This window comes from Propionigenium maris DSM 9537 (assembly GCF_027925155.1).
GTDB lineage: Bacteria > Fusobacteriota > Fusobacteriia > Fusobacteriales > Fusobacteriaceae > Propionigenium > Propionigenium maris.
Genome location: NZ_BSDY01000002.1, coordinates 114697 through 172367, shown reverse-complemented (window position 1 = coordinate 172367; position 57671 = coordinate 114697). Strand labels below are relative to the sequence as shown.

Genomic DNA, 57671 nt, shown 5'->3' with positions numbered 1-57671 from the left:
TTTATCTATCATAGGTAGTGTCTCCTTTTTCAGTTAAAGAATTTTTCATATAATCTCTGAGGTTGATAGTCCTATGGGCTACCCTTGCCACTTGTTCCCTGTCGTGGCTGATAAGAAGGACGGTGGCCTTATTTTTACTGTTGAAATCTTTTATGGCTCCCTCGATGGTGGCTGCCGACACTGTGTCGAGGTTTGAGGCAGGCTCATCCAGGAGAAGAAGCTTTGGAGAAAATGAAAGGGCCCTGGCAAGAACCACCTTCTGCCTTTCGCCACTTGAAAGGGAGAGGGCATTCTTCTTTCTCAAATATTCTATATTGAAGAGTCCCAGAAGCTCTCCGACCCTCTTCTCCATGGAACCTCTAGCCATGCCCCTTATCCTTAGGGGATAGAGGATATTTTCCTCTACACTCCTGTCCAGGAGGAGGGGAGGGTGCTGTACAAGGGTGACCTCCTTGGAGCCTATACCGGTTTCCACAACTCCCTCATACTCCCTGTCCAGACCTGCGATTATATTAAAGAGGGTACTCTTTCCCAGACCATTCTCTCCTACTATGGCTGTGATAGTGCCCTCCTCTATATTCAGTTCATCTATATCCAGTATATTTCTAGTGCCAAAATTTTTAATTAAACCTTTTATCTTAATCATTGCCAACTCCTGAAAGATCTAAAATTTTATTGTTACTCCCTGTGGAGGCTGTATACTATGCAGTTCAGGATGAAGGTAACAACAAATAATATGATCCCCAGAGCTATCCCCATGGAGTAGTCTCCCATGGAGTTTAACATGGAGATGGCTGTTGTCATTACCCTGGTTCTTCCCTTTATATTACCTCCCACTATCATAACAGCTCCCACCTCGGTAATAGCCCGAGAGAAGCAGGTGAGGGCTATTACAAGGATCTCTCCCCTGAGTTCTCTGAAAACAAGGGCTACTATCTGCAGCCTGTCAGCCCCAAGGGTTCTTCCAAGGTTCTTAATCTTCCGTCCCTGCTTTCTTGAGAGCTTGTAGGCAAGTCCCGTGGCAAGGGGAGTGATGAGGAGAACCTGGGCTATTATCATAGCTGATGGCGTGTAGAGAAGCTGCATAAATCCCAGAAGGGATCTCCTGGAAAGAAGAAGAGCCACTGTAAGACCGATGACCACAGAGGGAACTCCCATAAGGGAAAATACTACCCTGGAAAAGATCCCCTCTCCCCTAAACCTCTTGAGTCCCAGGGCCACTCCCAGGGGAAGAGCTGTGGTCAGAGTGATTAGGGTAGCTGTAGCCGACACCCCTATGGAGAGGAGAATAATGGAGTAGAGCTCCCTGTCCATGGAAAGGAGCAGTTTAAGAGCCTCTGCAAATCCTCCTATAATATAGTCCATTACTTATTTTCACCTCTGGCACACTCGCTGGCTCTACCGGTGAGGGTTTCCAGCCCGTGCTCCAGTGGAGAAAGGATATATTCCAGACTCTCCTTTACAGCCTTGGGGCTTCCTGGCAGGTTTATTATAAGGGTAGCCCCCCTTACTCCGGCAACTCCCCTGGAGAGCATAGCTCTGTTTGTTATGGTCATGGAGTAGGCTCTTATGGCCTCAGGGATTCCGGGAACAAGCTTTTCCACAACCTCCAGTGTAGCCTCAGGGGTGACATCCCTGGGAGAAAGTCCTGTACCTCCAGTTGTTATCACAAGATCCACCCTGTCCCTGTCGCAGACCTCTATGAGGGAGGATTTAATCATATCAAACTCATCTGGTATAAGGATCTCCCCTGCTATCTCATAGTTTCCTCCTTCAAGAATCTCCCTTATTACTCCGGTACTTCTATCCTCTCTCTCTCCTCTATACCCTTTATCACTTAAACAGATAATACTAGCTCTAAACATATGCCACCTCGCACTCAATCATTTATTTCATTACTTTAAATTACTGTACTCCTATAAATATATCACATTTTGTAAAGAAAGAGTATACAAAGCTACTAAAGTTTTCATAAGAAAAATATCAAGAATGGGATTAAATGGTGGTACAATTATATTAGATCAATTTTTGCGAAAACACCAGGGGGAAAGATGACTAAAACTTATGTAGTAGATACCAATATAATTATAGCCAACCCATACTTTATGAGGGAGTTTTCAGACTGTATCATAAAACTTCCCATCTATGTATTGGAGGAGCTGGATAAATTAAAATCAAGGGAGGGAAACAGCGGCTTCAGAGCAAGGCAGTTTTTCAGACACTTTAAGAAGATAGAGAATGAGGGGAACCTGTTAGAGGGGATAGAGCTGGGAAACAATGTGATCCTCAAAAGCTCCATAGAAAAGCTTTCAGGAGAGCTTCCGGAAAACTACGACCTCAACTATGCAGACAATAAGATACTGTCCCTTATGCTCAGCCCCAGCCATAAGGAGGATATATTGGTGACCAATGATATCAGTATGAGGTTGAAGGCTTCCTCCCTTGGGATAAAGTGTAAACATATGGACCTTTCAGATAAGCATAAGCTGGATGACCTCTACAACGGCCTTCTTACCAAAAAGGTAGAGGTAGAGGATGTGAAGAGGTTCTACAGCGAGGGAGGGCTAACCCTTGAGGAGCTGGGGATAGAGCATATGTACCCCAACCAGTTTTTTATAGGCCTCACAGACTATGACTACAATAAGATTCTGGGGAGGTATGACAATAAGAAGAAGAGGATAGTTAAGCTAAGGTTTGAGGATGGTAATGCTTTTGGAGTAAAGGCAAGAGATGACAGGCAGAAGTTTGCTCTAGAGGTCCTTTTGAGTCCCGAGATCCCCTTTGTAACCATTACCTCCAGGCAGGGATGCGGAAAGACCCTTCTGGCCCTTGCAGCTGCTCTGGAACAGGTCTTTGAGCACGAGGTATATGAAAAGGTCATAGTGGGGAAAAATACCTCGCCCATAGATAAGTGGAGTTATCAGGGGTTTACCACTGGAGACACAGAGGAGAAGCTTCTTACCCACTTTGGTAACTATACCACTACCCTTGAAAATATCAGTGAGATAAGGGGAAAGAAGGGAAAGAATGGACTGGAGCTTCTCATGTCCCTTAAGAGCAAGGGGAAGCTGGATGTTCTGGATGTCTCTTCTATCCTGGGGTCGAGCTTTATAAACAGGATTTTAATACTGGATGAAGCCCAGTCCTTTGATGCCCATGCCATGAGATCCATTATCACGAGGATAGGTGAAAACTGTAAAATGATACTTATCGGGGATATCGGACAGCAGACGATATCCAGGGTGGATCCAGATAAGTCGGGACTCTTTACAGCGGTGGAGTGGCTCAAGGGAATAGATGAGACCGCCCATATCAGCTTAGATACAGTTCACAGAAGTACCTTTGTAGACCTTGCCAGCAAGATCTTCGATGAAAAGATGTATGGTTAGAAACAAAACACTTTATCTGGAGCCCTTGAAAAACTTGGGATAGTTTTATTAAAAAAAGCTTTCGACTCTTGACTATTGAAAGTTTCTGTGCTAATAAAGTACCAACAAAGGAGGGGGTTGCATATGAAGTATATTTTGGTAACGAATAATCGAAAGGTATACAATTTCTACAAGGAGACAGATGAAGTAATCTATCTCAAGGAGGGTAGGTTTATGGATGTACTGGATCTTGTAAGGGATAAGATCCACAAGGGACATACCCTTTTGACGGATCCCATCATGTCCAATATTGCAGATTCAAAAAATCCCTATAAATCCATAGCAATTTCATCCTCAGCCCACATCATGGATGAGAAGTCCATGAAGTTTATCGAGGGAGCTCACAGTGTGGCGGAAAAGCTGGAGGAAAATGGAGGAGGAGAGAAGCTCTCCGAGGAAAAACTCAAGGAGTACAGGTATGTGGACCTTAACCTTATAAGGGAATGGGTCAAGGGAGTTTAAAAGGTTAAAAATTTATCGGAAAGAGCTAAAAATTGACACAAATCTATAGATGGTGATATAATTTATCTATTACTTATGAAGAATAGAGAGGCTTTTGACTCCATGGAGTCTGAAGCCCTTTATTTAGTTAGGGGGATTTTAGCTTGGCGATTTGTAGCGATCTAAAGAAAGCGATAGAGGATGTAAAGATTAATTTTGTACCTGTAAGGGATCTGGAAACCAATGAGATATATGGTTATAAGGTGATCAAGGAGTTCCCAGAGGATATGGCTCTTGAAAAGGAGGAGATCTATGACTGGGTCTACGATGAAAACTTTTTTGAATTCTTCATCTCAAAGATAAAGGATAAAGCCCTTAAGATAGCAAGGGAGAGGGGATACCTGGACAAGAAGTTCTTCTATACCCTCAGGGTAAACTATATAAAGGACAGCGACTTTCTCTTCAGCAATATCGAGAGTATGCTGAACAAGTATCAGCTGAGTAAGGAGAATATCTGCTTTGAGATCAAGGGATTCAAGGATTGGAGCGATGTGGAGGAGATCCTTGACTATGTAGAGGAGGGATATGAGATCCTCATCAAGGAGGGGAATCAGAGTCTAGACAGAAACCTTCTATCCCTTATAGAGCCCCATATGGTGGAGGTCAGCAGCCTTGAAAACAGGGAGCTCATAGAGACAACGAAATCCTATGGGGGAAAAATAATCTATAAGATAAAGGAAAATGAGAAGATAGACGAAAAAAACCTTAGAGAAGTGGGAGTAGATCTCATATACAAAAAATAAGGGGTATCTTTTATGGATCAAGAATTGAAGAAGGTATGGGGGGCCCTGGCAGTTCTTTTGGGAATTGGAATAGCGGGAACCCTGGGATATATCTATATAGAGGGTTATACCCTTACAGATGCCCTCTATATGACGGCAATAACCCTTTCCACAGTGGGATTTGGCGAGGTAAGTCCCCTCTCACCTGCAGGGAGGCTTTTTACCAGCGGCCTGATATTCTCCGGAATAAGTGTGGTAATCTATGCAGCTACCAGCCTCACCACATTTTTTGTAGAGGGGGAGATGAGAACCTACCTGAGGAGTGTAAAGATGAATAAGAAGATTGAAAAACTGAGGAGACACTATATAATCGCCGGAAATGGACGGACGGGAAAGAAGCTCATAGAGGAGTTTATGAATAAGGGGTACCCCTTTGTGGTGATAGAAAAATCTCCTGAAAGTATAGAGGGGATGGTAGCCAGGTATGGGGATAACATCCTCTATGTCCTTGGTGATGCCACAGATGATGAGATCCTTAAAAAATCTGGTATAGAGAGGGCTGGGGTTCTTCTTTCGGTACTATCTACCGATGCAGACAACCTCTTTGTTACCCTCAGTGCCAAGGATCTGAATAGGGATATAAGGGTAATTACAAGGGCTGTAGAGGCAAGTAGTGAGGGGAAGCTCAGAAGGGCCGGAGCGGATAAGATAATATCCCCACTGGAGATAGCAGCCAACAGGATGTTTGCTACGGCAACCCAGAGCGAGATAGTGAGCTTTCTGGATGTAATGAGTAAAAACCACAGTCTGGAGGGGCTGAACTTTGCATCGGTACCCCTTAAGACGGGGAGTGAACTGGTAGGAAGCAACCTGAGGGAAGCCAAGATCCCTCAGAGGACTAACCTCATAGTTATAGGTATAGAGAAGGAGGGGGAGGTAGAGCTGAACCCCAGATCTCATACTGTACTAAATATGGGAGATAAGCTCCTGGTTCTTGGAAACAGCGAACAGATAGCAGCACTGAAAACTATATCTGAATAAAAGACCTGAAGGTAGTACCTTCAGGTCTTTTTTGTAAATTAAATTATGAAACTTTTAAAAGATCTCAAAAGTTAATCGATAAGGTTTTTATATAAGGTACGTTATATGGTTTATTTCTAGTCGGACATACCATTCTTCTAAAGTTTACTAAAGTAAAGTAAGAATAAAGGAAAAACGAACCAAAGAAAATTCGATACTTTTGTCTTGATACAAAGGTATCCAAAAAATCAAGTCTTTCGGTAATTGTCTTTATAAGTAAGAACATAGTTTCCATTGCTCTCCTGGGCTCTCTACAGAGCCTAAAGAAGTTAAACGCAATTTGAAGTAAGCTTTTTAAGTGAAGTCCGACGACTACCTGCAGACAGCATTTTAATTTGAAATCCTAATTCGTTTAACGCTGTGAGCGTAGCGAAGAAGTTCTCTTGGGGGATTCGTGGTAATTTTTTTGTATAGGCATCTTTTTTTGACCTGACCATAGGGAAGAAATGTCCTTGGGGTACAAGAGAAAGGTGCGAATCATTTTTAGTTTTTACTCCTTTGGAATCCAGTCTATGAGGTAGTCTGTAAACTCCCTCACATCCTCCATGAGGACAGCTTCTGGCTTACACCTTAAAACCATTCCATCCAGATACATAAGGCTCTTTATGACGGGGAACATCCCATCTCCAAAATCCATTCCAGAGTTGATTCCCATCTTAATGGTTTCCATCATCCGTCTGGTAAGACTGATCTCAGAAACGGTGGCTCCCTTGAAGTCCTGGTAGAGAAGAAGGAACTTATTCAGAAATTCATCGTATACCTCTCCCTCTATGGGGATGAGGGACATCCTGTTGAGGTACCTGGCAGCCCCATGGTAGTCATACCTGCTGAGATAGTAGAAGAACCAGAAGAGTCCCCTCTGAAGCTTTGGAGATATCTTGGAGAGACCGGCACAGTCTATGAGGTAGATCTTATTGTCCCTTCCAAGGATTATATTTCCAGGGTGAAGATCACCGTGAAAGGTTCCCACCCTGAAGATATAGAAGCTGTGAAGCCTGAAGAGCTCAAGGAGGGTATCGTAGGTAAGGGCCTCTCTGCTTAAAAGGCTGTCAAAGGTTTCCCCCTCTATATACTGGGATACCAGAAGGTTTTCAGAGGAGAGCTCCCTGTAGAGCTTGGGAAAATCCAGGGTGGAGAGATCGAACTCCTCTATCCACCTATCCCTTATCCCCCTGAGTTCCTCAGTATCCCGGTACTCGTGGAGAAGGTTTAACTCCTCCAGGGTATAGTTTTTAATATTCTCAAGGATCCCTATGGGATTGAAGATCTTGTTAAACTTGGGCCACACTCCCCTAATCCTCTCTATAAGTCCCTCTATACTCTGAAGGTCTCTCAGAAAGGGTTCCCTGAAGCTTCCCCTGATTACCTTGATGGCAACCCTCTCTCCAGTGGATGTGACTCCCCTATGTACCTGCCCCACCGAGGCAGAGGAGAAGGGCTTCTCCTCCCAGGAGGTAAAGCTGCTCCTGAGGTACTCCTCGTCTCCTATGAGCTGGGAGAGGGTCTCCTCCCTGGCAGGATAGCTGTGGGTATAGAGCTTGCTCAGGTGGGTACACATCTCCTCAGAGAGAAAGTCAGCCCTCAGAGCATAGTGCTGGGCCACCTTTACAGCCAGGAGTCCCTTCCCCTGGATCTTCTTCAGGTCTGGAAGTTTCTTTTTATAGAAGGATGATACAAGTCTCAGGAAGGCAAAGCTATTCATATCTATACCTCCCTGTGGATGAGGTTGGCTGTAATCCTTCCAGATTCATAGATTGTGGGAAGTCCGCTTCCAGGATGGGTTCCTCCTCCCACAATATAGAGGTTTTCATATCCCTCCAGTTTATTGTGGGGTCTCAGGATGAGCATCTGGGAGACCTGGTGTCCCAGATTAAAGGTAGCTCCCAGGTATACATCCATCTCCTTTTCCCAGTCTGCAGGAGTGATTATCCTCTCTTCCTCTATAGATTCCGAGATGCCTTCAAAGCCACCTTCATTCTCCAGAGCTCTCATAACCATATCCCTGTAGGAGTGTTTTTCCCTCTCCCAGTCTATGCTGGACTTGTTGTTGGGGACCGGCACCAGTACATAGAGGGCGGACCTTCCCTCTGGGGCCAGGGTAGGATCTGATACAGAGGCATTCTGAACATAGAAGGAAAAATCCTCGGAGATGATCTTTCTCTCTGTTATGTCGGCAATGTTTTCCCTGTAGTTTTTAGCAAAGATAATGTTGTGGTGGGGAAGATCTTCGTAGACCTTATCTAGCCCCAGGTAGAGCATGAAAGTGGAGCAGGAGTACTTCTTCTTTTGGAGGTTGGTGTCGCTGTACTTGTCCTTCAGGGCATCTGGTATGAGCTTCTTCATCCCCATGGCAAAGTCAGCGTTCATGATGACGTGATCTCCCTCTATCCTTCTTCCGTCGGCAAGCTCCACACCGACAGCCTTTCTCCCCTCAAAAAGGATCTCCCTTACCGGGCAGTCGACCTCGATACTTCCTCCATCCTCTACAACAGCCTCAGCCATGGCATGGGAGAGTCTGTTCAGTCCTCCCTTCACGTGGTAGATTCCCATCTTGTGTTCCAGGTAGGAGATGATACTGAAGGTTCCCGGGGCTTCCCATGGGGACATCCCGATATACTTTGCCTGGAATGTAAAGGAAAGCCTGAGGAGGTCTTCCTTAAAGTATCTTCCCAGAGAGGTGTAGAGAGACTTATGGGCATCCAGGTAGGGAAGAGCCTTGATAAAGTTCAGCTTAAAAAGGTCTGCAAGGTTAGAGTAGGGAATCTGCAGGCAGGGGATCAGCCTCTGGAACTTCTCCTCCTCCCTCCTGAGATACTCCAGGTAGCCCCCTGATTCTCCAGGGAAGACCCTCTCGATCTCCTCTATCATCCTCTCCTTCTCAGAAGCCGACCAGGGATAGAAGGTCTTCCCCTCTCCGAACTTTAAACGGTACATGGGATTTATCTCTATGAGGTCCACATAGTCCTCAAGATTTCTTCCGGTTTCTGTAAATATCTCCTCCAGGATCTCCTTCATGAGAAAGAAGGTGGGGCCCATATCAAAGGAGTAGTCTCCCAGCTTTATCTGAGAGTTTCTTCCTCCGATATACCCCTGTTTTTCAAAGACCCTTACATTGTATCCTCTATGAGCAAGGAGCATGGCTGTGGAAAGTCCTCCAGGGCCGGCTCCGATAACAATAATATCCTTCATGTTTCCTCCTTTTTCAACCCCTCCCTCCTAGTTAAGGAAGGGATATATTTGATAACTTTAAATTACTCTACCTCCTGTAGAGGTGATCTATGACAAAGGTGAATCCCTTCCTCGCTTCAGGAGAAGCGATAGCAGAGAGGGATCTGGAAGCTCTCTCCAGATAGGAGTTGCTTATCTGGTAGCATCTCTCAATAGCCGTAGATTTTCTAACTGCATCAACAACTCTATGAAAATCCTCCTTCTCCGAGTGGGGAGAAAGAGCTTCAATCCACCCTTTAAACTCCTCATCCTCCTCCATGTGAAGGAGGTAGGGAAGGGTCACTATACCGCTTCTGATATCCTCGCCACTCTCCTTTCCTGTATCCTCCGGGGAGGAGGTGATATCTTTTATATCATCCAGGATCTGGAAGGCACACCCTATATTAAACCCTATGGAAAAGAGCTCTCTTCTTGTATCCTCCTTGGCTCCAGAGAGGATACCCCCTGCAATACAGGGAAGGGCCAGGAGGGAGGCAGTCTTCTTGGCGATCTTTTCCAGGTAGTCCTCGTATGTGCACTGAAAGCTATATCTCTCCTCCAGCTGCTTGATCTCTCCCATACAGAGGTCCTTTAGGGTGGAGACCAGAAGGCGGGACACCCCTTCATCTCCCAGGGAGGTTATCTGATCTATGGCAAAGAGGGAGAGAACAGCCCCTATGGAGGTGGCTTCCTCCCCGCCGTGGATCTTAAGGGTGGTAGCCTCTCCCCTTCTCATAAAACTTTTGTCTATAATATCGTCGTGGATGAGGGAGGCTGTATGGAGGAGCTCAAGGGCAGCAGCAGCCCTGTAGCAACTATCATTCAGAGTACCAGCTTTGGCAGACCAGATGAGGAAGAGGGGTCTGAGCCTCTTCCCCCCAGATGCTACCAGCCTCTTGACCTCCTTCCTTATGAGGAGATCCTCTATCTCCTCTATAATTGTATAGATACTCTCCTCTATTCTTATAAGGTCATCTCTAAAGATCTCCTTTAGCATAGGCCACCTCCCTTGCAAGGGGAAGGAGTTCTTCCCTGTAGCATACTGCCCTCCCCATAATCCTTTGAGAGTGACAGTGGGATATCCTGTGAATAATCCTTCTTAGAAGCCCCCTGTCCCTTGAGGTGAGGCGTCCAGTGAGAATGGATATAAAGAGGTCTCCCAGAAGGATGTTTTTCTCCTGTTCCCCCTCCTCATTCCCAGAGATGTGAAAGTGGAGGATGAGGTATGCAACTTTAAAGTCTGTCTGGACCTCCCTCTCTGAGGTGATGGAGGAGAGCTCCTTCATATATTCTCCATCGATAAGTTTAAAATACTCCTGGGTCTCTATATCTTTTAACTTCATCCTGGCATCACTCCCCTCCAGATTATCTCCCCTGCCATAATAAGGGTGTAGACCTTAAAGAAGATTATCCCAGAACCACAGGATAGACCCATTAGGGGAAACTTATTCCTCATAGTGGTGTTTTCTGTGGTTATCCCTGTGAGTCTCCTCCAGATAACAGGTAGGGTAAGGGTGAGAAGGAGCATAGATACTGGAAGAAGACCAATGGCTACAGCTCCTATGAGGAAGGAAAACATCCCCAGATAGAAGAGCTTCAGAGCCAGGATAGACCTTTCCTTTCCCAAAAGGAGGGCAAGGGTAAGGCGGTGGGAACTGTCCTTCTCCATATCACAGATACTGTTGGTAAAGGTCATTGTGGTTACCCACAGCACTGCCGGGATGGCGATGAAAAAGATCTCCCAGGAAAGCCCCCCTGAGTATATGAAGTAGGAGAGCCCTGAGATAAAGAAGCCGTCCACTACTCCCGAGTAGATCTCCCCGATGGGAGTTGTGGAGATGGGAAGGGGCCCCGCTGAATAGATGAGACCTGAGATGACTCCTATCCCTCCAAAGATTAGTACGAGGGGACCTCGTATATAGGTAAGGTAGAGGATGGGGATGATGGAGATTATAAATACATAGCCCATGAGCTTCTTCACATCCTTGGGATCAACTCCCTCCCCTACAATAACTGAACCTGCAGAGTCAAATATCGTGTCCTCGGTGTCCAGCCCGCTCATAAAGTCCGAGTAGCAGTTTACTATATTGGTAAAGCTCTGCCCCAACACTGCAGCAAGGAGTATGGCTACAATAAGGTCCAACCTGAAGCTTCCCCCCTGATAGAGGTAGAAAAGGGTCGTAATGGTAACCGGCACTATTGCCGCCGACCAGGAATATGGTGCAAGAATGGTTATTATCTGCTTTTTAGTCATTTTAACCTCCCAGTAATACTAAATTTATCACTAGTCTTTTAGATAAAAGGTATAGAAATCCTTTTTCTATGGGAGTTTTAAAGAGGACATTAATAAAAAATTAAAGTTGAAAAACTTACTTAGATAAGCAGGAAGTGGAAAAATCTATAAAAATTCTGTCACGAATTATCACAAATTACCACGAATTTAAAGGCACCAGAGTAATATGACGAGCAAAGCTATCCTAAACTAATGTAAGGAACTTTGTGAGGATTAATTAGAAAAAAGATTTAAGACGAACTACAAAAGGTATGTTTGAAAAGTCTAAAATAGAAATATAAAGTGACCGTAGGCAGACGTTTAGGCGTCACAGTATATGTTACCTCTTTCCGTCGAACAGTTTAGGTTCTATCTAGAGCCAATAAAAGGAAGAGAAACTCTGAACTTTCTGGAAAAGTCGATTGCCGAAGGTCTTGACCTTTGGTTACTTTGTGTCAAGACAAAGTAACAGAATTCATAAGAGGATTGCGAAGAGAAAGTGATATATAGGGAAATAAAAAAAGGATGACTCTTAGAGTCATCCTTTTAATTTTCAATTAAGCAGTAGCTGCTTTCTTCTTGCTCTGCATAGCGTAGATTGGAAGACCAGCTAGTGCTGCAAGGGATGCTGCAATAGCATATACAGGAGTATTAATGAATGTAGATACTCCAATGTAAGTTCCTCCGATAATAGCGATGATTGGCACTATCGGGAACAGAGGTACCTTGTATGGTCTGTGTAGGTTTGGCTGATCCTTTCTCAGCTTGATAACAGCTATGAAAGTAAGAGTATAGAATACCCAGATTACAAATATTGTAAGGTCAGCTAGTAAGTTGAACTGTCCAGACAGTGTGTAAAGGATAGCCAGTACAGAGATAAGAGCACAAGATGCTACCGGTGTACCAAACTTAGGGTGGATCTTACCGATCTTATCCGATCCAGGAAGAAGCCCCTCTGAAGCAAGAGTATATGGAACTCTCATACCAGTAAGCATATATCCATTACAAGCACCGAAGATAGATACTGCAATACCAGCAGTGATAAACTTACCACCAATAGGTCCAAACAGAGCCATTGCCACGTCTGCTGCAGGAGTTGCTGAGTTAGCAAGAACATCTGCAGGAAGAACATATAGGTAAGCTATATTGATAAGAACATAGATTACAGTGATACCAGCTAGTCCTCCAACGATTGCCTTTGGAAGATCCTTTGCAGGGTTCTTCATCTCACCAGCTAGAACTCCAGCGTTGATCCATCCGTCAAATGCGAACATGATAGATACAAGAGCTGCTCCAACAGCTGCGAACATTGTTTTACCCTCTGAAAGAGCCTCTGGGAACATTGGAGACAGGTTAGCTGCTCCTCCCTCAGGTCTCATAAATCCAAATATAATGATAGCAAATAATGGTATTAGCTTACCTGCAGTTGAAACAACCTGGATCCCTCCTCCAAGCTTTGAACTGATAGAGTTCATTGCTGCAAGTAACACGATACATCCAATTGCCATAGGAACGATAGCTCCCTGTCCAAGCCCCATAAGGCTTACCGATTGAGTTGCGAAGATGATTGCCAGTGCCGCCAGTGTTCCAGGCATAAAGATTGCTGCCTGAGTCCATCCAAGAAGGAAAGCTACTCTCTTACCGAAAGCCTCCTCAAGCCAGGCGATCATACCACCAGTTTTTGGGATTGCCGCTCCCAGCTCTGCAGCAGTAAGTCCTCCTGCAATAGATATAATTCCAGCAACTACCCAAAGTACCATTCCGATACCAGGTGCCTCAGTTGCTTTAAATACTACGTTTGGTCTGAAGAATACACCAGAACCTATAACCATCCCTACAACAGTAGTAAGAGCAGTCATAAATCCAAAGTTCTTTTCTAGTTTTGCCATTTTGTCCTCCCAAGTTTAAATATAACTTTGTTTTTGATTTGAAACTTATGATACAGAAAAAAGTTGAATGTGTCAACAGCAAAAACTATCCAATAAATAGGATTTAATGTTCGAAAAGTGCAAAAAAGTGGTACAAACTTTACAGAAGTGAAAGCAATCACTTGAAAAACGCCAAAAATCAATGGTTTTAAACAATTATTTAATTTTATAAAAATGTTCAATATTTAGAAAAAAAGATTAAAATTCGATGAAAAAATATTTAAAAAAAATCAATTAATTTGAAAAAAACAATGTAAGCAAACGCTTACAATACCACGATAGTCCTATAATTTACAGAACAGTTATTATAAAATAATATAAAATCAATTTAAGTCACAAATAAAAAACACAGTTGTAAAGTCGGCTTTTTTACAAAATACTGTAAAAACCTACTTTACAACTGTTAGATTTTATCAATTATATGGAGTTTGGAGTGATCTCTATCTCAACTCTTCTGTTGGCTTCCCTTCCCTCAGGGGTATCATTGGTAGCTATAGGCATCCTGCTGTCCATCCCGTGGGCAAAGATCCTCATATCTGCAACTCCCTGGGAGACAAAGTAGTCCTTGACGCTGTCGGCCCTCTCCACAGAAAGTCTTCTATTTATCTCCAGGTTTCCAGTACTGTCTGTATGCCCTGTAACTGTGAGACGGGTATCATCATACTTCTTTAATATATTCATTATAGAGGAAAGCACAGGATAGAAGTCAGCATTTATATCTGAGCTGCTAGTGGCAAAGGTAAGATTTCCAGGCATGATGAGCCTGAGGTTGTCTCCCTCCTCTACTATACTAACCCCAGTATCTGCAAGGGTCTGCTCAAATTCCTCCTGCTGCTGCTTCATGTCGCTGTGTCCCTTGAGGGCTCCGGCAGCTCCTCCCAGGGCAGCTCCAATGGCGGTACTCTTTGTATTTCCTCCCAGGAGGTATCCAGCAGCGGCTCCAGCAGCAGCCCCCCCTGCTCCAAATTTTACTCTCTTATTTTCTCCAGCAGCTGGAGCTGCAAGTATCATCCCCAAGAGGATAGTTGTAATTAATTTTTTCATAGTTCTCTCCTTTCTCTAATTACATTACATATATCTTCCATAAAGCTCTACTATTATATATTAAAATTTTAAAACCGATCGTTTTTCAAGCTAAACTTTATGCAAATTTAAGGGCAGTGTAAGGGGAGGAGAGGGAAGTCTGAAATTTCTCTGTGAAGATCACAAAACTTACGGAAAAACCTATGAATCCATCACATAATTTACATAAAAACAACTTAGAATTGTAGGAAGTTTAGGATGCGACAGATCTTTAAGGGGTGGACTGGAGCTATGTGAGAGGAAGAATACTTACAGGTATCCAAGAAAATATGAGTTTAAGTAGAAGTAGCATGTTTATAGATAGAAAAAATGTTTAGGAAGGGAGTAGATGAAGATGTTCGGTATATTTAAGAGGAAAAAAAAGAGAGAAGATTCGCCAGAGGATACTAGGATCTCCGCTGGAGGTTCCATAAGGGGTGGAGAGCTGACCCTGGAGGGGAATCTGCATATAGAGGGATACTATGAGGGAAGTATATCTACCACTGGAGAGGTACTGGTAGGGAGAAACGGAAGGGTAGAGGGGAGCGTCACCTCCAAGAGGATAACCCTTAGCGGTATCATAGAGGGAGAGGTGGACTGTGATATGCTGGAGGTAATGGACGGTGGAACCATGATAGGTAGGATAACAGCTGGAAACTTTATAATAGGAGACGGTGGAATATTTGAAGGAAATATAAGAAAGAGGGATTCGGCGTAGTTTAAAGGAATTATATTTAAAAGGCTATCACAGGGGTATGAACTTGTTTTATCTATGACTGTGATAGCTTTTTTTATTTTTAATGTCCTGAAAGCTCTGGAGGGGTCAAGTTGATGAATCCCACCTCACCGAAGGGGAGTTTACAGACTTAACCTCTAAATTTTTGGAAGAAAAAAGACCTGACATGGGCTGCAACCACAGCTTCAGAAAATTAAAGTGTACAATAATACACTTTATAAAGACCAACCTTAAAGAAAAATAGCAATCCATAAACAAAATATCTAAATAAAAAGTTCAGCTGGATATAATTTAGAGAAGAAAAGATAGGGAAATCAGAGATTATACAGTTGATATTTTCCATAAAACTCTGTAAAATTGTAATTACACTGAATGAATAACATAAAGGGGCTAACTTCATGAGAGATAACTTGTACATAACGATAACAGATGTAAAAGGATCTAAACACTATACCTTAAATCAGGTGATGAAAAAGTATTTACTATATGTAGTGGGAGGAGTGGCCGGAATCTTTCTTATTCTGGGAGTAAGCGTTATCATCCTGGGACAGAAGGCATCGGAGTATAACCACCTTCAGAGGGAAAATGAGAGGCTCCAGTCGGATATGGATGGTATCCAGGAGGAGATAGCAGGAAAGGCGATGGAGCTGGATAATCTAAATGAGAAGCTTCAGGCGGTGGAGAGTATAATAGGTTCAGATGTGGACTCGGGAGGCGGTATAGATGAGAGGCTTGATATAGCCCTGCTTACAGCAGCAGAGAGGGAGCACCTGCTTAATATAATCCCCAGCGGAAACCCTATAACCCCCTTTACCATATATACAAGTAAGTATGGATCGAGGATCCATCCAGTATTAAAAACAAGAATGAATCACTGGGGCTTAGACTTCAGAGCGCCTGTGGGGACACAGATAATAGCCCCTGCCGACGGAGTTGTTAAGTTTGCAGGAAGGCATGGTACCTTTGGAAAGCTCACCATAATATCTCATGCCTTTGGATTTGAAACCTACTACGCCCACCAGAGCAAGATAGATGTAAAGGTGGGAGACGTAGTTTCCAAGGGGGATAAGATCGGTAAAACCGGAAATACAGGAAGGTCTTCGGGACCTCATCTCCACTATGAGATACACTATTTAGGTAAAAAGCTGGATCCAATTAACTTTGCTAAGTGGAATCTGGAGAATTACAATACACTATTTGAAAAGGAGAAAAATATAAAATGGCAATCTTTGGTAGGTCTGATAAGGAAGCAGTACAGAACATTTCAGTTGCAGGGACAACTACTATCGCACAAGGAACAAGAATAGAGGGGGATATGAACCTAGAGTGCAACCTGAATATAGATGGGTACTTGAGGGGAAATATTGAGTCTACCGGCGGAGTAACTATTGGAAGAAGCGGTAGGATAGAGGGAACCCTTACAGCAGAGAGAGTTGTGGTAAGCGGAATCTTTAAGGGAGATGTAGAGTGCAGCACAGTAGAGATCCTCAGTGGGGGAAGAGTAGAGGGAAATGTTCTTACAGCTAACCTGGTAATCGAGGATGGAGGAATTTTTGAGGGTGTGAGCAAGAGAAGGGACAGCGGAGTCCTTGAGCTAAAGGAAGAAAAATTAAAGGGTGAAAAGGGAGCGTAATATCGGTTATATCTTTTTCAGAGAAAAATTTAAGATTTTTTTTAAATAAAACTCTTGTAATTTAAAACAAAAGTTGGTATACTCTTCGAAGTGAAAAAATGAAGGAGGGATGGAGATGCTGAACAAGTTAGTTGTTAAGAGGAAAAAGTTAAAATTTCTGACAGGTCCATCCAATATTTTATCTTCGTTATTTAAAGATTTATCTATTGTTTCTAATTTATTTAATATTATATTTAAAAGATATATGGGAATAGTAACTACAATGTGATTTGTAGTTGCTATTCCCATTTTTTTTAGAAATTTATAAGGAGGGAGAATCATGAAGGACATCATTTCAATGAGAAGCTTAACAAAGGAACAGATCGAGAAGATCCTGGAGATGGCAAAAAGGCTGGAGGAGAATCCTCAGCCGGAACTATTAAAGGGGAAGGTAGTATCAGCCCTCTTCTTTGAACCATCCACAAGAACAAGACTTTCATTTTACTCGGCAGCCCAAAGGCTGGGAGCACAGGTACTGGGCTTTGATTCTCCAGACGGGACCTCCCTCAAGAAGGGAGAGAGCCTGAGCGATACCATAAGGATGGCAGAGGCTTACTCAGATGTGATAGTAATGAGACACCCCCTAGACGGATCGGCAAAGCTGGCTGCAGAAACAGCAAGGGTTCCGGTAATCAATGCAGGGGACGGAAGCAACCAGCATCCAAGCCAGACTCTTCTGGATCTCTACACCATAAAGAAGGAAAGAGGCAGCTTAGACAAGCTGAAGATAGCCTTTGTGGGAGATCTTAAGTATGGAAGAACGGTACACTCCCTCTCCAAGGCACTGACTCACTACGACGCAGAGATGTACTTTGTGGCACCAGAATCACTTCAGATGCCAAAGTATGTGCTGGAGGATGTGGAGAGAGCGGGAATAAAGTACCACATCGTAGAGGACTTCAGAGATATCCTGGCTGAGGTGGACGTATTCTATATGACAAGGATACAGAAGGAGAGATTCCCCGATGAGGAGGAGTACAACAAGGTAAAGGGAGTGTATGTAATCAATAAGGACAATATCCTGGACAAGTGCAAGGATGAGATGATCATAATGCATCCCCTTCCAAGGGTGGATGAGATATCCACAGACCTGGATGAAACTAAACATGCAAAGTACTTTGAACAGGCAGCCAACGGAGTGCCAACAAGACAGGCTATGCTTGCCACTGTATTGGGAATAGAGATCTAAGGAGGGAAGAGAATGGAACTTCAGATAACAGCAATTAAAAACGGGAGCGTTATAGATCATATAGATTCAGAGAAGACCCTTAAGATAATGGAGATCCTTGAGCTGAGTAGTGCCAAGGAGAAGGTAACTGTAGCCTTTAACTTAGAAAGCAAAGCTCTTGGAAGAAAGGGAATAATAAAGGTAGAGGGAAGGAAGATAGAGAAGGGGGAGATGGAAAAGATAGCTCTCCTTGCTCCAGAAGCTACCATCAACTATATAGAGGATTGCAAGGTTGTAAAGAAGGAGAAGGTTTCAGCACCTGATGTGGTAGTGGGAACCATCAAGTGCGGAAATCCAAAGTGCATCACAAACTTTGAGGGAGCACCCACTAAGTTTTACAGGGAAGAGGACAACTACAGGTGCAACTACTGCGAGAGAACAACTCATAAGAATTCAATAAATTTAAGATAGAGGTGAAGGAATGTATTTAGAGGATGTAAAGATTTTAGAGAACAGGTACGTTGGGGATAAGTACTATCTAATGAAGGTAAGAGCACCTAAGGCAGCCAAGGCAGCCAAAGCAGGACAGTTCTTCATGATAAAGTGTAAAAATGATGTAAGGGTACTGAGAAGACCCATAAGTCTTCACCACGCAGATGCAGATAATGAAGTGCTAGAGTTCTACTATGAAACTGTAGGTAAGGGAACAGCTGAGTTTGCAGGACTTCAGACTGGGGATGAGATAAATATCCAGGGACCTCTGGGAACAGGTTTTGATACTGGGATAGAGGGAAAGAAGGTAATCCTTGTAGGAGGAGGAATGGGAATGGCTCCTCTGAAGCTTCTTGCTGAGAAGTTAGGAGAGAAAAACAGCGTAAGGTTCATCGCCGGAGGAAGAGATGCCGGAGCAGTAGAGATAGTAAAGAACTTTAATATAGATGAGATCACAGTGGTAACAGATGACGGAAGCGTGGGAGTAAAGGGAAATACAGTGGAGGTCCTAAAGGATATGCTGGCTAAGGACAGCTACGACCTTATCTACACATGTGGTCCCCACGGAATGATGCTCGCGGTAGCAGACACAGCATACCAGAGTGGAGTAAGATGCCAGATATCCCTAGAGGAGAGAATGGCATGCGGAGTAAAGGCATGTGTAGGGTGCTCCATAAAGACAAAGGCTGGTATGAAGAAGGTATGTGCAGACGGACCGGTATTTGACGCAGAGGAGATCCTAGATTTCGATCCAGCAGACAAGCCAGGATGCAGCTGTAACTAAGGAAGTCAGGAGTAGGACCGACACAGATAATTCTTTAAAAAGCGAGGAGAAAATTAATGAATAGATTGAAGACGAGTTTTGTAGGTTTAGATTTAAACAACCCGATTATGACAGCATCTGGATGCTTCGGGTTCGGAAGGGAGTACAAGGACTACTTCGATCCAAGTGAGCTTGGAGCTGTGGTGGTAAAGGGACTTACCAATGAGCCAAGAGACGGAAACTACGGTACGAGAATAGCTGAAACTCCTGCAGGGATGCTGAACTGCGTAGGACTGGAAAACCCGGGGATAGACTACTTTGAGAATGTAATCCTAGAGGAGATCAAGGATATCACAAGCCCCATCATAGCAAACATCAATGGAAAGACTGTAGAGGAGTACATAGAGATAGCTAAGAGGGTGGAAAAGATAGATGCAGTGAAAGCCATAGAGCTGAACATCTCATGTCCCAATGTAAAGGACGGGGGAATGGCCTTTGGAGCAAACCCAGAGGTAGCAGGGAAGGTAACTAAGATGGTGAGGGAGGTTACAACTAAGCCAATCATCGTAAAGTTGTCACCAAATGTAACAGATATCGTAGGAATAGCAAAGATAGTAGAGGCCAACGGGGCAGACGCAGTAGCCCTTATCAACACCCTTCTTGGAATGGCGATAGACATTAAGAAGAAGAAGCCAGTACTTGGAAATATCTTCGGGGGACTATCGGGACCGGCGGTAAAGCCAGTAGCACTGAGAATGGTATATCAGGTATCCCAGGCAGTGAACATTCCGGTACTTGGAATGGGAGGAATCTCAAGTGTAGAGGATGCAATCGAGTTCTTCATGGCAGGAGCCAACGCAATCTCTCTGGGAACGGGAATATTCACAAACCCAATGCTCCCAGTGGAGATCAAAGAGGGACTGCAGAAGTACTGTGAGGAGAATAACCTAGAAAACATCTCTGAGATAGTAGGATGTATCCACCCGCCAAAGGCAGTGGAGGAGAAGAAGGAAAAGACAGCATAGATGATAGATCCAGCTGCTGGGGGAGCAGTGGAGAATTGAAGGATAGAGAGATTTATAGGGTTGAAAAATAATTTTATAAGAAGGAGAATTCACATGATAAATGCAAAGGACAGATTAATCGTAGCACTGGACTATCCAACATTAGAGGATGCAAAGGGACTTGTTGAAACACTGGGAGATGCAGTATCGGTATATAAGGTAGGACTTGAGATGTTCCTTAACTCCAAGGGAGAGGCAGTAAACTACCTTAACGGTCTTGGAAAGAAGATCTTCCTAGACCTTAAGTTCCACGATATTCCAAACACTACAACGATGGCTTCCATCTTTGCTGCCAAGCAGGATGTATTCATGTTCAACGTACACGCAGGTGGAGGAAGAACTATGATGAAGAGCGTGGCTGAAAGGGTAAAGGAGATCAGCCCTGAAACGATGGCTATCGCTGTAACAGTACTTACAAGCTTCTCAGAGGAGGAGGTTTCAGAGCACTTTGCAACGGAGCTTAACATCAAGGAGCTGGCTATGCACTGGGCAAAGGCTACAAAGGAGAGCGGAATGGACGGAGTAGTTTGTTCGCCATGGGAAGCAGCGAGTATCAAGGAGGTCTGCGGGGAAAGCTTTAAGACTATCTGTCCGGGAGTAAGACCACAGTGGGCAGCAGCCAACGATCAGAAGAGAATTATGACACCTAAGAAGGCCATCGAAAGCGGATGTGACTTCCTGGTAGTGGGAAGACCGATTACCAAGGCTGAGAACCCAGTGGAAGCAGCGAACCTGGTAATGGCTGAGATCCAAGAAGCGCTGGCATAGAAAGGTAAAAGTAGTATAGAGGAGGATATCGATGCTGATAAAAAATTGTAAGTTAATAGATAGAGAGGGATTGGTGGATATCCTTATCCAAGAGGGGAAGATAGCCAAGATAGAGGCTGGTATGGAGTATAGCGGGGAGATCCTGGATGCCCAGGGGAAGGATGTTCTTCCAGGGATGATAGATGTACATACACACATGAGGGAACCTGGAATGACTCACAAGGAAACCATTGAGACGGGAAGTATGGCCTGTGCCAAGGGTGGAGTAACTACCTATATAGATATGCCAAACACCAATCCTGCAACTATCACAGTGGAAGCACTGGAGGAGAAGAGAAGACTCTCAGAGGAGAAGTCCATAGTAAACTTCGGGTTTAACTTTGGGGGATCCCTGGACAACAACTCAGATGAGATAAGAAGAGCCCAGAATATTGTGGCAACAAAGGTATTCCTCAATATATCCACAGGAAAGATGCTCATAGAAAATGATGAGGTACTGGGAGAGATCTTTGAGGCAAGCGAAAAGGTAATGGTCCATGCAGAGGGAGAGATGGTACAGAAGGCCATCGACTTTGCAAGGAAGTACAACAAGAAGCTCTACCTGTGTCACATCTCCCAGGAGTCTGAGCTGGAGCTTGTTAGGGAAGCTAGAAAGGACTATAAGGAGATCTATGTGGAGGTAACGCCACACCACCTATTCCTGAACCTTGAGGAGCAGACTCAGAGGCTCAGGATGAAGCCTGAGCTGAAGCCCCAGACAGATGTGGATGCCATGTGGAGAGCCATAGAGGAGGGAATGATAGATACCCTAGGTACAGATCACGCCCCTCATACACTAGAGGAGAAGGATGCCAAGGTAACCTTTGGAATTCCAGGGATAGAAACGGCTATGCCTCTGATGCTGGATGCAGTAAATGAGGGAAGGCTGACTCTGGCTAAGCTTGTGGAGATGTACTCCACCAAACCAGCTGAGATCTTTAACCTAAAGGGAAAGGGAAGGCTGGAGGCTGGGTATGATGCAGATATAATCATAGTGGATATGGAGAGAAGGTATACCCTGAAAAATGAGGAGATAGTTTCAAGGTGCGGATGGACCCCCTTTGACGGAAGAGAGGTCAAGGGAAGGGTTGAGACCACAGTGGTAAATGGAAATGTAATCTATAGTGCAGACAATGAAGATAAGTTTAATAAAATTAATGGAAGGGAAGTGAAGATAAATGGATAGAGCAAAGGTAGTAGCATCAGTATTATTAGAGACAGAGGCAGTAAGACTAAATGTAGCGGAGCCATTCACATTTGTATCGGGGATCAAGAGTCCAATCTACTGTGACAACAGAAAGGTTATCGGATATCCTGAAGGAAGAGGAGCTGTAGTAGAGGGGTTCGTAGAGATGCTTGCAGACAAGGAGTACGATGTACTGGCAGGAACAGCAACAGCAGGAATCCCTTGGGCAGCATTTGTAGCGGACAGGCTGAATGTACCTATGGCATATATCAGATCAGCTAAGAAGGCACACGGAGCTGGAAACCAGATAGAGGGAGCAGATCTAAAGGGGAAGAAAGTAATCGTAGTAGAGGACCTTATCTCAACTGGTGGAAGCTCCATCAAGGCAGTGGAAGCAGCAAGAGAGGCTGGAGCAGAGTCTGTAGAGGTAGTGGCGATCTTCTCATATGAGTTTGAGAAGGCTCACAAGGCATTTGATGAGGCAAATTGTCCATGGGTAACTCTATCAAACTTCTCAAATCTGATCGGTCTAGCAACTGAGAAGGAGTACCTGAAGTCAGATGAAGCTGAAACAGCTCTTAAGTGGAACAAGGCACCATCTGAGTGGGGAAGATAGAAGGAAGCTTAGAGACTAAAGAGATATAATTTGGGGAAGAGATAAAAGAGAGGGAGGCTCGTAACAGAGCCTCCCTCTCTTTTATTTTTTAAACTACTCTCTCTTTAAGAGTTTTAATTAGAAGTATCTCAGGATGAGGTAGATAAGACTGAGAATTGTAGATTGAAGTGTTACTATAACTCCATACCTGAAAAACTTTATAAAACTGATGGGGGTTCCAGCCTTTTCAGCCATGCTGGCTCCCACCACATTGGCAGCTGAGCCGATAAGGGTCATATTTCCCCCAAAGCAAGCTCCCATAGAGAGGGCCCACCACAAGGGATCGGTATTTCCAGGAAGGTGGGTAGTAAGTTCCCCCAATACCTTTACAAAGGATATTGTATATGGCATAGCTCCCAAGAGGGGAGCAAGAGCTGTAGATGAGAGGACTGTAAATACAGCGGTGTACTTTATGTTTCCTCTGGTGAGCTTGACGATCTCCTGACCAGCACTGCTGATTATCCCTGTGGCAGCAAGGGCATCCACTATGATAAATAGGCCGGCAAAGAAGAATAGAGTTGGCCACTCGATCTGGCTGTAGATATGGTCGGGATCTTTTTTAGTAATGAGGACAAGAACAATAGCTCCAGAGATGGAGATCACTGCCAGCCCAAAGTGAGTAACTACATTTGTAATAAAGCCTATAATCACAAGGGCAAAGACAGCAAGGGATTTCTTCAGAAGAACCCTGTCCTTGATTACTCTGTCCGCATCCATCTCCATAATTTTTGCCTTGAGGACCCTGGAAACCACCAATTTTTTCCGGAAAAAAAATACCATAGTAAGGAGAAATACTACCATATTAATAATAACAAGGGGACCCATATTGATCAGAAAATCATTGAAGCCAAAGTCAGCCTTACTACCTATGATAAGGTTTGGCGGGTCACCTACAAGGGTGGCAGCCCCACCAAGATTAACTGCAAATATTTCCGTAAGTAGAAAGGGAAGGGAATCAAGCTTTAGTTCCTCTGCTATAAGTATAGATATAGGAAATATCAGGAGTATTGTAGTTACATTATCCAGAAAAGCAGATGCCACGGCAGATGCTATTCCCAGAAGGATCATTATCTTTATGGGTTCTCCTCTGGCGGCCTGAGCCATCTTTATGGCGACCCATTGAAATATACCGGTTTCCGACATGATATTTACAATTATCATGAGTCCCATGAGAAGAAATATTATCTCAAGGTTTATTCCTATGGCGTGAAGAGCTTCATGTTCATCGATTATTCTAAAAAAAACTACAGCCCCTCCTCCTATTACAGCTGCTACAGATCTTGGAATCTTTTCTGTAATGATAAAGTAGAATGTTGTGATAAAAACAATGAGAGCAACAACTAAACTGAAGTCCATTATAAGCGTCCTTTCTTCATTTTTAAATGTGGAGAACCTTCTTAATAATATCCGATCTCTGAATCATTCCAAAGTAGTGGCCGTTTTCCACTACATAGAGCCTTGTTTTTCCCTTATTTACCATAAGAAAGCAGATCTCCATAATGGATTCCCTCCGGTCAACTATCAAAACATCCTTTCTTCTGTAGAGGTCTTCAATAGTTGCAGTTTTTTCATTGACCAGATACTCCTCGAAGGGCTCTCCCACTGTGAGGAAGCTAAGATCCTGCATTACTGAGGTGTACTTTGGCATTCCGAACTCAATGAGCTCCCTTTCTGTGATCTCTCCCAGAAACCTGCCATTTTCTCCCACAACAGGAAGACCAGCTCTCCCCTCTACAATAAGCCTCTTAGCAACCTCCTCTAAGGTATCTGAAGGTAGAACCGGATGGAGATCTGGACTCAAAACATCTTCTGCAGTGATCTTTCCATCTATCTCAATGTCCTTCTTCTTTATCAGCTGAAAGATCTTTCCTGGATCTGTGGCTTTCTTTATCTCCTCTAAGACCTCTGGAGTTTTTGTGGCCATCTTCATAATTCCCGACATTACCTTGAGCATCCTCTTGTTTTTCAGAACCTCTGAGGCAATAAGGATAAATACCTTAACCTCATCTGCCTGGTTTAGGGAAGCCACCTGGCATGAAATAGGATTTTTTACTGTTGCAATACTTATTAAAAAGTCATCGAAACCATCTATTCTGGCATGGGGGATAGCTATTCCCATTCCCATACAGGTAGAGATCTCCTCCTCCCTTGTCATGATTCCCTTTAAGATGGTATCCTTCATCCTTGCTACGCCCCTGTCCCTGGCTGAGATCCTGTTTAAGATCTCCCTTACAACCTCCTCTTTGGTCTCAGCTTCTATATCGGTATATATAAATGCCGGATCCAAATAACTTGAAAGTTTCATAGCTAACCCCTCCCCTTTATCTGATACTCAGATTACTAGATATATTCACTATAAATTTTAAAGGTAACTGAATATTATATAGAAAATATAGGCCTAAAAACCTTTTAATTGAAATAAAAAAAGAGCCGTACTGACGTACGACTCCCTTGATATATTTTAATTACTTGGAAAGAGCATCCTCTACAGCCTGGATAATTCCCTCTGAAGTATAGGTAGCTCCAGCTACTGTGTCTACCTCTGTAGACTGAGCTTCAATTATAGCTCCAGTTACCCTTGAGATAGCTCTCTTTGCGATTCCCGGAGTATCTGAGTGATCCACTACCTCCACAGCAGTAATCTTGTCTCCATCTCTTGTTACTTCCACAAGGATATCCCCGTTGTATCCCTCTCCACTACCAGTGGTTGTATTTGCCATTAGCGCAGTTCCCAGAGTAAGGGTTGCTATAGCGATGATTAGCTTCTTCATATCTTCCTCCCAAATTCTCTTTTCAAGAGACTATTCCAATGACCTAAGGACCAATGAAGTAGTTCTCTTACCAGACACTCTATCATATATTGTTACGAAACTCAACTATTTAAGGGAAGAAAGTAACTAGTTTATTCATGGAGATTAAGATGAAGTAGGGATGGAGGCTTTTCTCAAGATTACATTAAATTAATCTACTTCCCTTCCCCTGCTGGCATCCAATATCTTAAACCACTGTCTTCTGTTGAGGGAGAGTAAAATTGCAGCTGGAAAAGAATTTTCAATAATTCATAAAATGTTTAATTTTCTATGAGTTATGAAATCTTACAGTCATTAATAAAATGTATTTAATGAGAAGTTTTCACCAGCGTAATACCCGAACTGCGACATGACTATGCTCATTGTAATTAGTAGATAAAAAACTTGAAAGGATAGAATATAAAGGTAGAAGTTATGAACACAGGCAGGTACGAAAGAAAGATCGAAAGGGTATACTATGGCATGGGATTTATCTTAATGAAGAAATAGTTGGAGTAGCTATGAATGGTGGTACCGGCAATATGCCAGGGGAAGATGCTTTAAAAAGGACTAAGGGGTATGATAATGTCAACAGAAATGCAAAGGCCCTGGGACAAAATGAGGATTCGTCTAGCCTGTGATAAAGTAGCTTCAGTAGGAGGATATTTAAGTTTATTCTTACATTGAACTTTATTTATTTGTAGAGTGGGTTAAACACTTGTTATATTTTTAATTAAGAGGTACAGTGTTGTGACTATATAATTTAGTTTGTTCTAACAATTTATTAAAAGGGGGATTTATGTTAAAAGAATTAGAATTCTATTCAGACGGATACAAATTAAAGGGGAACTTATATCTTCCCAAAGGTTATAGTGGAGGCACCCAGCTTCCAGCGATCATCCTTTGCCATGGTTTTGCAGGAATAAAGGAGCTTCTTCTTCCAAACTTTGCCCTAAAGTTTGCAGAGGAGGGCTATGCTGTTTTTACTTTTGATTATAGGGGATTTGGAGAAAGTGATGGTCCTCAGGGACAGATCATTCCTGAGGAGCAGGTAAGAGATATAAGAAGTGCAATAACTTTTATAAGTTCACAGGCTGAGATCAACTCTTCAAGAATAGGTCTTTGGGGCACATCTTTAGGTGGTGCAAATGCCTTAATTGCTTCAGCTAATGATGAAAGGGTCAAGGCTCTTTGTATACAGATTGCATTTGGAGACGGCGAGAGAAACAACACCTATGGCTTATCAGAGATGGAGAAGACCAAAAGGAGGGAGTCCATTAATAAATCTTTATTGAGTGCCACAAGCAAAAATAAGATTATGAAGCTACCTTTGAAAAAAATTCTTTCAGATGATCAATCCCAGAAGTTTTTTGAAGAATACAGTCCTTTGTTTCCAGAAGCTCTTAAAGTTAAGGTTCCATTCACCACCATAAGCTATATCGATGAATGGAAACCAGAAAAAATTTCCCATAAGATAAATATTCCCGTATTGATCGTGGGAGCAGCCAGAGATAAGGTAAATCATTCAGGGGAATCGGAGAAAATATACAGTAGTCTAACTACTAGTGAAAAAAAAATTATAATGGTGGATTCTACCCACTACGACATCTATACTGGAGATGCCCTTCAAAAAGTATCTGCCGAACAGCTAAAGTGGTATGATCTTTATCTTTAACACCATCCTGTAGAGTACATCACTCCTACAGGAGTGATGTACTCTACAGGACTTTTCTTTTCTGTTTTTATTTATAAAATGACCTAAACAGTTGTTGTGAGTTTGATTCTAATGTCTCCTCCATCTATCAGATGAAATCGTCAATTTATCACATGGCCCTTTAGAAAGTTTTTTTATTAGGCCAATCAATACTCCCATTAAAAAAGGATATGATTTAAGTTCTAAAACTTCATAGTAATCAGACACCTTTAGATTCGTTCAACGATTCAATAAAGAGGAAGTATATTTCTTATTGTTAGATAATGAAGATAAACCAACTAAAAAACTTTAGAATTACCTTTAAGTAAAGTCAAGAATAAAAGTTGTTAAATTCTTATTATATATTCATTTTGATTCTAAACTTATATATGTAGTTGTATATAGTAATAAAGGAGTTTGACAACTACCAATTGAAAGTTGAATTAATAATAAATTTCCTGCTAACAGCTATTCTATTCATCACTTTATTATTAATAAAAGGCGAAATCTATAAAAGTTAAAAAATACATATGAAATAATCAGAGGAGTAAAGTTAAGAAAGTATATTAAAATTAATCGAAAACTTAATTTATTCAAATAAAACAGGTCCCTTTTAGGACCTGTATGAACTCAAAAATTATTATTTTTAAAGCGTAATAACTTCTTTATAGAATTATGCCCTTCTTACTTTGACTTCTAGATCTATGGGAAGCTGTTTGGCGATCATCTCTATCATAGGCTCTATAAACGCCTTCTGATTTTCTACCTGGGATTTTCCCGCTGCCTTATTATTCAAAAGATAAGAATTTTACTTTATTGGAAGAATAAATAAGTTATACCTCCCATTTTTCAATGTATCTGTCATTAAGTTCCCTGTAAGGTGGCCTTCCTAAAATACTCATTAAAGCTCCATTGAGCTCGTTGAGCAACTCCGTGAGAAGCCGAAACCTTTCTTCAGACATCTCTTCGCAAATTAATGAAACCTTTTCCTTAATTATTTTATTTATGTCTTCCCGAACTTCAGGAAATATACTTAGGAGGGATGCCCCATCTGCTCTAAGTGATTTTTTAACTAGATTTAGTTCCACAAGCTTATTAACTTTATCATGTAAAAATTTTCTATCAAAAGGAAGGTATTTATCTAGCTCATAAAAAGTAACCTCTTCATAGGTTCTTAGAGAGGAAAGAAGGAAGAACTCACTGGGGTTTAATCCCTTTAATTTCTTACTTTCTTTAATTTCTTCTTTCAAAAGTTCCAGATAAAATTTATTTGATAGTGGTAAGTTAGTGCCGAGATTATACTGATAACGAATTTGTTTTTTCATAGATAAACTCCTTTCAAAAATATAGTACTGATTTTATAAAATTTAAATCTGCTTACACAGAAAAACCCTAAATTATTTATCGTAAACATGTACGTATTCTAAGGTACGTTATTTTAAAGTAATTATGAAATTAATTCAAGTGTTTTTTATAATTGAGGCTTGTTAAGTTAAGCCTTTTAAAAATTAGATGAGCAAATATTTTATTTTTTATAAAAGCGTTATTTTAAACCAGGCAAGGCTTTAGCACGAGTGTTTTGCAAAGCAGGGATGTTTTCTGGAGACATTATCTTAAAATAATTATGAATTTTAAACAAGTGTTTTTAACACTTGTAGCTTTTTTATTATTCTCTTCTAAAAATTAAATACCATAAGTTTTTTAGAACTTATAGTTAAAAAAGAATTTTTATAACAGGTGCATTTTGTACTTGTTTTTTTATTGGATTGAAATATAACTTATCTTTTACTGAATTTTTTCCTCTGTCTTTTAGTTGAAAATATCAATTTATTTTTTATTTTTATTTTCAATAAATAAGTAATATTTCTCTTCCTATACTTAAAAATCAAACTATAAAAAATGAACAAAAACTTAAAATTATAAGTAGATTTTAATTATGGGTGGTTTTAACACTTGTTCAGGGTCATAGAGTTCGATAATATACTGAAGCAAACATATATTTCATATATTGACAGTATGCTTGAAAAAGATAAAAACTAAAAAATTAAGGAGGAAGAGCATGAAAAAATTAATTCTAGCTTTGAGCTTATTCAGCTTATTAGCATGTGGCGAGAATGAAATTCAAAAATCAAAAGGAGATGACAAGATGGTGAGATTAACAAAGGCAGAAGCAGCAAATAAAACGGAGGAGGAGCTACTGGGAGCTTTTTTATCAAAAGCTGTCTATAAGGAGGCCAACCTAAAGCTAAAAACAAAGGAAGATAAGGAAAGGATGGATTCATTAAAAAGAAGAGCTGTAAATGACTACTATATTCTTTCCCTGGCCAACGAAAGAGTCGATGTTTCAGAGGAGGAGATGCTGGAGATCTACAACAAAAACAAAGAGGGACTGGAAGGTAAAACCCTAGAGGAAGTTAAACCTGCAATTAAAAATTTGATATACGAAGCAAAACTTAAAAATGAGATTGCAGATATTTTGGAAGAGGTTAAAGAAAAATACTCTTTAGATCAAAAAATTGAAGAAATAATAAAAAATAAAAAATAAAAAATAAAACTGTTTTAAATAAGGAGAGTCTCTGAAGTGAAAATGAAATCAATATTGTTTTTAGCTGCCCTAATAGTAACAAGTTCTAAAATAAGTTATTCAACTGAAATTGGAGAAGGTACCAAGGTAATTGTTGATAATGAGGGAAACCCTCAACTGCTTGAAAGGGAAGGGTTGAAAAATACAAATCCAGGGCAGGAGCTTGTAAATAAGGGGGAAATTTTTGTAGAGGGGACTCATCCTTCACATAACAGTAACTTGGCAGCGATAAGAGCTACAGATAAATCTCATGTAAAAAATATAGGAATAATTAATATAGAGTCTTATGGAGGGGGAATGGGAATTGTTGCTGATGACTCCACTGTAGAAAATATAGGAACAATGAAAATAGAGGGAGAGAACAATATAGGAATCTATGGGGGAAATGGCAGCAACATAGAAAATAGCGGCGAAATAGACATTACAGAGTACTCAAGAAATGTTGCAGCAATGGAATCTCACGGTGGAAGGAGTACAAATAGTGGAAAAATAATTGTTGGTGGATCAATGTCTCAGGGGATGGTTGGTTTCTCGGACGCAAATCAAAAAAATACAGGTGAAATAACAGTTTCAGGAACTAATAGTGCAGCAATAGAGGGGAAGGGAGACTCCAAGTCATTTAATGAGGGGATCATAAGATCGGATGCATATCAAGGAAGAGGGATGATCTCTTATGAAGGATCACAATTGGAGAATAGTGGTGAAATAATTATGGAGGGATACAGAAACTATGGAATCGTCAGTGACAATAAATCTGGTAACCCTTCCTTGAATAATGCAGTCAATAACGGAACAATACATATGAAGGGTGATTTTGGAGTGGGACTGACCGGAATCGGGATAAATGAGGTTCAAAACAACGGCACAATCTTGATGGAAGGTTCAGAAGGAACAGCCGTAACTTATACAAATGTAAATGAGGTTAAAAATGACGGCGAAATAATAATAAAAGGTAATGGAAACTGGGCTTTTGCAGTAGATGAGGTTAAGGACAGTGAAGTTAAGAGTGTGGGGAAGGTTTCGATAATCGATTCCACAAATTCAGGAGCTATTGAAGTAAAAAATAACATACAGAAGGGGATAGTCGAAGGGGATGTAGACGTAAAAAATGGAAGTGGGATTGCAGTAATAAGTGTTGAAAACACCGGTGAAGCTATTAATAGAGGAAATATTAATATTGTAGACGGAAGTTCAAATTTCGGGATCCATTCCGAAGACGGGAAAAAAACTATCAATGAAAAATTAATATCTCTTGGGGGAAAGGGTGGGGCTGCCATCTACAACCCAGGAGGAGAGTTTATACAAAATAAGGGAGAAATAGTTATAAAGGGAGAGGGGCAGACGGGTATATATTATGAAAATGAAGATGCAGGCCTAATCAATACAGGGGAAATCGTAGTAAAGGGGAATGGAAATCAAGCCTTTGATGTGAATCCAGACGATAATACAGTTGTAAAAAGTGTTGGAAACGTAAGGATAGATGAAGAGGGAAGTAACTCTATGGCGGCCTATGCAAGGTACAACATAAAAAAAGCAATAAATGAGGGGAGTATCAAAATTCATGGAAAAAATTCCTCGGGATTAGTTGGATTGGACGGGACCACCTTGGTGAACACGGGAACTATTTTTGTTGATACAGAGGAGTCCTATGGAATTCAGGCAATAAACGATGCAAAAGTAATAAATGAGGGACATATAAGCAATACAGCAGAGGATGGAGTGGCTATCTACATGGGAGTTGAAGACAGTGAGCTTTATATGGATACAAAATCCTCAGTAAGGGGAAGGGTATACTCAGCTGGAGGTGTGGGGACCTTTTATGGAACTAATACCGACAACAGCTCTGACATCCATAAATTAAACTATGACTTAGTCAATTTTTCTCACCTGGACTTAAAGGAGGGTGCCTTTGAGATAGGAAACAACATTGTCTTGAAAGCCCCAGAAAAAGACACCCTTAAAGAGGATCATAGAAGTACAGCTGACTATGAAGGGACCCTTTTAATATCTGAGGGAAGTGAATTAACGATGCAGGTGGGGGTCAACGATGGACTGAGCAGCACAATTCATGCCAAGGAGCTGAAGATAGATGGTAAGCTGAACTATATGCCCATAGACAGGGTTTATGTGACTGAGGCAGATGAAATAGTAATTCCAAACATCTTTACAGAAGAGGAAATTACAGGAGTGTCGGATGAAAGTGTGGGAGTAATAAATGTGGTGGAAGGCTGGACGGGAGATTACAGGCTCTCAAGTGACAAAACCGATTTAAGCCTGGTGTTGAAAAGAAGTGAAGAGGGGAAGTATTTGCCCGACTCATACTACGACGGGGTATTCAATTATCCCCACTCATACTTAGATATAAAAAATGTTAATGAAGTAGCTCATACGACAGACTCCTTTAAAGCAATAGATAAGATTCACAATGCAGAGATACCATATTTATTCCAAATGGAAGCTGTGGGTGGGTCCGGAAATTTTGACGGCGGAGATGGTAAAGGCAAGTTTGACTACGACAGGTATGGAAGTAGTGTTAAATTCCACCACAAGATCTCGGAAGACGTACTCTATGAATTAGGTTTTTCATTTATAGATACCAGTCTGAAATACAGACATTCAAGCAAAGAGAGCATGGAAAGCTATATTCTAAACGGAAGCCTGGTAAGAAGGATAGATGAGTTTAAGGTAGGGGGATACCTGGCAACTTCTATTAATACCCATGACCTTAAGAGAGGGGTTACAGGAAAGGATATAGGTCTTGAGGCGGACTACGATAGTTATGTGAGCAAGGGAGGAGTATCTCTAGGCCATGAATACAGGAGCAACAAAAATACAGTATACAATTCATATATAGATCTGGGAGTGGTGTACCAGCATACCCCGGGATACAAAGAAGATGGCGATTACTACTATGCTATGGATATTGATAAAAATGAAACATTAACTCCTGTATTGAATCTGGGAGTAGAGCAAATAAAGCGGAATAAGAATATAAGAACAAAGCTGGGAGGAAGGGTGAACTACTACTTTGGAGATCCTATGGAGAGCAGAGAGGGTTACTACGTTTTCAAGCCAGATGTGAAATACGATGTGGAACCGGTTGATATGCCGGCTATAACATTTGCTTTTGATCTAGGGATAGAAGCAGACTTGTCGGATAGATTTTCAGTGTTTCTTAATGGAGGAGCAGAAGTTGGAAGGGACCTGTGGGAAGCTTCAGGAAAGGTAGGGATGACATATGAGTTTTAGGAGGAAGTTATACTTAGCTGGTTTATTTCTCTTGCTTGCCACTTTCTTAGATGCAGAAGGATCTTTGGAAGTGGAATTATTAGAGGGAGGAGCAAACAGATCAAGTGTGGCCAACTATTTAGTTAAGAAGAATCTAGAAGAGGACTTGCAGGAGCAGCACTCTTTTAAGGTTGAGGTAATGGAGAGTAAAAATACAACACTAAAAAAAGTTTTTGCCAAGAGGATTGTTTTTGACAACAAGAAGGGGGAAAGGAAGGAGGGGGACCCCAAGTGGGAGAAAGTTTATCAGATAAAAGAAAAAAAAGACTCTAAAGGAAGAGTGAAAAAGGTTGTTGAAAAATCATATGTGTTAAACCTTGAGGGAAGAGACTTAATAATGTATGTTCCCATAAAAACCATAAAAAAGACATATAAATATTTTGGGCCGAAGGACGAAAATAAAGGGGAAGTTAAGGTTGAAAAGTTTTATAGAAAAATAATGTATGGTTCTGGGGAAGTAAGCTCTGGGATTTTAGAGGAGATGATAGAGGAGATTATTCCTGAAAGTACATTGAGAAGCTACAATATTCTGGATCTAGGAGAGCTGAAGGAAGTAGTTGAGAATGAGGATGCAGAGGAGATTTTCCTGAGGGGGACTATTAAATTTTAAGGAGTAAGCGTGATGAAATATATTTTTTTAATAGGTTTAGCTGTGGTGATTACTTCATGCAAGAGCTACAGGGAGGATGTAAGAATGGTTGTATCTAACAGGGTAAGCCTGCCAAGTTTAGAGAGAAGCAGTTTGATAGAAAAATTGTTAACCTTTGACAGTAATTTGGGGAGTTTTGATTTAAATAAGGGTAGCATTGTAGATTCCACTATAACCTCGGATATAGTAGCTGAAAGGGTGGTGGAAAGGATAAGAGGAAGGAAGGGAATGCTCAGGGTTGTGGGACATACTGATAAAACAGGCCCAGAGGAGTACAATATAAGTTTATCCTATAGAAGAGCCAGTTCAGTGGCTGATCTGATAATGGAGTTAATGCCAGAGGATTTGGAGGTAAGGACTGAGATTTCAGGCAAGGGGTGGTCGGAACCTGTAGCAGCCAATGATACAGAGGAAAATAGAAGAAAAAACAGGAGAGTAGAGGTTTATTTTTTAGAGGAAGGAACTAAATGAAAAAGAAAGTAGTATATTTATTTTTGCTGTTAATTTTGTCGCATATAAGCCTGGGGAGGGAAATAAGGAACCCAGCTGAAAGAATTCAAGAACAGGAAATGAGAAGGAGAATAGAAAAGGAAGTAGGCAATCAGTTAAGGAGGGAAGTAGAGAAAATCGAAGAGGTGGAAGAGGAAGAGGATTACGACATCAATTCGGGAAAAAAATTCTATGTTTCAAAAATAACCTTAATTAATTCCGAACTTCTCTCGACTAAGGAAAAGAAGGAAATAATATCAAAATACGTCAACAAGGAAATGGGTATGGTTGAGATCCATCAGCTGATAAAAGACATAACCAATGCCTATATAAAAAAGGGATATATTGCTGCACGGGTAACAATTCCAGTAGACCAAAATTTGAAATCAGAGGAGTTAAGTCTACAAATCTTTGAAGGAAAACTGGAGAAGGTTGAGATAAATGATGGAAGGATAAAGGATAAAATTAAAGAGAAATTCAATTTGCAAATAAAAGAGGGAGAAGTAATAGATCTAAAGAAAATTGAGTTAAGCGAGAACATAATAAATAGTGTACCCAAAAGCACGGGGTCCTATAAACTGCTTCCTGGAAGTGAAATAGGTCAAACTATTTTGAAGGGAGACTTTAAAAGGAAAAGGATAGGAAATATAGATTTAAACTATGATAATTTAGGTTCAGAGGGAACAGGAGAGGACAATGTAAAGCTTTCATATACCCATGGAGATATTTTAGGATTCAGCGACAACTTGTATATCCAGGGATCCACAACTACAGAGGATGATACGGAAAGGTATAGTAGAAACGCGTTTCTTGATTACAAGATCCCCATGGGGTTCTGGGAAACGGGATTTAACTACAGTTACTCCCAAAGTAAGAATACAATGGAGGGAGAGGTAAATGAAATCCTCCAGGAAAGTGAAACACAAAGTATAAAACTGAAACTAAATAAAACGATTTTTAATGGAAGCAGGGGAAGAGTAAGGCTGGAGTCAAACTTTACCCTGAAAGATTCCGATAACTATATTGAGAAAAGCTGGGTTGAGTCCAGCAGCTACAGAAGTTCTCAATACGACTTAGGGGTTTCGTATACAGGAATTCTTTTAAATGGAAGTGTGTACGGAAAACTGAGCTATACCAGGGGACTGGGAAGCCTGGGGGCCCATAAAGACAAAGAGGGCTCTGAGGCTAAAAGACAGTTTGATAGGATCAAATTTTACGGAAGGTACTATAAACCACTGGGATGGCTAAATAATTCCCTGGCCTATGAGAGTACTTTGGACAGTCAGTACAGCTTGGACAACCTCTATAGTTCAGATAAGTTTTACATAGGGGATGATACTACGGTAAGGGGCTTTAAAAATGGAGTAAGCGGAGAAAATGGGATGTTTATCAGGCAACAACTTTATTATACTCTCAGATTCAAGGAACCCAGACATGTCCTCAAAGGACTTCACGGGCTCCAATTTTTTTTGGGAGCAGATTATGGTTTTGCGGATAACAGCATAAATAAGGGAAGCAGCAAATACCTGAGCAGAGAGGAGTTGTTCTCAGCTTCGGTGGGGCTGAAGAGGAACTTTAACTTCGGAAGTCTGAGTGTCACCTATTCCCTTCCGATAAAAGCGCCAGATTATGTTGAAAAAGATGAAAGCGGGATATTTTATATTTTAGCAGGTATTTATATTTGATAAAAATGGGAGAACAGCATGAATAGAAGGATAAAGGATAATAAGCTAACAAAGGGATTCATAGGATGGACAATATACAACTTCTTAATGCCATATAACGTTACCGCGTATGGCGCCGGAGTGATTATCGACAAAAATACTCATGAAAGGCACAGGGCCAGACTTGGAAAAACAGCCAACGGAATAGATCAGATCGATATAGTAACTCCAGATGACAGAGGACTATCTCACAATAAATTCCTAGAGTTCAATGTCAATGAAAGAGGATTAATATTAAATAACTCTGCGGATATGAGTCTGACTACACTTGCGGGACTTATTTATGGAAATGACAATATAACTCCAGGAAAAGAGGCAAAAACAATCCTCTCTGAAGTAACGGGTTTAAAGAGGTCTGAAATAGAGGGATTCGTAGAGGTTGCAGGAAGCGAAGCAGATTTTATTCTGGCCAATGCAAACGGTATCTATATGAGTGGAGGGGGATTTATAAATACTCCCAGAGTAACCCTCACAACAGGACAGGTGCTCGATGGAGTAGACGGAAACCTAAAGCTGAGAATAACAGACGGAATTGTAGAGGTTGCAGAGAGCGGGTTTGTAAACATAGAGGAGGTCGATTATTTTGAAATCCTTTCCAGGGCTGCAAAGATAGGCGGGGTGATCTCAAGTACTAGGACGGAGAACAAAAGCACAAAGGAGTTAAAGGTGCTAACGGGAGACAATACCTATGACTATGAGGAGGCAACCCATAAAAGTCACGGAAGTGACGGAAAATATCAGTTTGCCATAGATGCCAGTGAACTTGGAGCCATGTCTGCAGGAAAGATTAAGCTGATAGCAACTGATAAAGGAGTGGGAGTAAATACTAAATCTAACTTGGTTGCAACTCTGGGTGATTTAGAGATAGATTCTCAGGGAAACCTCGAGGTAAAGAATGCGATTACCCGTCGTGGGGATATAAAGCTCAAAAGTAGTGAAGGAGATATCAGGCAGGCAGGTGAAGAGGGATTCATCTACTCAGAAAACAATTTAGAGATAGATGCGGCTAAGGATGTAAAGTTTCAAGGAAAGGGAGGATATGCAGCAGGTAAAAATAAAGTTGTAATTTCCGGAGAGAACCTGGAGGTAAAAAATGAGAGCATAGTTGCAAGTGTGGATCCGGATGAAAGGAAAGCTCAAAGCTTAAAGGCAGATATGAAAAATCAGATCCATGTTTCGGAGGATTCATCCCTGGCGGCAGGGGGAAGGATGGATCTTCAGGGGAGGGAGATAATCAATCAGGGAACCATAAGCGGAGAGGATATCTATGCCAATGCTGAAAGTATTATAAATGAAGACACTTTTTACGGAGAAGATGCCGTTACCTTAAGGGGAGGAAGTGTTGTAAATTCAGGAGATGTAGTGGGAACTAACTTATTGGAGGTTAGTGGAGAAAAGAGTTTAGTGAACTCCGGACAGCTCTACGGAGAGGGAGAAGTAAGGATAAAGGACTCCCGTAATGTCATCAACAGTGGAATTATAGCAGGAGATAAAGTTAGTGGGGTTAACAATAACTCAATCACTAACTCTGGAACGATCCAGGGGACTACTTCCATTGAGGTGACGGGGAAGGAGCTAAACAATAGCGGAACAATATACTCGGAGGGGTCTGTAAAAGTAGAGGCAGACAGAGTAGTAAATGAAGACACCATCTATGCTAAAAGTGAGATGGAGATAAAAAGCGGCTACTTAAACAATGAGAAGGAGGGAGTAGTAGCAACTGAGGAGGGAGACCTCACACTTAGCGGTGAGAGGGTTTCCAACAGAGGAGCTGTGGCAGCGGGAAGAAACCTAGAGATTATAACTTCAAAGGAAGTATCTAACCTTTCCGAGGGACAGATGGCAGCTGGGAGCGGAAAGGTGGCTCTGAAGTCGGAAGGAATAAGAAACCAGGGGACGGTCCTGGGAAATGAAGTTTCCATAGAGGGGAACCTGACCAATGACAAGGGTACTATCCTCGCTGACAAAGAGGGGCTAGCAATAGAGGGAGAGCGTGTAGAGAACAGCGGTCTGATTCTTGCAAAAAAAGATATTGAAATAGCAGGGAATACCCTGAGGAATACTTCCGATGGAAATATAATGTCTGGAAGCAGCTTCAATGAAGAGGGGGACTTGGAGAACTCCAAGGGGAGCCTTTCTTTAAGTGCGAAGGAAACAATAGAAAACGAAGGAACTCTTTTGTCCGGGGAAGGACTTTACATAGGTTCGGAGACCATTAAGAATACAGGAAATATTCAAAACCTCGGAGGCAAGGGAGAGATAAGCTCTGAGAAGGATATAGTAAACGATGGAACGATCTATTCAGAGGGAAGCCTTGACACCAAAGCAGGAAATACCTTAGAAAACAAGGGAGACATCTATTCCACTGGATCGCTTAAAGTAGAAGCAGCTAAAGTTAAAAACCAAAAGAGTATTTTGGGTGGAGATATAAGGATAGATGCAGGTAGTCTGCTCAATGGTAGTCTGCTCAATGGTAGTCTGCTCAATGAGGGGAAGAGCAAGGATGAGGATGAGGACAAGGATGAAGCTGTGATCTACTCGGAGGGCAGCATAACCCTGGAAGCAGAGACACTCGTAAATAGCGGGGGAATAATTTCAGACTCGGAGCTGGAAATAAAAGTTAAGGAGCTGGATAACCAGAAGGATGGCCAGATTGGAGGAGAGAGTGTAGGCATTGAAAGTGCAGAAACCCTTCAGAACTCAGGATTAATAATGGGAGACGACCTGGAAATAAAAGCTAAGGAGCTGGACAACCAGAAGGATGGCCAGATCGGAGGAGAGAGTGTAGGTATCGAAAGTGCAGAAACCCTTCAGAACTCAGGATTAATAACGGGGGACGGCCTGGAAATAAAAGTTAAGGAGCTGAAGAACCAGAAGGATGGCCAGATCGGAGGAGAGAGGATAGGTATCGAAACCACGGAAGGCCTATACAACTCAGGTGTAATTGCAGGGGACGATCTGAATGTAAGAAGTAAGGAGCTGAACAACCAAGAAGAGGGCCAGATAGCAGGAACGACGGTAGATATGGAAATTAGAGAAGGCCTGCACAACTCAGGTGTAATTGCAGGGGACGACCTGAAGGTAAGAAGTAAGGAGCTGGACAACCAAAAAGACGGTCAGATAGCAGGGGAGAGGGTAGATATTGAAGCTACAGAAGGCCTGCACAACTCAGGGGTAATTGTAGGAGAGGAGCTGGAGATAAAAACTTCTAATTTTGAGTCTGAGAAGGATTCGGTAGTAAAGGGGAGCAGCCTACTTACAGTTGAAGCGACCCAAATTCTCAACAGAGGAAACCTCCTGACTGAGGGAAGTGGAAGGATTGAAGCCGAGATCCTCATCAATGAAGAGGGAGGACTTCTGGGAGCACTGACAAGTGAATCCGAGGATGAAGGGGAAAGCAAGGGGAAGGAAGGTTCGCCACACCTTAGAGTAGAGGCTAAAGATGTGAGGAATTCCGGTGACTTTTACAGTGCCGGTGGATTAGAGGTTTACAGCGAAACCCTTGAAAACCAAGGAAACATAAGCACTAAGGAAGATCTGAGGCTCATTTCCGAAATAATCAAAAATAACGGTGCCGGAGAGCTAGTTTCGGCAGCCAACTTGATAATGGAGGCTGAAGAGGTAGTAAACACAGGAGAAATCCTTGCCAATGAAGACGTCCTCATGGAAATAGGGGGGATAGGACTAACCAATAAAGGCGGCCTTATCAACGCTTCGGGAGCTATCTCGGTAATAGCAGAGTATATCAACAACAACCAGGGTGAGATATTATCTGGAAAGGGAATCAAAATACATACGATAAAGCTTGAAAATAATGCAGGAGAGATAATAACAAACGGAAGTCTAACTATAGACTTAACTAAGCTAGGAAAGCACTCCAATGACTTCACTCTTACGGGAACGATATATGGAGATACCCTCATTGAAATCAGGAACTTCAGCGATATAATCAATGATCAGATAGAAGTGGTATCCAACGGAGACATTATACTGGACTCGATGGAGGGAGATATATCAAACAGCAAGGTGATATTTGCTGGGGGAGACCTCGATATAAGCGCAAAGAACTATGTGCGGAACACAGGAAGCTCTGAAGAGGAGGCCCTTTTGAGCTCGGGAGAGGGTATGAACCTGACAGCCAAAAACTACATCCACAACAGGGATTCAAAGATCTACGGGGGAACGAAAGAAACCAAGATCAGCCTTCAGGAGTCTTTTGTCAACGAGGGAAAGATACTGGGACTGGGTAAGGTGCACCTGGATGTTGCCAAGGGGCAGAAGGTTACAAATGAAGGGCAGTTTCAGTCCAACGGAGACCTTATTATAAGTGCAGACGAGATACTGCTGAGGTCAAATACATCCCTGTACGCTACTGAAAACCTAAGCCTGGTGGCAAGGCATGGGCATATCATCAACGAAGCGGGAGCTCAGATCTTGACCCTGCTGGGAGATATGGAGCTGAGGGCAGCGGGAAGCATATACAACAAGGCGGATAAGGAGAAGGCAGGAAAGATAAAGGCCGGGGGCAACATAGTTGTGGAGGCCATCAACTTCTACAACGAGGCCATAAAGTACCACGAGTATATCCATGCAAAGGAGCTTAGTAAGTATGGGTTTATGGAAATGTCGGAAGATGAACTTATGAAGAATTTCTTAGATACTCATATATACAATAACTGGATTAATAACAGTACCTATGTTTGGAAGTCTGGTCTGGGCCTAAGGGACCTCTGGGATGAAGGTAGTCTATATGATTTCGAAGAGGATTTATTTTGGATGTTATATGGTCATGGTCCTAATCTTGTTCCTGAAGACATGAGAGACCTTGTGATACACACATATAATAGCGATTTAATAATAGAGTTAAGGGATGGGGGGCACCTAAATTCTGCTACTGTTAATAAGGAAAGCAGGGATGGTGGCTTTCTTAACGGTCAAAGATATCATGATCTAACCCTAGATCTTGATTTTAATACTGCCAGCTCAAAGGATAGCATCGGGGTGAGGCAGGCTGCCCTGGAAGCCGGCGGGGACATAGAGATGAAGCTGAGCAAAGACCTGGTAAACGGCGGAGTGATAAGGGCGGACAGGAACATAGATATCACAGCCAAGGAGATCAGGAATGTAACGGAAGCTCTGGAGTACGAGACGATAGATACTATCAGAGTGGAGTTTAAGGTAAGGAGATCTAATACACAGGGAGGAACAAAGCCTTCGGTTCGAGAGAAATCAGCCAGCAAGACCACAAAAAAAGTCACCCTGGTCTCTGAGGACAAGGCCCTAATCAGCGCAGGAGGGAAGGTCAAGCTGACTGGAGACGTGAAGAACCTAACAACTGTGGGAGGAATAGCCGACAGCATAGAGGAGGGAAGAGACTCCCTGGTAGATGTGGGAGACAGAATCGATTTTGAGGATCAGGAGACGATAGATAAAGATGCAGTGGATGATGCTGACGTTTCTGTAGGGGAGATAACGGACGACACAGAAGTGGATGAAGTGGATGAAGTGGGGGAAGCAGATAAGATAGACAAGGTAGAGGGGGAAGCTCCAGATCTAGAGAGCCCAGATGTAGACCCTATAAAGGGTGTGGAGATAGTTGTAGACCCTGGAGACCATATTGAGATCCCTGAGGGAGACAACGGAATATTTATAAGGAACGACGATGTAGTGATCGATGGAGTACAAAAACCACTTATTGAAACAAATATCGACTTCATAAACGATGAAAACTACTATGGAAGCGGCTATGTCTTTGAGAAGCTAGGGGATGACTCGGAGGATGATTTCAGAAGGCTGGGGGACAACTACTATGAAACCATGCTGGTAAATGAGATGTACCTTAAGGCAACTGGCGGAAGAAAGATGGAGGGAAGCGAGTTTGATGAGATCTCTCTTATGAAGTACCTGCTGGATAACTCCGTTTTAGCATCTGATGAACTGGGACTGGTCGTGGGAGAACCCCTGACTGAAGAGCAGATGAAGAACCTGGACAAGGACATAGTATGGTATGTAAAGGAGGAGGTAGACGGAGTAGAGGTACTGGTGCCAAGGGTATATGTATCTTCAAACAATGTGCAGACGGGGGGGACAGCCCTGGATTCAAGCTCTTCTGGTTCGGCAATAGTTGGAGAGGTAGTGGAGATAAAGGGGGACAAGTTTGAAAATATCGGTTCCACGGTAAAGGGAGACAGCCTTGTCAGCATCGACGCAGGAGACATCCTCAACAAATACGGAGAAGGTTCCATGGGAGCCATAGTGGGGGGAGATATCCAGCTGAAGGCTGAAAATGACATCAAAAATATCGGTGGAAGCATATCCGGTACGGGAAATGTGGTGCTTGAAACGGTAAAGGGAGACGTCATCAATGAGTCGGTAGTTGAGAGAAACACCAAGCTGGACGGCTTTATAGATGAGGTAAAAGCAGTGGGAAGTATAGGCGGTAAAAATGTAATAATCGACTCAGGAAACGATGTGATCATGAAGGGGGGAATGGTTACTGCAACTGAGAAAGCCTCGATTACCGCTGAAAATAATGTGAAATTTGATACAATCAAGCTGGAGAGTAGCATAGAAAAGGATACCGCCCACGAGACATTTAAGGAAAAATCCACAATCCACCTGGGAAGCAGCGTAAGCGCTGGAGAAGGAGTGGGAATAAAGGCCGGCAAGGACCTGGACATAATAGGAAGCAATGTGAGCACCGAGAGGGGAGATGTAGTCCTCATGGGTGATAAGGTCAATATTTCCGGGGTAAAAAACACATTTGAGAGCGACTACAAAAGAGAAAAGAATGGTGTCTTTAGCAGCGATAAAGAGTCGATCTATACTTACAGTGAATCATTAACGGGATCGACAATCGATGCTGGAGAGGGCAGTGTAAAGATATCATCTAACAAGGACCTGGACATACTTGGCAGCACTATAAAGGGTGAAGGGGATGAAAATCTTCTTATGTCCAAGGAGGGGGATGTCAACATAGGAACCATCGCACTGGAACACAAGTATGAAAGAAAGAAAAAGACATGGGGATTTGGAGACTCAGATGCCGGGGTATCGGACACAATCTTAGGAGCCAGAGAATCTGTTCTGTCGGAACACGACGACAAGGTAAGCGGTGAGGACACCAGCACAGGACACGGTGGAGGAAAAACCGGGTACTGGTCATCTCCAGGACTTAATGAGAGTGCTGAATCGCTCCACGGAAAGGGATTTAGCACAGGTACTCACCTAAGTGAGTTCGGTGCCAACGGATCTGCTACTGGTACAATCTTCCAATATACTGAAATCGAGGAAAGTCTAGATGCAACGACTCACGAGCGGAGCTCAATAGAGGGTGGAAGCATAACGATAAAAGCCAAGAACGACGTGAACCTGGAATCGGTAAAGATAGACGCAGACAACAGCGTGGGAATAATCTCGGAAGAGGGGGATGTAAACTCAACTTATGTGCAGGATGAAGTGAATGCCAGTGCCAAGCAGACCAATGTAAGGGTAGGAGCAGATGTAGGATATACAGTTCCTCTGCTGGATATCGCCGAGGCAGCCAAGGGCATGGCCGATTACTCTGATTCGGAATATTCCAGCGGCGGTGCCTGGGAGATATTTGCGAGAGCAGTTGAGATGGGAGGAGTTTTATCCAAGCAGGATGGAACCCTAGTTGATACCTACGCCAACCTAGGGGTATCGGTTTCTCACTCTGACACAACAACTCAAAGCAAGACAGCCATAGACTCGGAGATATCAGCCAAGGATATACTTATCAGTGCGGAAAACGGTAAGGTGGACTTCAAGGGGATGCAGATAGAGGGAACAGACTCGGTATTTATAAAAGCAGAGGAGTTCAATATGGAGGCCTCTAAAAGTGAGTACCACCACAAGGAGGACGGCTACTATGTAGGAGTTTCAGCGGGAGTAGGTGGAACTGTAGGAGCTGAGAGTGGAGTAGAAGGAAGTATAAATGCCAGCATAGACGGATCCTTTGTAGATTCAAAGACAGATTCAGTAACTTACAACAACTCCAAGATAAACGGGGGAAATGTAGTGCTGGAAATAGATAATGATGCTACCTTAAAGGGTGCCAATATTTCCGGTGAAAGTGTGACTGCGGATATTGGTGGAGACTTAAATATAGAGAGTGTGCAGGATACCTTAGACCACAACTTAAAATCCACAGACTTCAATCTTTCTGGTTCTGGAAGCATAGGGCTAGACGGTTATGGAGGAAATGGAAGCGCAGGGGTAACCCATGGGCAAATAGTAGAAGAGAAGGAGTGGGTAAAGGAGCAGAGCGGCATTACAGGAGGCAATGTAAATATAAATGTAGGTGGGAACACTGCCCTGAAGGGAGGAGTTATAGCAGCTGAGGACGGAAACCTTAACTTTGCAACTGGAGGTCTGACGGTGGAGGACTTAAAGGATTCTCATATGAGAGACGGAGGCTACGGAGGTCTGGGAGTCAGCGTTTCTGAGAATGGAGTAGACAGTGTGGACGTCAAAGGCGGAAGGGTAGAAGGGTTCCACAAGGACAGGAACGTGAACTCGACGATAGGAGCAGGAAACGTAAGTGTTGGAGGAGAGAGCTTGGAAGACTCGGGAATAGATGTAAACAGGGATACTGAAAATGCTCTGGAAACAACAAGAGATGACAAGCACTTTAAGTGGGATTTCGACTATACTCTAGAGCCAAAGAAAAAGATTACGGAAGAGGATTCCAATTCTCTGAGAGATAGGGGTGAGGGAGATACTTCAAATATTTTTGTCAATAAAGATACAGTAAACAGCATCGATAAAGTAGTCAGTAAGAACCCAGCTTTAGGAGGGAAGGACAGAGAACCGAATAAAGTAACGAATAAACCGGATGTTGTGACAGAGACAAAGCCCAAGGTAAGTATAGACTATACAAGCCCTAAGGTTGACTCGGGAATCACCAAGAAGACGGAGTCTATAAAGGTAAGCGTGGATTCTGGAAAGGTCAATAAGATCGATATAAAAACCCCAGAGGTAGATTCGGGCATAAAGGTAAAGGTAGATGTATCTAAACCAGAGGTAGATTCAGGAAAGGTAAAGAATATAAAGATAGAGTCACCAGATATAGAGGGACCAAAAAAGCTTGTGGACAAGGTTGAAAAGCTCCCAGAAATAGATGGAACAAAAACTCAAACTGAAGTAGTTAATCTAAAGAAGGATATAAATGAAAGTATAAAGGTAAAAGAGGAAAAGGTGGTGATGGGTACACCGGACTTTAAGGATAAAGTAGAGGTTTCACGACCAAAGGAGGAAGCAGGAGAGGCAGCAAAGATCAAGGAAAAAGAAGCCAAGGTAGAGGAGAAGTTTGATTTTGTAGGTAAGAAGGGATCTGAAGTGGGCCTCGGAAAGGAAGTAGAGGTTGCAATCAGAGAATCCCAAGAAAAGGGTGAGGACCCCTATGTGGCCACAAATAAGATCTTATCCTCCAAGATAAAGGGTCAGGAAGACTTTTTTAAGAAGCAAGGATATAAGGATTCCATTGGAAACAACTACGATGAGATTCAGAAAAAGCAGCTCCATAAGATAGTTAAGAGAAGTGGGAATAACGGCATGAATGCTACAAATAAAGATGCACTTATGAAGTTTATGACGGACCTGAATAACTATGATTTAGGGCTGAAGGCGGCCAAGGCAGCGCATGAGGCCGGGGATGCTAAAGCTGCAAAGGAGATACTGGATGGAATCAAGGATATCTCCAAGATAAAGGTAGATTCAAAAAATTTCAAGAAGTACTCTAAAAAGGTAAAGGAGAAGGAGACGCAAAAGAATACTTCTCAAAAGAATAAAGATAAGGTGATAAAGCCTACCCAAAAAGAGCTTAATGAGGCTCAGAAAAATGGCGGGTACTTTATCAGAAAAGAGAATGGAAAACTTGTAAAGTACGATATAGAAAGTGTTTTGAAGGACAGAAAATATAAAGATGAACTTACAGGAATGGAGATATCAAAGGACGCTTTTGACAAGGCGGAATACAAGGAAGAGCTGGGAGGAAAGGCAATAAAGATTTCCGAAGACTCTGAAACCGACAGGTTCTGGGTTCAAGGAAGGGACGGAGAAGCCCCTGTAATCAAAGAGGTACCAAAGTACCAGTATGAAAAGGGGAGTGAGAAGTTCAGAGATGAGGTTACAGGAAAGGCATTTACCAAAAACGAGATTCAGGAAAGGGGAAAAATAGCTCTAGATGGAGAGGGGAAAAGATTCCTTACTGTTGATGAAAAGGGTGAAATAATAATTGAAACCAATACAAAGGTAAGGGATACAGGAAGCGAAAGGCTACAAAATAAACTAGGAGAGACCATAAAGGATTCCCTTGGAAATGAGATAAGGCTGAAGGATCTAGAGGATAACAAGGCTATTACAAAGGAGGGTAAGGGTGCAAATGTATATGAGAGTGAAGTAAGACTGGATGCCAACACAGTATTAAAGTATACGGAAAGAGAATTTACTAAAAAGAAAGAAATGGACATAATCGGAGTGGGAGGAAATAATTTTTTTAGAAACTCCGGATCATTTGTAGTAAAGGGGAGCGACAGCTTCAAGAAGGATGTGCTCCTTGGAAATTCAGAAAAAGAAGTAAAAACCTTTAAAGAGATTACTCTTATAACATCTGAAAAGAAGCAAGATATATTCTTTACAGATGAGAAAACGGGTAAAGTGATCAGGGAAAGGGAGCTGGGAGATCTTCCTTACGACGAAGCTTTGGGTGGAAGGGTTCTTAAAACCGATGATCCCGACAGGAATATCGTATGGAAGGAGGGAAGCGATGAACCAGTTGTAATGGTCAAGCCCAAAACCGAGCTTGTGCCAGGAAGTGAATACTTCTTTGACAAGGATAGCGGAAAAAAAGTAACGGAAAAGGATCTTGAGAATGCTCCTGTGAATGAACTGTTAGGTAAAAAAGCCGTTGAGATAGGGGACGGTAAATTCTTTACAAAGAATGACGACGGAAGCGTAGGGATTACAGAGATAACAGGTGTAAAGGAGATACCAGGCAAAGCATATGACCCTGTTACCAATAGAGAAATAGGGTTTGACGACTTCGATAAGGATAAAACCTACAATGATGACTTAGGTCAAGAGGCAGTAGCGATAGGAGATGGCAGGTACTTTATAAAAGACGATTCCGGTGAGATAAAGGTAGCAGAGGTGACCGAGGTACAGGAGAGGCCTGAAAGTGTAAGGGACCCTCAAAGTGGCAGGGAGCTGGCAACCGATGACTTTGAAGGTACTAAAAAGTTCAATGAGGATCTAGGGCAGGATGCTGTGGAGATAGGAGATGGCAGATACTTTATCAAGGATGACTCCGGTGAGATAAGGGTAGCCGAAGTGGACTATGTGAGGGAGAGAGCAGATGAGTACATAGATCCAGAGACGGGGGTTAAGATCAGCAGTGAAGACTTTGAAGGCCAAAAAAGTTATCAAGAAAGCTTATCTCAGGATGCTGTGAAGATTGACGCAAAGAGGTACTTTGTTAAGGATGAAGCCGGTGAAATCAAAGTAATTGAATTAAGTGAGGTTCAGGAGAGACCGGAGAGCGTAAAGGATCCTGTAAGCGGCAAGGAATTAGCAACCGATGACTTTGACAGTAGTAAAATCTACCACGATGAGCTAGGCCAAGAGGCTGTAGAGATAGGAGACGGAAGGTACTTCGTAAGGGACAAGGACGGAGACATAAGTTCTGTTAAGGTTGAGTATACAAGGGAAAGAGACGACTACTTTGTAGATCCAGAGACGGGCGCAAAGCTTACGGAGAAGGAGTTTACTCAAAGGAAGGAGTACAATGAAGCCTTAGGTATGGAGAGCGTAGACCTAGGGGACAACAGACATTTTATAATGGATAAGGAAGGGGCACTTAAGGTTGCCAAGGTAACCGAGGATTTCGAAATGATCTCACATATAGTGGATCCCAAGACTAAAAAGGAGGTAAGGGAATCCGACTTTGACTCTGCAGAGGTGATAGGAGAGCTGGGAGAGAGAGCAATAAAGATAGAGGATGGCAGATACTTTACCAAGGATAACGAGGGAAATATAGTTGTCACAGAGGTGATGAAGCCAGATGAAAACCTCTACCTAGATGAGAAAAGCGGCAGGGAGATAACCCCAGAGGAGATAATGAACGCTGCAACAGACTCTGAGCTGGGAGAGAGAGCAATAAAGATAGAGGATGGCAGATACTTCACCCTAAATGAAAGGGGAGAGGTAGAGATAGCCGAGGTTACTTCCAGACCAAGAACGGACTACGAATTCATAGGAGATGACTTCAGCAGGAAGATTACTCAGGAGGAGTACAGTGCCCTAAGGAAAAATCCGGAGCTAGATGGAAAGGTAGTAGGGCTAGAAGACAACAGATACCTTGTAATAAGGGAAGACGGGGATGCCTATGTCACTACTGGAGAGAGCCTAGAAAGAAGGGTAATGGCGGAAACTGTAAAGACTCTTTTAACGGAAGGAGTGGACACTGGAGATGCTAAGAGGCTGAGGGAGATAATATCTCAGTCATCTAAAAGCTCCAAGCTCTCAGAAAGCAAGAGGAAGGATTTAGAGGCTCTGGGAAGGATCGGAGGAGACAAGAATACCAGCGACAGAGAATTCGTCCACATAGTTAAAGAATATGTAGCGAAGAGTGAAGGCAACAACTATATGGATGACAAAACAGGAAAAATCTACGACCTGACTAAGGATAAATTCAAGAAAGTAGATTTTTCTAAGGAGAATCCGGAGTTTGTAATCAACAGCAAGAATAAGTTAGTTGTAGATAACGAAGGCAGCACGGTGTCTCTAGTATCGAAAAAAGATTTTGAAAGCACATTTAAAAAGAGGATAAAGGATGCCGCTTCCACCTGGAAGGCCCAGTTCAGTGCTTTGAAGGGAATGATCTTGGGGAGGAAGGAAGATACAGCAGAGGGAGGAAACACCAGCTTAAACACCAACAGATATGATGAAGTGAGCTTATCAGAAGTGAACCTATCCAATGAAGGTGACTCAAGAGAGAGCCTGCCACTATATGGGAGGGAAGGCTTGGAAGGATTTCTTCCAGAAAGGGACGAGGTAAGTAATCCTATTATGGATGAAGAGATAGAAGGTGAATACGACAAAACAGGAGAAGCTATAGATAGTCTATCACCGGAAGATAAAGAAATATTGAAAGATGTATTTAAGAGTGAGTATGGAAAAACCCTTGAGGAGATGAGCATAGAGGAGAAGGTTGCTATTTTAAAGCAGCTAGGAAAGGTGGCTCATAGAGGTAGGCTGGAAAGTGCGGACCGTCTTAAGGAATCAGATGCCGATGCAAGCTATAGAGAGAGGGATTTAAGTTTCTCCCAGAAGAAGGGCCTAGACTTCACCCAGCAGCTTGTTACAAGCGCCCTGCAAAATGATTTGAAGCTCAGCTCAAACTACAGAAGGCTTGAAGAAGATGTGGACAGAAGCTTCATGGAAAAAGTAGCAGGAGATGAAGTATTGATGGATTCCCTCACTAATTCCGAATATGCAGACAAACCTCTGAAAGACATCGATAAAATGGCGAGGGATTTTATTCTCCAAACGGTTATAGATTACAGGATGGAAGCCTTTAGTGAAGCCAGCGGAATTGAGACTAAAAAGATAAAACTGCAACTTGATAAAAATCTCTCAGATGAGAAGAGGGGAGTGTTTATAGCGTCTCAAGGAAGGACGCCAGACAGGGTAGTTTTAAATGCAAATCGTACTCTGGCTCAGGTACTGGACACCTTAAGCCATGAACTGACCCATAAGGAACAGGCTGAACTTGTGAAGCACAAGAGAGAATCGGAAGCTCTGGGAGTAGGAGATGACAGAAAGCTATTGAAGTATAGCGGAAGGGTAGGCGACTCTACCGAGTATGTAAATTACCTGAGTTCTCAGAGGGAGAAGGATGCCAAGGCAAGGGGACACAAGCTGGGAGAGGAGTTGAGCAGTGAAAAACTGAAGAGGAGAGAATTAGCAAGGGAAGGAGAAGAGGCTATAAAGGACTTAGATTTAATTTTAGATGACTTTTTAGAATATGATGCTTCTCTACCTGTTTTAGAATATGATGCTTCTCTACCTGGTAGTTTAAGTAATACTTTAGGAAAACCTGATATTGTAAAGGAGATGAAGAGGTTTTACGACTCCAATGAGCTGATGAATAAGTACTATGAAGTAAGCAGTGGAATAAAAGGTGAATCAGGTAATGAATATAAATTAAATTCACCTAAGCTGAAGAAATTGGAAAAGGAATTTAAAAAAGCTCAGGAATCTTATGAAAAGGAGGGGGACAAAAAGAGTTATGACACTCTTATAAGAAAGTATACAACATTTAATAATGCCCTTAAGTCAAATGAGGAAAAGATGGATAGTATACTGAGACAAAAAGAATTAAATCTGCCAGATGTTCTTGCTAAAGAGGGAGATCCAAATGACAAATATCAGGGAAAAGTTATTTCTACCAACAAAAAAGAAATTGATCTGATAAAAGTCTGGAAGAAGGAGAAAAGAAAGTTACCTAAGGAAGAAGAAGTAAACTTTTCTAAAGGCCTGACTAAGAAGAAGTATTATAAAGGAAAACCTAGCATAGTTCAGGAGTCTAAGCGACCTGAAAAAGTAGAGGCGGTAAAGGACAATACTGTAAATATCTTAGTGCATGGAACATTTAATGGAGATAAGGCCAAAACGGGATGGATAAGCTCGGATTCTTCGCAAGGAAAGGCTATAGAGAAGCAGTATGGAGGGGAGTCTGTAACGTTCCAATGGAGTGGAAAGAATCATCCAGATGCAAGAAAAGAGGCGGGAAAGGAACTGGCAAAGGTAATAGAGGGCTATAATGAAAAGGGGATAGAAGTAAATATAATAAGCCACAGTCATGGTGGAAATGTAGCAAATGAAGCATTGAAAACTATGAAGGGTGGCAAGGTGAAAAATCTAGTTACTTTAGGAACACCTGTAAGAAATGATCATAGAGTCTCTAGAGAGATTATAGAGGAGAAAACAGGTAGCTATCTAAATGTTATGTCTAATGAAGATTCAGTGACAAAAGCAGGAGGAACAGATTTTAAAACCAAGGTTTGGAAGTTTTTTACAGGACAAGCCAAAATAGGCTTAGCTCATAGAAAGGATTTGAATGCAGATAAGATCTTGAAGGTTGATGGAGCTAGTCACAATGATTTACATGGGCTGAATGTAATAAAGCTATTAAGACCTATTGAGCGACCAAAGGATATCTATACAGCTGGAGTTAACGGCGAAAATTCGCTGGAAAACTCTTTAAGAGGAAATAAAGTAGAAGATCCTAAGTGGAACCCTTCACTTTCCTCAAGGGGCGCGGAAGAAGTGTCTTTTGACAATATATTCGAAGCTTCGGAAGATAGGGGAAATGAGGAAAAGGTCAAAAAAGAGGTGGAGAAGGGAAGTAATCTGCTTAACAAAATAAAGACATTCTTTACAGTAAACAGCAGCAAGAAGTACACAAAAAAATACAAAGAATTTCAAAATGGTCTGAAGGCAAATGAAGGGAAGATAGATGCCATCTTAAAAGAGAAGGCCTTATTGGACCTAAAAGAAGGAATCTCAAAGGGAGGATTAAGCCCGGAACGGACAAATGAACTGAAGAGAGCAGCAGATCTTCAAAAGAGAAAGATTAAAGAAATATCCAAGGAGGAAGCTAAGATAAACAGGGTGCACGGAAAGGACCTGATAGGCAGCCACGTGAATGCTTTTTTAAGGACCGGTAAGATCTCAGATGAGGGGAAAAAAGTATTGGAGAAAAATGGATATACTGTAGAGAAAGCAGCTGAAGACTTTGACACCCTCATAAGAAATGGGCGTTCCAATGAAAAGCTGACTTCCTTCAGAAAGCTGGAGGTTCCGGAGAAAGAACTCATAAACAGGGTCTACGGCAACAGGATAAAGGAGGGGGATCTGATACAAGACAAGGGATATCTATTTACCTCGGAGACCCCAACGGGAGAGTGGATGGATAAGGAAAGCGGAGCCGGATATGTGTACTACTCGGTGGAAGGATATGGAAGCCCTATGCCTAAAGGAGGGTCAAAGGCCGGTGAAATAGATTACAGGGCCAATACTGTCTTCAGGGTTAAAGGGATTGAAACCGACGAAGCTGGAAACACTCTTGTGAATATGGAAGAGGTTTCAGAGGGACCACTGAAAAATAAGCCTATAAAGGATATCTATACAGGTGAAATAACTTCAAATCAGCCAGGACCAGGTGATGACACTCATGAAGACGCAGAGGGAATTACAGAGTATGATAGGGACTTTACCTCTCTAAATGAAGTGCCGGAAGATAAGGCAGGGGTATCACCTGACGTTGAGGATTCTACTAGAGTTGAGGTATCTACAGATACCTCTTCTGGGAGGAGTCAAGAAAGGGAGGAGTTGCTTGAAAAGGTCTCGAAGTTAGAAGTCGGAGAGAAATGGAAGAGGTTAAAGAAGGCAGTAGATGTCAGGTATACCCAAAGGTTATTTGAAGATGAAAGGGTTATGAAACTAATAGAGGACCCACTAAAAAGTAGGGATGGGGCAGGGGTGCTTGATCTAGATGAGGCACTTAACCTATCGGAGAAAAAAGAGCTTTTAGAGATGTTTGTTGAAAATAAGGAGAAAGCTTTTTCAGAAGCTATGAAAACAGAGTTTGAAAAAGCAAATTTAGTGTTTGATGCAAAGTTGCCAGAAAACACAAGAGGCCAGTATGATCCTAACCAGAAAAAAGTCTTAATGAATGTCGATCCAGACAAAAAATTTCTACAGTTTCTAAAAACTTCAGATCACGAATTAGAACATAAGGATCAATTTAGTACTGTGTTTTTCTTGCCTTCAGATAGCCCGCTAAGGGAGGTATTTAAAGAAAGTATAGCTAACATGGACTTTGATATGAAGCACTATAAGAATTATAGTGAAGACCCTCAGATGTATGAAGCCAGCCTTATAGAGAGGGATGCGAATAAAACTATGAACCGAACTATAGATGCCCTTCATGCCATAGCAGACAGATTACAGGATGGACCAGATGACTATAAGAATAAAGGAGGATATATAGGGATTTCTGACCCATACAGAAAACGTTCAGCAGATGTATTCATCGATAAAAATCTGATAGGGGAGGAAAAAAAGCTAAAGTTATTAAAAGCAAATAAAGAAACAGTTGAGCTTGGCTTGAATAAAGAAGCGAAGAAGGAGCTGGAGGAGATCTCTACAGCTTACCAAGAAATTGGTGAAAGATATGAGAAGGGAGAGATAACTAAAATACTTAGAGACACCATGGTTCAAAGCCTGGTAGAGAAATTAAAGGGAATGGAAGAGAGAAATAATCTAAAGCTTGACCCGACTGATAACGGGTTGAAGGTAAAGAAAGAAGAGGGGGGAATAGTAGAGAGACTAAAGAGACTTTTTACGAGGAAAAGCAGTGAGAAGTATCTGGCGCCTGCAGATTTGGCAGAATCAAAAGTAGTATCGAAACTTCCTGAAGAAGGAAAGTCAGAGACCTCCCAGCCTGATACTTTACTTGATAGTGCAGGAAAACCTGATATCTTAGCAGAGATATTAAGATTTTATAATTCAAATGATCTAATTCAGAAATATAGGGATGTAAAGGATGTATTACCAAAGGAAGAAAATAGTGAGTACAACTTTGATGCATCTAAGCTGTGGGAGTTTGAAAAGTCTACCAATAAAACCTTTGGAAACTTTAAGAAGAAGAGGGATAAAAAAAGTTATGAGAAGTTTATAAAAGAGTACACGAAATTTCAGAACGAGCTCAAATCAAAAGAAGAAAAGATGGACAGTATCTTAAATATGCAGCCAGAAAAAAAGAGGAAGGCCCTTGCGAAAATTTCAAATTCAGAGACAGATAGGAAGTGGAAGAAACTAAAGAAGGCAACAGATATAAGGTATACCCAAAACTTGTTTGAAGATAAGGCGTTTATGGATCTTATAGATCGAAACAAGGATATAAACAATATAGGTGAGAACCTTACAGAGGAGGAAAAAACAAAGCTTCTAAAACTACTGGCTAAGAATAAGGAGAAAGCTTTTTCAGAAGCAACAAAGGTGAAATTTAAAGAAGCTGAGTTGGACTTAATAGCTGATAGAACAGGCAAGGAGAAAGAGTTAGGGTACTATGCTAATCGTAAAAACAAAGTTGTGGTTAATTCTGGAAACCATAAGGATTTTAAAGAGGTAGTAAAGACTTTAGATCATGAACTGGGGCATAAAGATCAGTATGATATGATGGATAGGTTACCTTCAGATAGCCCCCTAAGAAAAGAATTTGAACAGGTCAGAGAAGACATGAAGTTTGACGTCCTATACTATGATTCTGATAATGAAGCAATGTATCTTAATAGCCTTATTGAGAGAGATACAAGAGAGAATGAGAAGCGAACCCAGCATGCTATTAAAGATATAGTATCTAGGCTATCAGATGAGAAGAGAGAAGGTCTCGTGGCGATCTCTAAACCGAAAAAAGGTTCAACACTTGCAATGGATAGATTCAGAGATATAAAGCTGATAGGGGAAGAAAGGAAGCTAGAGTCCTTAATAGCCAACAAAGAAGCAGTAGAACTTGGATTGAAGGAAGGAGAGAAGAAGGAGCTGGAGGAGATTACCACAGCTTACCAAGAGGTCAATGAAAGGCACGAGAGAGGTGAAATATCAGAATCACTTAAAGATACTATGGTTCAAAGCCTGGTAAAGAAATTAAAGGAAATGGAAGAGAGAAATGTTCTAAAGTTTGACCGATCTGGAAGGCTAGTGACAGGAAAGGAACTATATAAGCCTGATGATCTGATGAAAAAATATTACAGTGCAAGGAGTGGTGCACCTAAGGAGTTTGATTCACTTGAAAAGCTTGCAAAAAACTTTGAAAATTCTCTGAGATCCTTTGAGGAGAGAGGAGATGAGAAGAGTTATAAGAAGCTTGCAAAAGAGTATAAAAAATTTCAGGAGGGTTTAAAGGCAGATGAAGGGAAGATAGATGCCAGATTAAAAGAGAAGGCCTTATTGGAACTAAAAGAAGGAATCACAAAGGGAGGATTAAGCCCGGAACGGACAAATGAACTAAAGAGAGCAGCAGATCTTCAAAAGAGAAAGATTAAAGAAATATCCCAGGAGGAAGCTAAGATAAACAAGATACACGGAAAGGACCTGATAGGCAGCCACGTGAATGCTTTTTTAAGGACCAGTAAGATCTCAGATGAGGGCAAAAAAGTATTGGAGAAAAATGGATATACCGCAGCGAAAGCAGCTAAAGATTTTGGTGCCCTCATAAAAAATGGACGTTCCAATGAAAAACTGACCTCCTTCAGAAAGCTGGAGGTTCCGGAAAAAGAGCTCATAAACAAGGTCTACGGCAACAAGATAAAGGAGGGGGATCTTATACGAGACAGGGGATATCTGTTTACCTCGGAGACCCCAACGGAAGAGTGGTCGGATAAGGAAAGCGGAGTTGGATATGTGTATTACTCTGTGGAAGGCTATGGGAGCCCTATGCCATTAGGAGGTGCAAAGGCTGGTGAAATAGACTACAAACCCAATACTGTCTTCAAGGTCAAAGGGATTGAAATCGACGAATCTGGAAATACCTTTGTCAGTATGGAGGAGGTCTCAGGGGAATCAGAGAAAGGAAAGGCTATAAAAGATATATATACAGGTGAAGCAAATGCCCGTAGACCTTTACCACCGATTCCACAGTCTGGAAAAGAAGACGGTTATAAACCTTTGGATAATGATTATGCCGGGAGCGGCTCAACTTCAGGAAGCATAGCCTCGGTTGAAAGTGACTATGAAGATGTCGATGGAAGTTCAGGCAGTATAGCTCAGGGAGAGGCAATCTATGATGATCCAATAGAAGTGAAGTTAGGAAGAAAAGATGAGGTCTCGGTATCCTATGATGACGTAGAGGTGTTCGTAGAAAATGATCTATATGAATCAGGAGGGGGTGAGGATGAAGAGCTCGACTTAAACTCGGACTCTGTAGCCTCGAATGAAGATGCATATGGTTATGTCGCGGATGGCTATGAGCCTGTAGGGAATGCTCCAGCAGGATTCAATGCAGAAAAGCCCCAGGGTCCTAAACCAAAGAGAGTCCTCCCACAGATATCTTTGCCATTAACTCCACAGTCTGGAAAAGAAGATAGTTATAAACCTTTAGATGACGATTATGCCGAGATCGGTTCAACTTCAGGAGGCATAGCTTCGAGTGAAAGTGACTATGAAGATGTCGATGGAAGGTCAGGTAGCATAGCTCAGGGAGAGGCAATTTATGGTGACCCAACTGTTTATGATTTCATTAAAGATGGGGATCTAGATCCTGAAGAACTCTATGATGATGTAGTGCTCCCCAAAGAAAAAAAGGGTTTTATGGACAGAGTAAAGGATCTTTTCAGAGGAAAGAGCAGTGAGAAGTATCTGGCGGGTACAGACTCAAAGCTTCCAGGGAAAGAGAGCTCAGAAAACCCTCTAAATGAATCTGGAGGGGAGGAGTATAGTGACCTACATGATGAGACTTATAAGGAGATCAGAGATAATGACGTAGAGGAGTTTGTAGAGAATGAGCTATACGTTTCAGGAAGGAGTGGTTCCGAAGAAGCAGGAGGTCCAGCCTCGACTGAGAGTGACTATGAAGATGTCGATGGAAGTTCAGGCAGTGTAGCTCAGGGAGAGGCAATTTATGGTGATCCAACTGTTTATGATTTCATTAAAGATGGGGATCTAGATCCTGAAGAACTCTATGATGATGTAGTGCTCCCCAAAGAAAAAAAGGGTTTTATGGACAGAGTAAAGGATCTTTTCAGAGGAAAGAGCAGTGAGAAGTATCTGGCGGGCACAGACTCAAAAGTTCCAGGGAAAGGAAGTTCAGAGAGTCCCATCTATGATTCAGCAGGAAATGAGTATGAAGAGATAAATGAATTGAACTTAGATAGGGGAAGAGAAGCTGAGGATGCAATATCCTATGATGATGTAGAGGTGTTCGTAGAAAATGATCTATATGAATCAGGAGGGGGTGAGGATGAAGAGCTCGACTTAAACTCGGGCTCTGTAGCCTCGAATGAAGATGCATATGGTTATGTCGCGGATGGCTATGAGCCTGTAGGGAATGCTCCAGCAGGATTCAATGCAGAAAAGCCCCAGAGACCTTTACCACCGATTCCACAGCCTGGAAAAGAAGATAGTTATAAACCTTTAGATGACGATTATGCCGAGCTCGGTTCAACTTCAGGAGGCATAGCTTCGAGTGAAAGTGACTATGAAGATGTCGATGGAAGTTCAGGCAGTGTAGCTCAGGGAGAGGCAATTTATGGTGATCCAACTGTTTATGATTTCATTAAAGATGGGGATCTAGATCCTGAAGAACTCTATGATGATGTAGTGCTCCCCAAAGAAAAAAAGGGTTTTATGGACAGAGTAAAGGATCTTTTCAGAGGAAAGAGCAGTGAGAAGTATCTGGCGGGCACAGACTCAAAGCTTCCAGGGAAAGAGAGCTCAGAAAACCCTCTATATGAATCTGGAGGGGAGGAGTATAGTGGCCTACATGATGAGACTTATAAGGAGATCAGAGATAATGACGTAGAGGAGTTTGTAGAGAATGAACTATACGTTTCAGGAGGGAGTGGTTCCGAAGAAGCAGGAGGTCCAGCCTCGACTGAGAGTGACTATGAAGATGTCGATGGAAGTT

General features: G+C 42.1%; 37 protein-coding genes (2 of these 37 only partly in view). 22 read left to right on the top strand and 15 right to left on the bottom strand.

Annotated elements, in window-relative coordinates; translation table 11 throughout:
- The 4 genes in view from moaA to QMG11_RS02620 are tightly spaced (at most 32 nt apart) and all read right to left on the bottom strand, a layout consistent with a single transcriptional unit that may run on beyond the window.
- Positions 1 to 12: the 5' portion of a GTP 3',8-cyclase MoaA gene (gene moaA / locus QMG11_RS02635; RefSeq protein ID WP_281833251.1), read on the bottom strand. It extends 936 nt beyond the left edge of the window; only the first 12 of its 948 coding nucleotides appear in the window; it begins with the start codon at positions 10 to 12; the stop codon falls past the left edge of the window.
- The gene (locus tag QMG11_RS02630; RefSeq protein ID WP_281833250.1) at positions 2 to 646 is read right to left on the bottom strand and encodes an ATP-binding cassette domain-containing protein; all 645 of its coding nucleotides are present in this window, start codon (positions 644 to 646) and stop codon (positions 2 to 4) included. The genes moaA and QMG11_RS02630 overlap by 11 nt, the downstream gene beginning before the upstream one ends.
- A gap of 32 nt (positions 647 to 678) precedes the next feature.
- Positions 679 to 1365: an ABC transporter permease gene (locus QMG11_RS02625; protein WP_281833248.1), complete on the bottom strand. Its 687-nt coding sequence runs from the start codon at positions 1363 to 1365 to the stop codon at positions 679 to 681.
- A complete protein-coding gene (locus QMG11_RS02620) occupies positions 1365 to 1865 on the bottom strand; it encodes a MogA/MoaB family molybdenum cofactor biosynthesis protein (protein ID WP_281833247.1) in 501 nt (166 codons plus the stop codon). Before QMG11_RS02620 ends, QMG11_RS02625 begins: the two co-directional genes overlap by 1 nt.
- Before the next feature lie 186 nt (positions 1866 to 2051).
- Here QMG11_RS02620 and QMG11_RS02615 point away from each other — a divergent pair, with 186 nt between their 5' ends.
- The 4 genes from QMG11_RS02615 (at position 2052) to QMG11_RS02600 (ending at position 5692) form a co-directional block, all read left to right on the top strand.
- Positions 2052 to 3389 (top strand): PhoH family protein, encoded by a 1338-nt coding sequence (locus QMG11_RS02615; protein ID WP_281833246.1) that lies wholly within the window; start codon positions 2052 to 2054, stop codon positions 3387 to 3389.
- A gap of 123 nt (positions 3390 to 3512) precedes the next feature.
- A complete protein-coding gene (locus QMG11_RS02610; RefSeq protein ID WP_281833245.1) occupies positions 3513 to 3890 on the top strand; it encodes a GrdX family protein in 378 nt (125 codons plus the stop codon).
- Positions 3891 to 4033: 143 nt separating this feature from the next.
- Positions 4034 to 4672: a hypothetical protein gene (locus tag QMG11_RS02605; protein WP_281833244.1), complete on the top strand. Its 639-nt coding sequence runs from the start codon at positions 4034 to 4036 to the stop codon at positions 4670 to 4672.
- 12 nt (positions 4673 to 4684) lie between these two features.
- Entirely contained in the window at positions 4685 to 5692 is a 1008-nt protein-coding gene (locus QMG11_RS02600) for a potassium channel family protein (RefSeq protein ID WP_281833243.1), read from the top strand.
- Between the two features lie 529 nt (positions 5693 to 6221).
- Here QMG11_RS02600 and QMG11_RS02595 read toward each other — a convergent pair.
- The 7 genes from QMG11_RS02595 to QMG11_RS02565 all read right to left on the bottom strand — a co-directional run bounded on the left by QMG11_RS02595 (position 6222) and on the right by QMG11_RS02565 (position 14182).
- Positions 6222 to 7433 (bottom strand): AarF/UbiB family protein, encoded by a 1212-nt coding sequence (locus QMG11_RS02595; protein WP_281833241.1) that lies wholly within the window; start codon positions 7431 to 7433, stop codon positions 6222 to 6224.
- A 2-nt stretch (positions 7434 to 7435) separates the two neighbouring features.
- Positions 7436 to 8920, bottom strand: coding sequence for a phytoene desaturase family protein (locus QMG11_RS02590; RefSeq protein ID WP_281833240.1), 1485 nt, complete (start codon positions 8918 to 8920; stop codon positions 7436 to 7438).
- A gap of 67 nt (positions 8921 to 8987) precedes the next feature.
- Complete coding sequence (locus QMG11_RS02585; protein ID WP_281833239.1) at positions 8988 to 9935, bottom strand: polyprenyl synthetase family protein; 948 nt, start codon at positions 9933 to 9935, stop codon at positions 8988 to 8990.
- Entirely contained in the window at positions 9916 to 10281 is a 366-nt protein-coding gene (locus QMG11_RS02580) for a hypothetical protein (RefSeq protein ID WP_281833238.1), read from the bottom strand. The genes QMG11_RS02585 and QMG11_RS02580 overlap by 20 nt, the downstream gene beginning before the upstream one ends.
- Positions 10278 to 11192, bottom strand: coding sequence for a prenyltransferase (locus QMG11_RS02575; RefSeq protein ID WP_281833237.1), 915 nt, complete (start codon positions 11190 to 11192; stop codon positions 10278 to 10280). The genes QMG11_RS02580 and QMG11_RS02575 overlap by 4 nt, the downstream gene beginning before the upstream one ends.
- A gap of 575 nt (positions 11193 to 11767) precedes the next feature.
- Positions 11768 to 13099, bottom strand: a complete 1332-nt coding sequence (locus QMG11_RS02570; RefSeq protein WP_281833236.1) for an APC family permease — start codon at positions 13097 to 13099, stop codon at positions 11768 to 11770.
- Positions 13100 to 13555: 456 nt separating this feature from the next.
- The gene (locus QMG11_RS02565) at positions 13556 to 14182 is read right to left on the bottom strand and encodes a YiaD family glycine zipper/OmpA-like lipoprotein (RefSeq protein WP_281833234.1); all 627 of its coding nucleotides are present in this window, start codon (positions 14180 to 14182) and stop codon (positions 13556 to 13558) included.
- 367 nt (positions 14183 to 14549) lie between these two features.
- Here QMG11_RS02565 and QMG11_RS02560 point away from each other — a divergent pair, with 367 nt between their 5' ends.
- The 11 genes from QMG11_RS02560 to pyrE all read left to right on the top strand — a co-directional run bounded on the left by QMG11_RS02560 (position 14550) and on the right by pyrE (position 22704).
- Positions 14550 to 14918, top strand: a complete 369-nt coding sequence (locus tag QMG11_RS02560; RefSeq protein ID WP_281833233.1) for a bactofilin family protein — start codon at positions 14550 to 14552, stop codon at positions 14916 to 14918.
- Between the two features lie 416 nt (positions 14919 to 15334).
- A complete protein-coding gene (locus QMG11_RS02555) occupies positions 15335 to 16243 on the top strand; it encodes a M23 family metallopeptidase (RefSeq protein WP_281833232.1) in 909 nt (302 codons plus the stop codon).
- Positions 16156 to 16569, top strand: coding sequence for a bactofilin family protein (locus QMG11_RS02550; RefSeq protein ID WP_281833230.1), 414 nt, complete (start codon positions 16156 to 16158; stop codon positions 16567 to 16569). Before QMG11_RS02555 ends, QMG11_RS02550 begins: the two co-directional genes overlap by 88 nt.
- A 115-nt stretch (positions 16570 to 16684) precedes the next feature.
- Positions 16685 to 16837: a hypothetical protein gene (locus QMG11_RS02545; RefSeq protein ID WP_281833228.1), complete on the top strand. Its 153-nt coding sequence runs from the start codon at positions 16685 to 16687 to the stop codon at positions 16835 to 16837.
- A 51-nt stretch (positions 16838 to 16888) separates the two neighbouring features.
- Complete coding sequence (pyrB, locus tag QMG11_RS02540; RefSeq protein WP_281833227.1) at positions 16889 to 17797, top strand: aspartate carbamoyltransferase; 909 nt, start codon at positions 16889 to 16891, stop codon at positions 17795 to 17797.
- 12 nt (positions 17798 to 17809) lie between these two features.
- Positions 17810 to 18247 (top strand): aspartate carbamoyltransferase regulatory subunit, encoded by a 438-nt coding sequence (gene pyrI, locus QMG11_RS02535; RefSeq protein ID WP_281833226.1) that lies wholly within the window; start codon positions 17810 to 17812, stop codon positions 18245 to 18247.
- 10 nt (positions 18248 to 18257) lie between these two features.
- Positions 18258 to 19052: a dihydroorotate dehydrogenase electron transfer subunit gene (locus QMG11_RS02530; protein WP_281833225.1), complete on the top strand. Its 795-nt coding sequence runs from the start codon at positions 18258 to 18260 to the stop codon at positions 19050 to 19052.
- A 56-nt stretch (positions 19053 to 19108) separates the two neighbouring features.
- Positions 19109 to 20056: a dihydroorotate dehydrogenase gene (locus tag QMG11_RS02525; protein WP_281833223.1), complete on the top strand. Its 948-nt coding sequence runs from the start codon at positions 19109 to 19111 to the stop codon at positions 20054 to 20056.
- A 96-nt stretch (positions 20057 to 20152) separates the two neighbouring features.
- On the top strand, positions 20153 to 20863 hold the full coding sequence (gene pyrF, locus QMG11_RS02520; protein WP_281833475.1) for an orotidine-5'-phosphate decarboxylase: 711 nt from the start codon (positions 20153 to 20155) through the stop codon (positions 20861 to 20863).
- Between the two features lie 31 nt (positions 20864 to 20894).
- Positions 20895 to 22088 (top strand): dihydroorotase, encoded by a 1194-nt coding sequence (locus QMG11_RS02515; protein ID WP_281833221.1) that lies wholly within the window; start codon positions 20895 to 20897, stop codon positions 22086 to 22088.
- On the top strand, positions 22081 to 22704 hold the full coding sequence (pyrE, locus tag QMG11_RS02510; protein WP_281833220.1) for an orotate phosphoribosyltransferase: 624 nt from the start codon (positions 22081 to 22083) through the stop codon (positions 22702 to 22704). The genes QMG11_RS02515 and pyrE overlap by 8 nt, the downstream gene beginning before the upstream one ends.
- Positions 22705 to 22821: 117 nt before the next feature.
- Here pyrE and QMG11_RS02505 read toward each other — a convergent pair whose 3' ends face one another.
- From QMG11_RS02505 to QMG11_RS02495, 3 genes are all read right to left on the bottom strand, one after another.
- The gene (locus QMG11_RS02505; protein WP_281833218.1) at positions 22822 to 24099 is read right to left on the bottom strand and encodes an ArsB/NhaD family transporter; all 1278 of its coding nucleotides are present in this window, start codon (positions 24097 to 24099) and stop codon (positions 22822 to 22824) included.
- Positions 24100 to 24121: 22 nt separating this feature from the next.
- Positions 24122 to 25048 carry a PTS sugar transporter subunit IIA gene (locus QMG11_RS02500; RefSeq protein WP_281833217.1) on the bottom strand — a complete coding sequence of 309 codons (927 nt, stop codon included), beginning with the start codon at positions 25046 to 25048 and terminating at the stop codon, positions 24122 to 24124.
- A gap of 160 nt (positions 25049 to 25208) precedes the next feature.
- Complete coding sequence (locus tag QMG11_RS02495; protein ID WP_281833216.1) at positions 25209 to 25514, bottom strand: FMN-binding protein; 306 nt, start codon at positions 25512 to 25514, stop codon at positions 25209 to 25211.
- Positions 25515 to 26331: 817 nt separating this feature from the next.
- Between QMG11_RS02495 and QMG11_RS02490 the strand changes: the two genes are divergently transcribed.
- Positions 26332 to 27207 carry an alpha/beta hydrolase gene (locus QMG11_RS02490; RefSeq protein WP_281833214.1) on the top strand — a complete coding sequence of 292 codons (876 nt, stop codon included), beginning with the start codon at positions 26332 to 26334 and terminating at the stop codon, positions 27205 to 27207.
- An 851-nt stretch (positions 27208 to 28058) separates the two neighbouring features.
- On the opposite strand, the gene QMG11_RS02485 is transcribed toward QMG11_RS02490, so the two are convergent.
- Positions 28059 to 28550: a MarR family transcriptional regulator gene (locus QMG11_RS02485; RefSeq protein WP_281833212.1), complete on the bottom strand. Its 492-nt coding sequence runs from the start codon at positions 28548 to 28550 to the stop codon at positions 28059 to 28061.
- 734 nt (positions 28551 to 29284) lie between these two features.
- Here QMG11_RS02485 and QMG11_RS02480 point away from each other — a divergent pair.
- The 6 genes from QMG11_RS02480 to QMG11_RS02455 all read left to right on the top strand — a co-directional run.
- Positions 29285 to 29770, top strand: coding sequence for a hypothetical protein (locus QMG11_RS02480; RefSeq protein ID WP_281833210.1), 486 nt, complete (start codon positions 29285 to 29287; stop codon positions 29768 to 29770).
- Between the two features lie 42 nt (positions 29771 to 29812).
- The gene (locus QMG11_RS02475; RefSeq protein WP_281833474.1) at positions 29813 to 33058 is read left to right on the top strand and encodes an autotransporter outer membrane beta-barrel domain-containing protein; all 3246 of its coding nucleotides are present in this window, start codon (positions 29813 to 29815) and stop codon (positions 33056 to 33058) included.
- 319 nt (positions 33059 to 33377) lie between these two features.
- Positions 33378 to 33707 carry a hypothetical protein gene (locus QMG11_RS02470; protein WP_281833208.1) on the top strand — a complete coding sequence of 110 codons (330 nt, stop codon included), beginning with the start codon at positions 33378 to 33380 and terminating at the stop codon, positions 33705 to 33707.
- 12 nt (positions 33708 to 33719) lie between these two features.
- Positions 33720 to 34217 carry an OmpA family protein gene (locus tag QMG11_RS02465; RefSeq protein ID WP_281833206.1) on the top strand — a complete coding sequence of 166 codons (498 nt, stop codon included), beginning with the start codon at positions 33720 to 33722 and terminating at the stop codon, positions 34215 to 34217.
- Entirely contained in the window at positions 34214 to 35920 is a 1707-nt protein-coding gene (locus QMG11_RS02460; protein ID WP_281833205.1) for a ShlB/FhaC/HecB family hemolysin secretion/activation protein, read from the top strand. Before QMG11_RS02465 ends, QMG11_RS02460 begins: the two co-directional genes overlap by 4 nt.
- An 18-nt stretch (positions 35921 to 35938) precedes the next feature.
- Positions 35939 to 57671 carry the 5' portion of a two-partner secretion domain-containing protein gene (locus tag QMG11_RS02455; protein ID WP_281833204.1) on the top strand. The gene runs 215 nt beyond the window's last position, so only the first 21733 of its 21948 coding nucleotides appear in the window; its start codon is at positions 35939 to 35941; its stop codon lies beyond the right edge, outside the window.

Bases quoted from the DNA above. Each gene is read 5' to 3' on its own strand.
- QMG11_RS02630 (WP_281833250.1), bottom strand. From the start codon at position 646: ATGATTAAGATAAAAGGTTTAATTAAAAATTTTGGCACTAGAAATATA.
- QMG11_RS02625 (WP_281833248.1), bottom strand. From the start codon at position 1,365: ATGGACTATATTATAGGAGGATTTGCAGAGGCTCTTAAACTGCTCCTT.
- QMG11_RS02620 (WP_281833247.1), bottom strand. From the start codon at position 1,865: ATGTTTAGAGCTAGTATTATCTGTTTAAGTGATAAAGGGTATAGAGGA.
- QMG11_RS02615 (WP_281833246.1), top strand. From the start codon at position 2,052: ATGACTAAAACTTATGTAGTAGATACCAATATAATTATAGCCAACCCA.
- QMG11_RS02610 (WP_281833245.1), top strand. From the start codon at position 3,513: ATGAAGTATATTTTGGTAACGAATAATCGAAAGGTATACAATTTCTAC.
- QMG11_RS02600 (WP_281833243.1), top strand. From the start codon at position 4,685: ATGGATCAAGAATTGAAGAAGGTATGGGGGGCCCTGGCAGTTCTTTTG.
- QMG11_RS02595 (WP_281833241.1), bottom strand. From the start codon at position 7,433: ATGAATAGCTTTGCCTTCCTGAGACTTGTATCATCCTTCTATAAAAAG.
- QMG11_RS02590 (WP_281833240.1), bottom strand. From the start codon at position 8,920: ATGAAGGATATTATTGTTATCGGAGCCGGCCCTGGAGGACTTTCCACA.
- QMG11_RS02585 (WP_281833239.1), bottom strand. From the start codon at position 9,935: ATGCTAAAGGAGATCTTTAGAGATGACCTTATAAGAATAGAGGAGAGT.
- QMG11_RS02580 (WP_281833238.1), bottom strand. From the start codon at position 10,281: ATGAAGTTAAAAGATATAGAGACCCAGGAGTATTTTAAACTTATCGAT.
- QMG11_RS02575 (WP_281833237.1), bottom strand. From the start codon at position 11,192: ATGACTAAAAAGCAGATAATAACCATTCTTGCACCATATTCCTGGTCG.
- QMG11_RS02570 (WP_281833236.1), bottom strand. From the start codon at position 13,099: ATGGCAAAACTAGAAAAGAACTTTGGATTTATGACTGCTCTTACTACT.
- QMG11_RS02565 (WP_281833234.1), bottom strand. From the start codon at position 14,182: ATGAAAAAATTAATTACAACTATCCTCTTGGGGATGATACTTGCAGCT.
- QMG11_RS02560 (WP_281833233.1), top strand. From the start codon at position 14,550: ATGAAGATGTTCGGTATATTTAAGAGGAAAAAAAAGAGAGAAGATTCG.
- QMG11_RS02555 (WP_281833232.1), top strand. From the start codon at position 15,335: ATGAGAGATAACTTGTACATAACGATAACAGATGTAAAAGGATCTAAA.
- QMG11_RS02550 (WP_281833230.1), top strand. From the start codon at position 16,156: ATGGCAATCTTTGGTAGGTCTGATAAGGAAGCAGTACAGAACATTTCA.
- QMG11_RS02545 (WP_281833228.1), top strand. From the start codon at position 16,685: ATGCTGAACAAGTTAGTTGTTAAGAGGAAAAAGTTAAAATTTCTGACA.
- pyrB (WP_281833227.1), top strand. From the start codon at position 16,889: ATGAAGGACATCATTTCAATGAGAAGCTTAACAAAGGAACAGATCGAG.
- pyrI (WP_281833226.1), top strand. From the start codon at position 17,810: ATGGAACTTCAGATAACAGCAATTAAAAACGGGAGCGTTATAGATCAT.
- QMG11_RS02530 (WP_281833225.1), top strand. From the start codon at position 18,258: ATGTATTTAGAGGATGTAAAGATTTTAGAGAACAGGTACGTTGGGGAT.
- QMG11_RS02525 (WP_281833223.1), top strand. From the start codon at position 19,109: ATGAATAGATTGAAGACGAGTTTTGTAGGTTTAGATTTAAACAACCCG.
- QMG11_RS02515 (WP_281833221.1), top strand. From the start codon at position 20,895: ATGCTGATAAAAAATTGTAAGTTAATAGATAGAGAGGGATTGGTGGAT.
- pyrE (WP_281833220.1), top strand. From the start codon at position 22,081: ATGGATAGAGCAAAGGTAGTAGCATCAGTATTATTAGAGACAGAGGCA.
- QMG11_RS02505 (WP_281833218.1), bottom strand. From the start codon at position 24,099: ATGGACTTCAGTTTAGTTGTTGCTCTCATTGTTTTTATCACAACATTC.
- QMG11_RS02500 (WP_281833217.1), bottom strand. From the start codon at position 25,048: ATGAAACTTTCAAGTTATTTGGATCCGGCATTTATATATACCGATATA.
- QMG11_RS02495 (WP_281833216.1), bottom strand. From the start codon at position 25,514: ATGAAGAAGCTAATCATCGCTATAGCAACCCTTACTCTGGGAACTGCG.
- QMG11_RS02490 (WP_281833214.1), top strand. From the start codon at position 26,332: ATGTTAAAAGAATTAGAATTCTATTCAGACGGATACAAATTAAAGGGG.
- QMG11_RS02485 (WP_281833212.1), bottom strand. From the start codon at position 28,550: ATGAAAAAACAAATTCGTTATCAGTATAATCTCGGCACTAACTTACCA.
- QMG11_RS02480 (WP_281833210.1), top strand. From the start codon at position 29,285: ATGAAAAAATTAATTCTAGCTTTGAGCTTATTCAGCTTATTAGCATGT.
- QMG11_RS02475 (WP_281833474.1), top strand. From the start codon at position 29,813: ATGAAATCAATATTGTTTTTAGCTGCCCTAATAGTAACAAGTTCTAAA.
- QMG11_RS02465 (WP_281833206.1), top strand. From the start codon at position 33,720: ATGAAATATATTTTTTTAATAGGTTTAGCTGTGGTGATTACTTCATGC.
- QMG11_RS02460 (WP_281833205.1), top strand. From the start codon at position 34,214: ATGAAAAAGAAAGTAGTATATTTATTTTTGCTGTTAATTTTGTCGCAT.